Genomic DNA, 49,480 nt, shown 5'->3' on the forward strand with positions numbered 1-49,480 from the left:
ATTTAATCATGAAAGCAACCATTTCACTATTAGCTTTACTTTTGATTTCGTCTGGATATTTTGCAAATGAGGCATTTGCGGAAATTTCTGAAAAGCAAGCATTTCTTTTAGAAGGTTCTGGATTTGCTGTAACTGAGGAAATTATAAAAATATCGGAAATTGATCTTGGTCTATCTTCTCAAAAACAGAGTGGAAGTACGATTAATTTTCTTATACATGATGGTTTTATCACATTAAATGATGAAGAATTTGTAATTTCCAATTTACAAGGAAAATTTTTACGTGAAGGAAAATATATTCGAATAAATGGTCTAGTTGAAAGTTCAACTGGTTTTGATACATCAATTAGCTTTTTTGGAAGACTAGTTGAAGAAAGTAAAGATGCATCAATTTATGGTTTTACTGGAAGAATTACAACATCTGATGAATCATATAAGATTATTTACACAACAAAACTGTCAACTCTTTCTAAAATCACACCAACTTCAACAGACCCTGAAAAATCAAATCTAATTATTCACATTCTTAGAGGTTCATCTGCACAAAAAACTGATAACACTGTTCCTGGATTTGACGCCTCAAGTTATCTTAGATTCTTTTCTATTGATAGACTTACAGTACAGCCAGGTACTACTATTACTTTAGTAAATGATGATGTAGTACAACACAGCATAATTAGTGGAAAAAAAAATTATGGTGATCGATACAATCCATTTACACCTGATGGAAGAATTTCAACTGGATATATTGCACCTGGCGAATCTGTTAATATTACATTTGATGGTATAGGAATTTACAAACTATATGATCCAGACTATAATTATATGAAAATTGAAGTAGCAAGTTTCCCTAACGTGGACAATGTTTCGTTTGGTACATCAAAAAATCAACAAGGCAATTAATTTTCCCACTGCCATCTATAATTCATATATGAATCAAGACTCACTTGGTTGAACACCATTACCGACAAATCAGAAAATTCTTTTTCTTCCAAATCTTTTACCGTGCCTTCAAAATGTGTTTCATTCTCAGTGGTTATTGCCTCAAAAACATGAACCTTCATCTTTTCAGTATCAAAATCATGTTCTCGAAGATAAATGGCTATTTCAGAAGGCATAAAATGCTTATCTGGTTGTTTTGGCCAAGGTCTTGGAACCAAAACAACACTAAAACCATCAATCAATGCCTTTTGCAATTCTAATTTTTTATCTTCAATTGGAGTAGTTACATGCATTGTAATTACTTTTGATTTATCAAGAGGAACCTTTGCTCTTGATGCAGCAACTTGAATTGAACTAATGCCTGGAATAATTTCTATTTCGCCAAAAATTTCTATTAATCTGTCAACTACTTCTGATTCTGAAAAATTTACATCACCTGTAAATGGAATTACTAATGTTCTGTCACCAAGCTCTGGCAGAATCTTTTGATAGGAATCTTCTTGATCATTCATAGTAATTTCATAGATCTCTTTTCCTACAATCAACTCTTCAATAGTTTTTAGAGTGTATTTGTAACCGATAACTACATCACAATTTTGAATAATCTCTTTCACTATTTCTGTCACATATTTTGGAGAACCAGGCCCAACACCTACAGCATAAACCTTCAATTTTATTTTGTAAATTTCTGTCTGTCTTTAATATATTGCACAAAAGGCTTCCAATCCACTTTCATGTATTTTGTAGGCTCTTTTACAGGATATTTCACCCAGTCTTGGGCTATTGAATACTGAAATTTCTCATCTTTTCCATTCTTTTGATATTCTAATTGTAATGAACTTCCCCAATCTTTTTCTGTAAAACTAATACTGGAAATATCATCAAACCCTAACTCAACATTCCTGTCATCTTCGCAATCATTCATCAGATCTTCTTCATTATACCCATCATGACGGATCATTGTATTTTTTGATTTAATAAAATTGATTACTTGTCTTTGAGTAATAGCTTTCCACCAATTCATTTTAGATTCTGTCTTATGAATAAACATCAAATGTTTGTCAGTTAATACCAACATACCTTCTTTCCCACCAATTGAAAAGAATTTCTTGGATTCTCTCCACACTGAAACTATGTGTGCCTGAATCTTTTCTTCAGGTTCCATGTACTTGATTTATTTGACTTTGTTAAAAATCAATACAATTAGCTTTTAAGTAAGAATTTATGGAAAAAAATATTGAATAAAGTCTTCCTAATTTTGACAATTTCATTACTTTTAGTTAGTTTTGGAAACTATACATTTGCGCAAGAAAATGAGATTAACAAAATTAACTTTGTAGATCCTGTAGTAGTTTTAGAGACCAATCTTGGAAACATTACAATAGAATTTTTTTATAATGATGCACCAAAACACGTTGAAAATTTTATTAAATTATCTCAATCTGGATTTTATGATGGAACTCTTTTCCATAGAATTATTCCTGGATTTATGATTCAGGGAGGCGATCCAAACACAATAGAAGGTGATCCTAGTACCTGGGGAACTGGTGGCCCAAAAACAAGTGTGGATGCTGAATTTAACACAATAAAACATAATCGAGGAATTGTTTCAATGGCAAGATCTGCTGATCCAAACAGTGGTGGCTCACAATTCTTTATCGTACATGCTGACTCAAATTTTCTTGATGAACAATATACTGTATTTGGTAGAATTGTAACTGAAGAAAGTTTTGAAACATTAGATAAAATTGCATCAGTGGAAACTACTTCTCAAGACAGACCACAAGATCCTGAACAAGTAAGAATTACTAAAGTTACAATAGTTAATCGTTCAGAAGTCTCAAATATTCTTGAATTACAAGAACCAGAACGTACTGAATCAACCATTACTCCATCTACTGGTAATCAAAAATATGAAAGCACTGAGCATGAAATAGGATTTAGTGTACCTGAAGGATGGTTATTACAAACTCCAAATAAAACAACACCAAATTCTCCTGACGTAGTAGCAGTAGGACCAAAAATTGGAGCCATAAATCCTGTGATTTCATTAACAGTAGAAGAAACCAATCAAAGAACTATGGATGACCTTATTTTCAATAAAACTGAAACAATTAAGCAAGTTGTAGAGGCAGGTAACCTAGACATAATTTCACAAGAAAAAATTTCTGTTAATGGAAATCAAGCCTATGTGATAAATGCAATAGGTACATTCTTTTCAAATAATGAAAGTTTTGATGTAAAATTTAGAGAAATTATGATTTTTGATACGGAAAAAGTTTACACATTTGCATATAGCAATGGAGTTAACGAATTTGATTCACAACTTCCAAGATTTGAAGAAACAATTGATTCATTTGAAATATTATCACAAAATAAAGAAGGTGGTGGCTGTCTAATTGCAACTGCAACATATGGTTCAGAATTAGCTCCTCAAGTTCAACAATTAAGAGAGATTAGAGATAATCTCATCTTATCAACAAAATCAGGTACTGCATTTATGAGCGGATTTAATCAATTCTATTACTCATTTTCACCTATGATTGCAGATTTAGAACGTGAAAACCCTCTTTTCAAGGAAGCAGTAAAGGTTACCCTAACACCACTACTTACATCCCTATCAATTCTTAATTATGTAGATGTAAATTCAGAAGAATCAGTTCTAGGTTATGGAATTAGTCTGATAATCCTTAACATTGGAATGTATTTTGTAGCTCCTACAATAATTATCTATAAAATTAGAAAATAATTTTTTTTACCAAACATCATCTACTTCATCAAGTAGTTTGTATTCTTTCTCGGTTTCACGTTTCATTAATTTTAGTCTCGAAATATCTCTATCAAAAAACAAATCTATTGTCCAATCAAGAAACACACGAGTTTTTTTATCAAATGTTGTGATTTTTGAGAGGTATACATTTCGCCAAATTAGCCAAGCCCAAAATCCTGAAATATTCATTCCTAAAAATGTAGCAATTCCTGATCTTTTTCCAATAATTGCCATTTGTCCTTTTGAATGATAAACAAATTTTTCTTTTTTAGAATTTTTAATTATTGCAATCAAATTTTTAGCTGCAATTTTTGCTTGAGCTTCTGCAATTTGAGCAGTTGGAGGTAATGGTCTTTGTGTTTCAGGATCTAAATGTAATGCACAATCACCAATAGCAAATACTCCTGGAAAATCTGAAACTTCCAAATAATCATTTACAATAACTTTTCCTTTATCAGTTTTGAACATAGATCTCTTAATTGTATTAACTGGTGTAACACCTGCAGTCCAAATCAAAGTCTTTGTTACTATTGAATCAATTTTAGAAGTATCTACTGAATCTTTTGGATGTTCATCTAATGATTTGATAGTGACTTCATTTCCATCAAAACTTGTTACCGCAGTTTTTAATCTGATATCGATTCCTCTTTCTACCATCTTGTCTTTTGCAAAGTCTGCCAATTTCGTATTAAATCCAGGCAAAATCATTCCCAGAGCTTCTAATACAATTACTTTGAGATCTTCTTTGTGAATTGTTGGATAATGTTTTCTTGCATCTAAAAGAAGATCCATTAATTCTCCTGCAGTCTCAATTCCTGCAAATCCTCCACCAACAACAACAAAATTCAAAAAACTTTTTCTTAGTATTGGATTAGTCTCATTTTCTGCCTGTTCAAGCATATCAATTACTCTATTTCTTAACATTACAGCATCATTGAGTGTCTTCATAGTGTAAGCATTTTTTTCAACATCAGCCATCCCAAAAAAATTCGTCTCACTGCCAAGTGCAACCACTAGAAAATCATAATGTATTGAAATACTTCTTTTATCTCCAGTTCCCCATAATGTTACTAATTTTCCATAAGGATCAATATTTTTGACTCTGCCTTCATAGAATTTTGTTTTTTTACAAATAGTTCTGATTGGTAAAACAATATGTCTGGTTTCAATCATTCCAGAAGCAACTTGTGGTAACATTGGTGTAAATAATAGAAAATTATCTTCACTTACCATAACTAGTTCTATTTCTGAATCAGTTCCAAACTCTGATTCTAATTGTCTTGCACATTCCACACCTGCAAATCCTCCCCCTAAAATTACAATTTTTTTCTTATTTCTTGCCAATTGTGCTTTCTTCACAAATTGGGTGAATATATGCTATAAGAACAATTTCCAATACGTCCCTTATTAGGCTCAGGTTCTCATAATATCTGAATGTAAAATATCATAGGCTCTGGATGAATCCCTTTCATTTAGAATGATTGTAATGCTATCCTGACTGAAAAATGCATTAACTAGTTCTACCCCATTTGCATGTAAAACTTCAGCAACATAAGATACTACGTCTGATTGATTTTGGGAATTGGGAATTGAAATTCTAATTTTTGCAAGACCCGTACTAAACATTTCATTATTTTTTGATACATTACTAAAAATCTGTCTAATATCATCCATATCCTCTGTTAGAAATCTAAACGAATCAGATAGTCTGAAAAAATCATAGTTATTCGTTATCTTGGAGAATTTGTCTAAAATTACCATAGGATCTATTTCGTTTGAATCCTTTACTGAAAATTTGATATCCATTATACCATCAGTCAAAGCCAATCTTGCATTTTTCAAAACTGATTCTTCTCTTACTTCGTCTTTAATCTCAAATGAATCAGCATATCTTTTGATTGCAACAACTACAGTATTGAGATTCACAGAATTTCCCAGAATTTTTTCAATCTCTGGTTGGATTTTTACTGCCAGAGCTGTATAGTTAATCAAATCCATCTTCATACAATCATAAATCGAACGATTTCTGGTGATAATTTCTCTTACAATTTCTGGTATGGACATATTTGCAGTCCTCATCAAAATTATTATAATATGTCAGTTATAATAGGATTATGTAAGAAATCAAATTAATATCAATAATCTTTATATAATGTCATATACATTACATAATATAGGTGAATATGACAATGTTCTTTGATAGTGGATTTGATAGAATTTTCAAAAGAATGTCAAGCTCTTTTTTTGATATAGATGACATTTTTGAGGAATTCAAGGGAAATGGTTCTGAATCTGGTCCATATTATTATGGTTATACAATGACCGTTGGTCCTGATGGAAAACCTGTTGTAAAGGAGTATGGAAATGTCAAACCAGGACTTTTACCAACTTCTGATACACGAGAACCAATAGTTGACACAATTGTCGACGAAAAAGAAAAAGTAGTAAAACTCATAGCTGAGATGCCAGGAGTTGAAAAGTCTGATGTCAAAATTGTTGTTGAAAACAAGGCAGTTGATCTTTCAGCACAACACGGTGACAAGAAATATCATGTAAAAGTTCCTGTACAACACAAAGTTGATGAAGACACAGCAAAAGCTTCTTACAAAAACGGGGTTTTGCAAATTACCTTCAAGTTAATTGAAGAGGAAAAACCAAAAGGCAAAACAGTGGAGGTTGAATAAACCCCTCTTTATTTTTGAGGTAATGATATGAGTGAAATAGTTTTAAAAATTGAGGAAAGTCCACAACAACACGTTGGACGAGGAAGAGCTATAGTTGATCCAAAAATTATTGAGGATCAAAAATGGAATACTGGACAAATACTAGAATTAACATATAATAAAAAAACACATGTAAAACTTTGGCCAGGTGCACCTGAAGAATATGGTTCAGGTATTATCAAAATAGACGGAATGACAAGGCAAAACATTGGAGCTGGAATTGGTGATAAAATTTCACTAAAATCAGTAGAAGCTGTAAATGCTGAACAAATTGTTTTGTCTCCAACTGAAAAGATTTCTGCAGAAGGATTGCAAGAATATATGATTTACAACTATCTTAATCATGTATTTACAACAGGAGATTCAGTATCTCTTAACACACAGATGGGCGGAAGAGTTCAGTTTATTGTAACAAGCACAAAACCATCAAAGCCAGTTTTAGTTACAGAAAATACTGTATTCAAACTTGGAGCAATGACCAAAGCTGTTGATTCTTCTGTTCCACGAATTACATACGATGAACTTGGAGGTCTAAAAAATGAAGTTCAAAAAATTCGCGAAATGGTAGAACTGCCAATGAGACATCCAGAACTGTTTGATAAAATAGGCGTGGAAGCACCAAAGGGTGTTCTTTTGTATGGTCCTCCAGGTACCGGTAAAACACTACTGGCAAAGGCAGTAGCTGGAGAAACAAATGCTCACTTTATCTCCTTAAGTGGTCCTGAAATAATGGGTAAGCATTATGGAGAAAGTGAAGAAAGAATCAGAGAAATCTTTACTCAGGCTGAAGAAAATGCTCCTAGCATAATTTTCATCGATGAGATTGATTCTATTGCTCCAAAACGAGACGAAGTTTCTGGTGAGCTAGAGAAAAGAATTGTTTCACAATTACTTACTCTAATGGACGGAATGAAATCTAGAGGTAAAGTTGTAGTTATTGCAGCTACTAACAGACCAGATTCAATCGATCCTGCACTAAGAAGACCAGGCAGATTTGATAGAGAAATTGAAATTGGAATTCCTGATGATGAAGGTAGATTCGATATTCTTTCAATTCATACACGTGGTATGCCAATTGATGAAAAAGTAGATCTGAAACAAATCTCAAAAACTACACATGGATTTGTAGGAGCTGATTTAGAAGTATTATCTAAAGAAGCTGCAATGAGATCTCTTCGTAGAATTCTTCCTGAAATTGATCTTGATGAAGAAAAGATTTCAACAGAAATTCTTCAAAAGATCCAAATCACCAGCGATGACTTTAGAGATGCATTAAAAGAAGTCAGACCAAGTGCACTCAGAGAAGTACAAGTCCAAATTCCTAATGTAAGCTGGGATGATGTTGGTGGTTTAGATGAATTAAAAGAAGAACTCAAAGAGGCAGTTGAATGGCCAATCAAATACAAGGATGCCTATGATTATGTTGATGTGGAAGCACCAAAAGGAATTCTACTTCATGGTCCTCCAGGAACCGGCAAAACATTGATAGCAAAAGCTCTTGCAAAAATGACAGAGTCTAATTTTATTAGCATCAAGGGTCCTGAACTACTTTCAAAATGGGTTGGAGAGTCTGAAAAAGGAGTCAGAGAAATATTCAGAAAGGCACGACAAGCAGCTCCATGTATCATATTCCTAGATGAAGTTGATGCACTTGTTCCAAGAAGAGGAAGTGGTAGCTCTGATTCACATGTTACAGAAAATGTAGTATCTCAGATCCTAACAGAAATTGATGGACTAGAAGAACTACACAACGTGTTGATTATTGGCGCAACAAACCGATTAGACATTGTGGATGAAGCACTTCTCAGACCAGGCAGATTTGATAGAATCATAAAAGTTCCAAATCCTGATGAAAAAGGAAGACAACATATCTTTGAGATTCATACAAAGAAAAAGCCTCTTGCAACTGATGTAAAAATCCCAGAAATTGTGAAATTGACTGATGACTTTAGCGGTGCTGAGATTGAAGCAGTTACAAACAGAGCAGCTATTGCAGCTTTGAAGAGATATGTTGCTGGTAAATCAAAGAATGTCAAGGAGATCAAGATTACTCAACAAGATCTTATTGATGCTGTGGATAAGGTAAAGCCTCGAAAGAAAGAGGCACCAATACCTAATCCATAAAATAGTCTAAATACTAAGAAAATGTGGAAAAATCATGAAACTCTATCTTGACTTTGAACCATGCAAAGAATGCAATACAATGATGACTGAATTGAGCAGTCCTGAGATGTTATTTGCTGATGACAAAACTAGAGCTGATGAATCAGCAAAGTTTCTCAGACATCTAACATACAATCACAATGAAGTTGTTCAAGCAGTTATGGAAGATCTTCCAAAACAAAAAAGAGATCAAGAACCTGATTTCTACAAATAATCCTTTTTCATTCTTAGAAATTAGTAATTATATTCATATACAAAACTGCTCTAATGTTTTTGTGAGATTTTAAAATGAAATCTATCCTGCTTTTTGGTATCATTGCCTTACTTGCATCTGTCAGTTTTTTTCAAATTACATTAGCATTTGAAACAGAACAAGAACCAGAACCACCACAAATACCGGAACCTAGTCCACCTCCAGAACCAATAAGAATACCGGAACCTCCGCCTACACCAGATCCTTTTCCAGGAGAAACTGATTCAGAAAAAGTAAAACGATTAACTGAAGAAAATAACAAATTAAAACAACAAAATACTGATCTACATAATCAAATATCTTCTCTTAAAAATGACAAATTAAGATTACAAGAAGAAATTTCAGAACTTAATGATTCAGTTCAAAAACTCAGAGAAATTACACTAGAGCAAGTTCGAGTAATTATGGATTTAGTAAATCAACTAAAAGAAATAATCTTTGAAAAAATATTTTCTCCTACAATAAAATTGTAGGATTTTTTGGGTTATCTACTCAACAAGCTTTAATGTCTTCCTAATCAATACAGTTCTGTTTCTGATTGTGACATCACTTACTCCAGATTCTACTGAAAATTTCTTTTGACTAATTTTTTCTCCATTCATTATACATGAAATGTATAATGATGCTGCAGCCTGTGCTACGGGATGCTTTCCAGCAGTGATTCCCTCTTTTTCACATCTTCTAAGGATTTCAAACGCATCTCGTTTTGTTTTCTCTTTTAGATTCATGTTGTTTGAAATTTTTGAGATGAATGAGGTGGTATCATATTGGTTAAGATTCATTCCAAGCTTTTTGATTATGGTTCTCAGATCTCGAGAAAGTATTCTTCTTTCTACATTACCAGCATCTGCAATATCGTCTAATGTTCTTGGAATGTTGTTCTCTCTACATGCTGCGTAAAGTGAGGCTGAAATCAATGAGGCCATTGTTCTTCCTCTGGTCAGTTTTGCACCAACCACTTTTCTGTAAATATATGCAGCATTTTCAACTACGTTATCTGATATTGCTAACTTTGTTTTCATTCCGTGAAGTAAAGTGAATGCCTTGCTCAAACTGGCAGTCTTTCTAGATTTACTTCTTTGATCCCAAGTTCGTAGTCTGTTAAACTCGTATTTTGTTTTGCTAGATAATGCTTTTCCAGTAGAATCTTTATTCGTGCCAATAACAGTTGATAATCCTCTATCATTCATTGTTAGTGATGATGCAGGACCTGTTCTTGACATTTTCATAAAGTCTTCCGAGGTGTAACCGTTGTTTTCATATGATGCGTCAGCCATATTTTGCAATAAGATAAGACCGCAACCCCCACAAACAATTTCTCCTCTTTCAGAATCTGTTATTGCAGGGTAGGTTTTGCAAGTATCTAGTTGACACTTTACATCATAATCGTTTGAATAATTTTCTACCACTATTATTTTCTATAAGTGATTATAAAATAAAAATAATATGATTCAGGTAATTTTAGATTCAAAACTATTCTCTACATACTAAAAATTCCTCAAATTTTTGTTAAAACTTGATTCTTAATTCCTATACAACACACATTATAATAAATGTTAAAAATGAAAATAACTTTTTGAAAAATCTATTTTCTGATTGATTCTAAAGAATGGCCACGGTTTTGGATCATTTGAGTTACTGCCTCTATTGTATAATCAATTCCATGTTCTTCTTCAAAATGATTTCTTAATTCTTCGATTAGTCCTACGGTTTTTTCTCCATCTAGGAGAAATTCACATTCAAAACCATAGTCATCACATCTCAATTTTAATGTCATTCAGTCTGGGAAAAATATTGAACCTATAAAAACTATAGACTTATTTTTCTAAATTAAACAATAACAGGAGCAAAATGAACCTAAATTTTCATTCAAATAGCACTAATAATGTCATTTGATTTCTATAATGCATAGATGAAAGGTCTAGAATTTGTTTTTCTTGCAGTGGGATCTGTATTAGGGGCATATCTGAGATTCAAAGTTATTGAATCGCCCTTGCTTTTCAACACGTTACCTGTTAATGTTCTAGTAGTCAATGTATTAGGGGCATTTATTCTGGGAGCATTTATTGTAATGTCTCAACACTGGCATCTTGATGGAAAATATTCTCTTTTTGCTGCTGTAGGATTCTGTGGTTCGCTTACTACAATGTCTGGTCTTGCACTTGAATCCAATACTTTTCTTGAACAAAGCCATTATGGAGCATTTGCAATCAACCTAATTGCTAACGTAGGATTATCTATTGCAGCACTAATTGGAGGAAAGTCATTAATGAGTGCAATTATTAATAATTAATTAGAAATGGTCTATTCATATCAAGTTGTAAAGTTCCAAACAATTTCTTTTGTACAAGGAAACCATTGGTCTCAGTCAGTAGGTGATAAAGGCATTCTTTACAAATCACTTAAGGATCCTTTTGCTAAACTTATTGTTCAATCTGCAAACGGCTCCAAAAAACTATACCATGTACCAAAAGACAGAACCGTTGTTGTTACAAATCATACTATTCATTTTCTAGGCGAATTAGCTTAGATTATTTGAAAAACTGATCAACTTGATCTCTGTACTTTAAGGCAATTTTTCCAAAATCTGTAAAATCATCAGCTGTTGGATATTTCATCTTCATAGCAAATTGATTAACAAATACAGATAATGCACTTCCAATGATTAGATTGTATACTCCATCTGCAATATTATTTGAATAAGGAAATGCAACTTTGATAAATGGCAAATATGTCTCAGTCTGAGAAATCATTAATTTCATATGCTTCTCTACAAATTCTTGAACATCTGCAGGTATTGCCATAACTATCCTTGTATTGACTTCTTATAAACAGAACTTTAATTCTTAGGCATGAATTTATCTAACGATTTGAGTCATGTACTTTTCTTTGCCTTTTCTGCTTCTTGGCAGACATCTTAACTGTCTATTACAACATGGACAAACAATTCCCTCATATTCAACAAAAATCTCACAATAATTGCATCTTTTTTGTCCAGCAGCATATCTGCCTATTTCTGATGGTTTTACTGCCTTGTATTTTTTACATTCGCCTATACAATATGTCATAAAATAAAATAAAATTATCCAAAGATAAAAAGTTTGATTGCACTGCACTCACTTTTTCCAATTTCTTTTAAAAATGAAATTAAATTTATAGAACTGATTATACTTTTCATTATTGATCGAATTAGACAAGAAAGTATTTGGAAACATTACAACCAAAGAAATCATAGGTGCAGATCCGCCTGCAATACCTGAAACCCGAGATAATTTTGAAAAAGAACTCTCAACATTACTTGCAGAATTGGCATCAAAACCAAAAATTAATCTTGAAAAACTTTTAGATGAACAAAAAATTGCTGAAACTCACATCAACAGCAGACCTGGTGCCATGGCCTTGGCTCAAGATAAAATTCAGATGTTTAATGTGTATAATCAAAAATACATTCAATCAATTAAAGAAAAACTCGAATCATAACTTTCTAATCTAGAATTTTTAGTTATTTTTATGGCTAATTTATAAAAAACCTGTTGATTCATAAATACCAAACAACATACAACTCCAGAATCGTTCATGGTAAGCAAAACAAAAGAACTGTGTCCTAGATGTGCTCAGGGAAAGCTTGTTACTGATAATGAGTCAGGAGAAATGTTCTGCTCTAAATGTGGATTTGTAATTACTGAAAAACTACAAGAAGCAGGCCCTGAATGGAGATCCTTTACCCAAGATGAGGGTGGCAACAAAGCAAGAGCTGGGGCACCAACATCATTAACAATGCACGATATGGGTCTTGCAACAATTATCAACCCTGTCAACAAGGATGCATCTGGTAGACCTCTTTCAGCATCTATGAAAAGTACCATTGAGAGGCTACGAACTTGGGATAGTAGAAGCCAAGTACATGAGCCAGTTGATAGAAATTTCAGACAAGCATTCAGTGAATTAAACAGATTAAAAGACAAACTTGCAATTTCTGACTCTGTAATTGAGAAAGCAGCTTACATTTACAGAAAAGCACTAGAAAAAGGACTAGTTAGAGGACGTTCGATCTCAGCATTAATGGCTGCAGCACTATATGCTGCATGTCGTGATACATCAACTCCAAGAAATCTAAAAGATGTAGAGCAAGCAGCTAACATCAAAAGAAAAGATATTGCAAGATGTTACAGATTACTAGTCAAAGAACTAGATTTGAAAATGCCAGTAACTGATTCCATTCAGTGTGTTGCAAGAATTGCAAGCAGGATTGGAATTGCTGAGAAAACAAAAAGATATGCTACCAAAGTATTGAAAATGGCACAAGAAAACGAAGTATCTGCAGGAAAAGATCCAATGGGATTGGCAGCTGCAGCATTATACCTATCTTGTGTGAAAAATGGTGAGGATAAGACTCAGCGTGACATTGCAGAGGCTGCAAATGTTACAGAAGTTACAATTCGAAATAGGTACAAAGGTCTCAAAGAATCACTAGAACTATAATCTATTCTTTTTTAGAATTATCAAATTCTTTTTTTACAAATCCGCCTTCAATCTTATCATCAATATGCAAATCAGATATTTTTTCTGTTTTTTCAATCAAATTTTCTTTGGAATCCTCCAATGATTTTACAAATCCACCCTCAACCGATTCTGGAGGGGGGATCTTCTTTGATTTTCCTAATCCTATTGTTGTAATAACTACTGATGATAAAATAATAAAGAATACAAGTTGTGGATACGCCTCTGCATTTGGTAATCCCATAGTTATAGGATATGTTGCAAGTACAGCAGCAGCTAAACCTCGTGGAATCATTGAGTTTGTTACAGCCCTATCCAAACGTGAAAATCTTTTTGTTAATGTGATCTTTCCAACAAACACTCTTCCAAAGTATACAACAATTGTCATCAAAACTCCGAAAATCAAATACTCGATTTGGCCAAAACTTGCCATCAAGCCTACAAATACAAAGAAAAATGATCTGACTAAAAATGTCAATTGATTATGTGTAGGATCATCTAATTCAATTCTTGGTAATTTGAATCTGAGAATCTTTGCTAGATGACTTTTGTTTCCAATCATCAAACCAAAGACCAATGCAGTTAATGCACCAGATTCTCCAAATGAATTTGCTAAGAAGAATAAAACAAACAAAACACCTAATGTAAGCATATAGCCGTGTTGAGCATTTCCAAGCTTTGTTGAAACATACATCCATGGAATACCTACTCCAAATCCAAGAACTAAACCTACAACAACAGCTCTTCCAATAGTTTCTTGTAATGTTTGAATATCAAAATGACCTGCTAATACAGCCTCAAATAGAATGAATGCAATGATTGTAGCTAAAATATCAGTTAATGCAGATTCAAAACTTAGCATAGATTTAGTCTCTTCTGAAATTTTCACATTTCTGACCAGACCAAAAACTATTGCAGAACTACTGCCACCAACAATTGATCCTAAAAGAATACTTTCTAACCATAACCATCCTAAAGCAAAATGAGCAGCAAGAGTAATCATTACAACTGATAAAATAAAACCAAGTACTGCTAGTGTAACTGAAAAATGAGCAGTTTTTATGACATGTTTGATATCTAGATTTAATCCACCATCAAACATGATTATAATTAATGCAAGTGCCGCAAAATATGGAACAACTTGGATTACTGCCTCAGGCTGAATTAATCCAAGTACTGGTCCAATAACTACACCTAGAATCATTAAAAAAGCAACATCTGGAATGCCAGTTTTTTTGAAAAATGCCTCCCCAGCTACTCCTAAGAAAATAACCACTCCTGCTGCAAGTAAAATTACATGAGCTTCAGCAATGGGTCCATCATGAGCTGATAATGCTCCTATGGAATCTTGTAGTTCTGTAAATTTGTCAAAAATCATAGAAATATCAAAATTGGATAACTGAATATTGTCAATTTGACCTTGAAACAAATTCAAGATTGATAAAAATATGAAATTCATGAATAATCGTAAATATTTCTGGATTGAAGTTAAACTCGGTTAATTCACTATTATAGGCTATTTGCTGATTTTTAAATAACATATTACTGACTAGAACATTATGAGTGCTACAAATCAACTACGTGCAGATCATATCCAAGTTCGTCGTTTAGAAAAATTAGTTGCCAAGTGTGCTGACGAACTATACAAAGGTACTAAAATTCCATTTTCGGATCTAACTAAAATTACTATAATAATTTCAGAATTCGTTGACACGATCCATCATTCACGAGAAGAGGATTCGTATTTTCCTTGTGTGGCAAGCTATGATTCATTGAAAGAAGAAATTCGAAAATTTATGATAGAACACGAATTTGGAAGAAACATTGCGCGACAAATATCAAATCATCTTAAAAGATGGAAAGATGGAGAAGATGCACAAGAACCAGTATCAAGATATTTGAGAACTTATGGCATATTTCTAAATGACCATCTTAACAAGGAAAACAAATTTTTTGATGAAGCTGAAGCAGACGTATTATCTAAAGAAGAAGAAATTGAGATGTATGAACAATACAGATCAGTGTTTGCAATAGTAAAAAAAGTAGATGAAATGATCGCTGAAATTGATTATTTAGAAAACCAACCTTGGGCAAAAAATTAACGTAAGCTCTTTATGGGTTATTCCGATATTTTTATTCATGAAACCTTTCGTTCTTTGGATGACTGGTCTTCCTTGTTCAGGAAAGACTACAATCGTAAAAGATTTGCAGAAAGATATTCCAAATTTGGCAATGCTTGATGGAGATGAACTAAGAGAATGGTTTTCTCCAAAAGACTTTTCAAAAGCTGGACGTGATGAGCATAACAAAAAAGTAGCTCATTTGGCAAAGCTTTTGTTAAAACATGGTGTTCCAAGTGCAGTTTCTCTTGTATCTCCATATCTTGAGAACAGAGAAAATGCCAGAGAGATTATCGATGCAGGTGATCAATTTGCAGAATGTTATGTAAAATGTTCACTTGAAAAATGTGAAGAAAGAGATGTCAAAGGTATGTATGCTAAGGCAAGAAAAGGAGAGATTAAGGGATTTACAGGAATTGACGATCCATATGAGGCTCCAGAAAAAGCTGATTTAGTTATAGATACAGAACATGATTCACTTTCAGATAGTGCAAACAAAGTAAGGGACTTTCTTAAAGGAAGAAACCTACTCTAATTTTTTAAATTCTTCAATTATTTTATTATGAACTAGTCCATTAGTTACTAGAATTCCATTTTGGTGATACACATCTTTGTTGTTATATGTAAGATCATTTCCTGACATGTCAGTCATCTTGCCCCCAGCTTCTAAAATTATACAATATGATGCAGCCGAATCCCACTCTTTCATTTTGTTTGTAGTTGTAATGTATGCTTCTGCTTCACCCGAACTAATCTTTCCAACTTTTAATGAGCTACCAATACTTGTAAAATCTTCAATACCTAATTTTTTAATGAATGCTTTTTCTTTATCTGATAAGTGATGTCTTGATCCAACAGCTTTACATTTTGAAATTTCTGAAACTTTTGTAACTGATATTTTTTTCCACTCTTCATTTGAAAATCTAAATGCACCACTACCTTTTTGTGCCACAAACAATGTTTTTTCCGTAGGCCATCCAATTACACCAAGAATTGGTCTTTTGTTTTTAATCAAGGAAATCATCACTGTAAATTCTCCTGTTTTATCAATGAAATCTGAAGTTCCATCAAGGGGATCTACAATCCAAATTGTTTCTTTTGATAATCTACTTAGATCATCTTTATCTTCTTCAGATAAAATCTGATGCTCTGACTGAGAAAGAATTTTCTTTATGACTTCGTTACTTTTAAGATCAGCATCTGTAATAGGAGAATCATCCTTTTTTGTAGATGTTTCATAATCTCCTTGATATATTTCTAAAATAGCTTTCCCAGCTTCATTTGCTGCCTTGATGGCAATATCTAATTCAGGAATCTTATCAGGAATTGGAATGTCTTTCAATAGAAATTACCTAGGTTGTAAGTTCTGGCTTTAGTGTCCAGGCAACTCCTAAAACAATGAATGGGATTGACATTACTCCTATAATGGCAATTATTGTATTGAATTGTGTAGTCGAGACATCCGGATTGTTGACTACCCATGGTAATGGTAATGTGATAATTATCCAAATAATTCCTAAAAGTACAATCAACTTTGCCTTGGCTTTTTTGTCTTTCATAATTTTTCAATCTCTAGAGTTGTATTAAATTCATGTGAATTCATTTAATTGATTCCCCTCCATCTACGGTGAGAACTGCTCCTGTAGTCCAAGATGCATCATCTGAGACAAAATACAACACTGCTTTTCCTATTTCATCTGGTTGTCCAATTCTTCCAATAGGATGTTCGTTATCCATGAATTCTTTATCTTTCTCAGTTTTCAAAAATGGTTTAGTCATATCCGTATCTACAACTCCAGGACAAATACAATTGACTCGAATTTTGTCTTTAGAATATTCTAATGCCCAGCATTTTGTTAATAATATCAAAGCAGCTTTTGATGCAGAATATGCATCTGCGTTAAATCCTTGATATGCCTTGATTCCTGCATCTGATGAAATGTTGATTATTGAACCAGATGTTTTTTGTAAATGAGGAATTGCCTCCTTTGTATATCTAAATTGTCCTGTGAGATTTACATCTAATACTTTATTCCACTCGTCTTCATCAATTTCATGTAATTTTTTTATCTCTGGAAATATTCCAGCATTGTTTACAAGAATATCTAATTTACCAAATTTTTCAATGATTTTGTTCATAACATCTTTTACATCATTTGTTTTTCTAATGTCAGCTGCAATACTCATTGCATTAGGAATTTCTAAAACTGCTTTTTCTAATCTTTCTTTGTTTTTTGCAGTAATTACTACAGTTGCTCCATGTTCAGACAATATTTTTGCAGTAGCTAATCCTATACCACGACTTCCGCCAGTTACTAGTGCAATCTTGCCTGATAATTTCAATACTGTCCAAACACAAATTCGTAATTTATAGATCCATTAGCCTATGATAGATTTTAAAAATTATATAAAAAATGATGATTTTACATAAATTTTAATATTAAATCTTAAATACTTGAAGTTCTTATAGTTAATAATGTCGAAAGATATAATCGCTATCGACTAAAACTGCGTAGCCCCGCAGAACGAAAAAAGTGATCAACCGTTAACGGCTGACAAAGAGAGGAAATCTCTCAATGTTCTGTAACAAAGGGGTGTACGCCTTTTAATTTTCTAAAATATCTACTGATATTGAACTCATAGTTTCTCCATTTGGATTAATAGAAATCACGATTTCTTGCATTTCAGAAATTGAAAATTCTTTTTCTCCATCATAATTCCAAGTAAAATATTCAGAAATTGTAGTTTTTTGTAACGTGCCTACAAGTTTAAAATCTTCAGAAAAATCAAACGTATCTCCATTTAGTGATATCGACAAAACTTTAGGACTGCTTCCATTTGGAACAAACCTGAAAAAATATTCCCCTTTCTCAAGAATCAATGAATTATTGTACTCTCCATTTTTGTAAAGATTAGGATCTGCAAGTGTTACATGAAAAATAATATTATTTTCTCTATCAGATGAATCTGTTGAAAAACTAGCTATTCCAATTATGATTATCAAAATTAGTGGAATTATCATCAATTTTTTATTCATTATTACATGCATTTCCTTATCTCAAATTAGAAAAATCTATCTCCGAAGCCTATTGTCCCCTATCTTAGTTAGTAATTTTTAATGTCCTGTTAACCATTCTTTACACCGGAAATTAAGTACATACTATTAGATCAAACTCATGCCTAATCTGTCTGATAAATGGTCTAGTCAGCCTAAACCTAGTATTACTGAAAAACTCAATGATACAATCAAGCCTAAAGGTGCGTTAAAACCAAGAGTCCAAGAAGGAATTAAAAAATTACAATTACAAATTAAAAAATTAGATTCTATGTTAACAAATCTACAAGCCCGTGATGCAAAATTATTTCAACGAATTGTAGAAGCAACACAAAAGCATGACACTCAAACTACCAAAGTTCTTGGAAATGAATTAGCAGAAGTAAGAAAAGTTACAAAGATTTTGAGTGGTGCTAGAATAGCCTTAGAGCAAATCGAATTAAGATTAACTACATGTAGTGATCTTGGAGATACTGTAGTAGCAATAATGCCTACAATGGGATTGATGAAAAATCTCAAATCATCCCTTGGAAAAATCATGCCAGGAGCAGAACAAGAAATTGGTCAAATGGCTGAAATGCTTGGAGGCTTTATGACAGATAGTTTCTCTGGAGACGCAGCATTTGGAAATGATGCAACTACTAGCGCTGAATCTGAAAGTATTCTTAAAGAAGCTGCTGCTGTTGCAGAAAGTTCTACGGGACAAATGTTCCCATCAGTTCCTTCTGATACAAATTCATCAGTTGCAACAACCTCAAAGTTTTATTAAACAAAATATTTTGAAAAATTATTTTTATTTGTAAGAATTATCTGATTTTTTAGATCTAACTTTCTAGAGAATCCCTTGATTCTTTAATTTTCTTAACTCTACTACCTTCATCATCAATAACTCTATCAACACTAGATAATTTTTCTCTTAGGTTGTTGATTATTGAGCCTACTTCATCAGCTTCGTTTTCTACTTGTTTTCTTTTATTCGTTAATTCTTCTATTCCTCTATTTTCATCATCAATGTATTCACTGACTTTCTGAAGCTTTTCTTTTAGATTTTTAATATCAACTGATTCCTCTTCAATATCTTTTTCAAGTAGAGTTCTCTTATCTTTGAGATTCTTTATCATTAAACCAACATAATCTATGGCTTCTTCTAATTTTGCCCGCTTTCCCATTAATTCACCAATTCCAATTTGACTAGGTGAATGAGTCATGGAACTAGATTCTTCAGAATCAACCCCCTCATTTCTTTCTTCTACCATTTCTCCACCCTCGTCATTTTTGAATTTATCAAACATTTTATGATTTACTTTTCAAAATGGGAATAAAAAGTTACATTGCATCTCAAAGCTGACCTTGTGAATGATTTTTATTCAATTAAAGAAAAATGGTGATAATTTTACTAATCTGAATTTCTAAATTCTTGGTTAATTCCAATTGATTTTTCTGAATTTATGGCCATTTCTCCTGTATGTAGTATTTTGATATCATGAGTTATCTCAGGATATTTCATTACTGAATTCATTAAAAAAAGTACAAATGCATTTTCTTGATCTATTTGAGCATTTTTTTCAGAAAATATCACTTTGAAACTTAGATCTTCAGAGATATCTCTATCAATTGAATTATTCAATAGACCATCTCCAATTTTAGTTATTTTCCCATCAAAGATAACAATCCCCGAATTATATGCACTATAATTGACATATGCCCATGATGTCTGGCCCTTAGATGACAAATTTTTCTCATAGTCCTCTTTTGATAGTTCATCAGATATCGAATGATGACTGGCTATTAGCTTCCCATCAACCATTTTTTCAGTAATAATTGCTCCATATTCTCTACTTTTCTCACTGTCTATTTCTGCAAATGAGTATGTTACAGATAATGGTGAAACTCCAAGCATCAATAGGATGACAATTGCTTCAATCATCCTAATCCGTGGTTTTACCATGGAGACTCGTTGCATGAATGATAGATTAGGAACGACGAGGAATCATCCTGTTCCTTATATACCAAATTTTATCAAAATTGCTCAAAATATGATAAAATAGAATCATTTTCTCAAAAAAACTCTAAAAAGCAATTTCTCCAAAATTTTTCTATTTTTTTAATTAATTCTTAGGCATGATTTTTCTCCAAAATTTTTCTATTTTTTGAAAATTAACAAAAATACACTATTTTTTTTGATGAAACTGCCGTTCCGCTTTGCGTTCCGCTATGAAGTTTCAAAATGTTCCTCATAAACTACGTTGTTGTATACTAGAGCATGTCAAAACAACAATACAGGTCCGAAATGGGCATAATGGGTGATATCTTAGACGTTACCGCTGATGGCGGTCGTGGTGGAGTCATTGTATCTGCAATCTCTCGCAAAGCCAACCTATCTCACTACGCAGTACTAGACAAATGTGAGAAACTGGTAGAAGCAGGCTTAGTCGAATCCGTCAAAAATGACAGAAATAGAGTCTTTTTGATTACTGAAAAAGGACTCCAGTTCTTCCAGGAGTTCAAGAGATTTCAGGGATTAGTTGAAAGCATGAATCTAAGGTATTGAGCATATGAATCCAGAAATCGTACCAATTCATAGGAAAGAGTATCTTCGAGAAGATGGAATGCTTTTTGTAAGGACTGATGGCATTGTCGATACAATGGTCAAAGTACCTCTCTTGGTAGCTAGCATGATTATCGTAGCAGCCATAATGCCAATTCAGTCCTCATTCAGTTCTCCTAGAACACTAGATCTGATAATATATCCAGACGGTTCAACCCATGTCTCTACAGAGATTGATGTAGATCCGCTTGCAACTGATTATGAGCTGGATCTATTTGGAAGTACTATTGATAATCTAGTAGCTGTAGGTGAAAATAATTTTTTACTTGATGCTAACATACTGGGTGATTCTGCTTTAATTGAAACATTTGGATCCTCTGTTATTTCTGTAGAATATGATATTCATGATTTGGTATCAAAACAAGGTAAAGTTTGGACATTCTCTTTAGATGCCCCTTCTGATTTTACATTACTTTTACCAAAAAATTCTGCCATTGTTGGAATGACTAGTCTTCCTATTAATATGGAAATTATTAATGACAAAAATCAATTAACTCTTTCTGGCGGTAACGTCGAAATCAATTATTTATTTAGCACACCTGTAGTAATTACTGATTCTCCAAATGTAACTGATTCCACATCTCAACCAGATTATCTTATGTATGCAGTAATTGGTGGAGTTGTAACTGCTGTAGTAATTGGAACTGTAGTAATCACCCGTTCAAAACAAAAAATTGTTAAACCAATACAGGAACAAAAATCAACACAACCAATACAGGATCAAAAATTAACACAAACTGAAACAATTGATACAGAATCAATCTTTAAACTAAAACCAGATATTCGTGAAGATGATAAAGAGATAGTGAAGTTTATCTCTAATAATGGAGGAGAGGCACTAGAAAGTGAATTGCGCAAAAAATTCTTACAACCAAGAACTACAATGTGGCGTGCAGTAAAAAGATTGGAACGTAATGGAATTATTGAAATCGAAAAGAAGGATTTACAAAATCTGGTAAAACTACGAAAGAACATGGAGGAAGAAGAATGAAAACATTAGCAATTTTTACAATATTTGTATTGATTTTTGGTACTACATCATTTGTAGGTGATACATATGCACAAAGTGATCCCTATATCTTATTACGAATTGCTGAACAAGCAGACAAACAAATACAAAACCAATTAGACAGATCTTATGGAGATTCAATTCCTACTGAAATAGAAGATCTGTATGAAGAAGGGCACACAGCAGTAGAATCATTGGAAGATAATCTCAAAACAAACGATATGAAACAAGCAAGAGAAGATTTTCTTACAGCGATGAAATTATTCCAACAAATTTCTAGAATAACTTTTGTTCCTACAACTGAGACAAAAATAACTACTGATGAATCTGACAGGGATCTTAAAAGTGAGTTAAATAGATTAAACAAATATTTCCAGAATCTAAAATCAATATCTGAAAAACAAAAAACAGAAATTGAATCAAAAGAATTCCAAAGATTATTCACTTTAGCTAATGATCAGATAAATTCTGATGATTTTACTGGTGCAGCTCAAACGATTGAGGAAATTAAAGTATTAATTGATTCAATCAAACAACACATTCGTGAATCTACATCAAATTCTGCATCAGATAGAATCAAAGAATTTGTTTTAAAACAATTAGAGAGAATTCAAAAAATTCTTGATAAAGCAGATCCTGAATCTCCAGAACTTGATAAAGCCAACTCTTTAGTTACAGAAATTGAAAGTTTGATATCTGAAGGTAACATCTCTGATGCCAAGAAAAAATTTGGAGAATTAAATAGAATCGTAAATATGATAAAAAAATCAATTCAGTAGATAGCATAAGCTTCATATACATTTTCTAAACAATTCGAACATGGCATCTAAAGCAATTACTATTGGTGTAGGAATTCCAATGATCATTGTAGGTGCTTTAATGGCATGGTTGTGGGCTCCACTTGAAGCAGATCTTCGGAATCAGATTGAACTTGTAGGAAGCACAATTGGCATCTTGGGAATAATATTCTTCATCTCTGGATTATTTTATACAAAAGAACCAGTAATGCATTAGAAACTCACTGAATAAATAATGAAAAAATTTACAATTATTACTTGAAAGTAAGATTATTTGAAATATTTACATCAATTGAAGGCGAAGGTATTCTTTATGGGACAAAGACACTTTTTGTTCGATTAGCAGGATGTCCTTTTACTTGTTTTTACTGTGATACCAAAGAATCACTTCCATTGGATTCTGGAAAAGAATATTCTATTGAAGAGGCAACTCAACTAATTGATTCTAACTTGAAAAATCAAACATACAAAGTGAATTTCACAGGTGGTGATCCATTGATTCAACATGAAGCAGTGGGATTGCTTGCAAAACATGTTCAAGACAAAAAAATTCCAACATATCTTGAATCATCATGTTTTGATATTGATAGATTCAATCATGTTTTACCGTTTATTGATATTGTAAAAATTGAATTTAAAACAAAAGATTCTGAATTTGTTGACTCAAAACATTATGAAAAATTAATTGGTCATACACTAAAATGCCTTGAGTCATCTATGAAATCAAAAAAAACAACATACATCAAAGTTGTAGTTAGTTCAAAAACTCAACCAAACGAATTTAAAAAATTAGTAAAGGAAATTTTTGATATCGTATCAAATGACGATATTAGCGGATTCATTATCCAACCAACATATGGTATTTCAGAACCATCTCTGGATCTCTTACTGGAATTATATGATTTGGTATATCCTCATTACATTGATGTTAAAGTAGTACCCCAACTACACAAATTCATTGGAGCCCCATAATCGTGGCACCTGCCTAAAAATCAGATTAGGTTCAAATACTAGAAAAATTCTGTGAGAATATTAAATGGACCAAGAACGTGTAAAAAAACTCGTTAGAGAATTAATCATTGAAGTTGGTGAGGATCCTACACGTGAAGGGTTACGAGAAACTCCTGAAAGAATTGCAAAAATGTATAAAGAAATCTTTGGTGGATATGACTCTGATTCAGAACTATCAGTTCAATTCTCTGAAGATTCTGATGTAGTAATTGCCCGTGATATTCAATTTTATTCCATGTGTGAACACCATATGTTGCCATTTTATGGAAAAATTCACATTGCTTATTCTCCAAATGGTAGAGTCTTTGGAATATCAAAACTCGTCAGACTAGTTGAAAAATATTCAAAAAGACTTCAAATTCAAGAACGCTTGACAAAAAATATTGCAGATGAGCTATTCTCACAGGGAGTAAAGGGAGTTGTTGTTTTAGCTGATGCAGAACATCTTTGTATGAAAATGCGTGGTGTCAAAAATGATGCAACACTTTCCTCATCCGCATTTAGAGGAATTTATGAAAATAAAGAGGAAAAAGCTGGAATTATGTCACTAATTAGACAACGTGCCTCTGATCTGTCCTTATAGACATACTGAAAAATTAAATAATCAATATTTTTGATCACAGATATGGGGGCAAATCCATACATTCACATTCCAAAGGAATCCTGGCCCAACTGGACATGGTATGCAATTGAGTGCATAATTGTAATTGCAATCTCTATGCTGGTATCAAGTAAAATTACTGATTCCATTGAAGGACTATCTCCAGAAGTTCAAAATTATATGTTTATGGGAATTGTTGGTCTGTTCTTTTTAGTTTGGTATATTGGAATAAGAGGATTAATTTTAAAAAAGAAAATTCTGAAAAATAGTTACTAGAGATATTTTGTTTTATCTGTAATACCAGCTTTTACAAATGCAATTTTTCTGTTGTTACAAGATTCACACATTCCACAATGATATTTTTTATTTGAATAACAACTCCAGGTTTTGAATATGGAATCACCCAAAATTTTCATTCCTGATTTTAACAAATCACTCTTTGATAATCCTTGACGGTATGGCGACCAAATCTCAATCTCCTTTCGGAGTTTTGATTTGATTCCGTCAATTTCTCCTTGATTAAATGCGGTTTCTAGTTTTTTTGCAAAATTTGGTCTACAATCAGGATAGTTTTGATCTCCTGTATGTGCACCATATGCTACCATTGAAGCATTAAGAGTAAAAGCCCATGCTGAGGCAATTGATAGAAAAACTGCATTTCTGATTGGAACCACAATAGAGTACTCAAACTTGCTAGGGATTTTTCTTTTAGAACTTGTTAAAACATTGGAATTGCCATACAAATCTTTCATGAAACCTATGTCAATTATTTTATGTTGTTTTAATCCTAGTTTTTTTGCAAAATATTTGGCAGATGTAATTTCACTATTTGCCTTTTGTCCATATGAAAACGTAATTCCATATAGATCATATTTTGATTTCAGATATGAAACTGCACACACAGAGTCAACACCGCCGCTAAAAACAATGACTGCTTTTTTCATAATTTATTCAACTACCTGCTAGTTGCTGCACCTTTACTAGGCTTACAAATTATAGTCTGACATTTTGTATTTGCAGATTCAAATCCTTTTGACATGGCCAAACTGATTTTTTTTAAATCAGCTGAACTTTTTGAAAATGCAATCACTGAAGGTCCTGCTCCACTGATTGTAACACCTAATGCCCCAGCTTTGATAGCATTTTCTTTGACTTTAGCAAACCCTGGAATCATATGCTGTCTAGCAGGTTCAACTATCACGTCTTTTATTGAATTTCCAATCATTTCAGGATCTTTTTTCATAAATCCTGCAACAATTGCTGAGGCATTTGATAAATTCAAAATACTATCTGTTAGTTTGATCTTTTTTGGAATTACTCCTCTTGAAACCTTGGTTTTCTTTTTTGGAACATCAATACTTGGAACTGCAACACACATTCTAAGATTAGTTGGCGGATTGATTCTGATTACATCTAAAGGATTCGTTTTTACAATTACAAAACCACCTAGAACAGAAGCTGCAACATTGTCATAATGAACTGTTCCAGCACTTGCTTTTTCTCCAGATCCTGCAAATTCTACCAAACTATTTCCACTTAATTTCAATCCAAATAATTTATCAAATGCTACTGCAGCTGCTGCAGCTGATGCAGCACTACTCCCCATTCCAAATCCTGCAGGGATTCCTTTTTTGATTTTTATTTCAAGGCCTTCTTTAATTTTGAATTTTTTCTTCATGTTTTTTACCACCAACCCTGCAGTATTTTTTTCAGGATCTGTAGGAATGTTATCATCTGAGATTATTTTGACTCCGTTTTTTGTTCTAGTTAATGTAATTGTGTCATAAAATGCGTCTAATGCTAATCCGAACACATCAAATCCCGGACCTAAATTTGCAGTTGAAGAAGGTGCTTTGACTGTGACTTTGGATGCCATCTAACCTTCTACTTCCTCACCCAAATTAAGAATTCTGCTTAAAGCGCCTTCAAGATTGACAAAGCCATCTCCAGTCACATTTGAAATTGGAATCAACCCCTGTGCAAATCCACCCAGATTCAACCCTCGTAAAATATTTGTAGTTAGAGTATAGGTATCACCATCAGTATCCTTAGCAATGGCATTCTCTAATGTCTTCAAATTTGTTGACCATTGCAAAATTTCTTTTATTTTATCTCCGATAAGATCTGCCTTTGTTAGAACATTAATTGTTGGCAAGTTCAAACGCAATCTTATTGATGTAGCAAGTAACGCAATTGAAACAAAGTTAACTGGGGTATTGATTAGCACACCATCAAAAAGAAATATGCTTGTTTTCTCTTCTGATGTAAGATTCTCTACAATAAAACATCCACTTGAACGGTATGCAAATAATTCAATCTGACCTGGCGTGTCGACAATTAAATAATCTGGATTGACTTTGTTAACATCATTTTGAATCTCATCAATTTTTGATGCAATCAAATCATTTGCCATTACCATGGCACCATTTGGTCCCAGATCATACTGTTGCATGATTGATACGTAATCTACATAGTCTCTTACATCAATATCACAGGTATATACTAAATTCTCTACACCTGGGTCTAAATTCAAAACAGCTGCAAATGCTCCATTTTTTGTATAGTATTCATGAAGCTTTGATGAAAGCAATGATTTTCCTGAACCAGCAGTACCTGAAACAAAAATTGTTTTCAATCCGACTAGTTTTGATTATTTGCTTATATTTCAAACTACTTGATTCTCATTATTTTCTATGAAAATACCAAATCGGTATTAGAAAAGATCAAAAATTTCCATTTTGCCTATTACTGATTAAATTGCATTAGATTTATGACTCAAAGTCCATTACAAAAGGAAGCTTATCTCAAAGATTTGGTGATAAAATTACTTAGAGAAAGAAACTTTTCTGATTTTGATGCACTTGATTCATTGTTTAAAGAGGTAAAGCAGGAACTCCAAAATCAAGACAAAACCTCCAATTCACTATGATTTTCGTGCCTGAATCTAGGCGTCAATATTTCCCGACTGAAAATTTTCTCAACTTTCATATTTGATTCCTCAAAAAAACTATCAGATGAACTGGAGACTAGTAGCTATTCCTGTTACCTTAATTCCAATTTTCCTTATTGCTATTCAATTTGACATTCAAATAGAAGACGTTCTGGCAATTGGATTATTTCCTTTTGTTGGCGCAATTACTGCCATGATGATAAAGCTTGGTCTTCAAGGAGTTAAATTTGCATATATTGCAAGAAAATACCTTGGAAATTTTGACTCTTTTTTTAAACTAGTCGGAGTTAGAGTTGGAAGTGAATTCATTAAATTTACAACTCCTATGTTTGTTGGCGCAGAATTTGTCGTGATATATTATTTGCATAAAAAAGGTGTAAAGCCTGCAAAATCTGCATGGATTGCAATCATGGATATTGTAACTGAGGTGTTTGCAGCAGGTTTGTTGTCTATTATGGCAGGAATTATTGCGTTGCTTAATGGCGCATATGTGGTTGCAGCAGTTATCTTAGCCACTAGTATAATCATTACATCTCTTTGGATGATAATGTTCTTTTTATCCTCAAAACACACATTCCAAGTTCCTAAGGTCTTAGGTCGTCTTGCAAAGAAGTTTGGAAAAGAAAAAGGAGTAAAGGCCATTGATAAAACAAACACATGGATGGAAGAAGTCTGCTCCATGAGTCGAGAAAATCTCAAAACTAGTGAGTCTAAAAAAATCTTTACAGTATCATTTTTGTTTTCACTAGCATCATGGTCATTTTATGGAATTTCATTTATGATCATTGCAATGGGAACAGAATTCACGATTAATACATTTGATTCTATAATGGCAGTAATGGGTGCAAACGCAATTGGGAATTTACCTATAACTATAGGTGGTTCTGGCTTGGCAGAATTTGGAATTGTAGCATATTTGAATAACTTGGATCCATTTGCTTTTGAAATCACTGAAGGAGTTGTGGGATGGGATGCAGTAATTGGATGGAGAATTGCGACATATTATGTTCCAATTGTAATTACATGGTTACTTTTAGTAAAATTGGCTCTGAGCAGGATTTCAAAGCCACAATCCACATAGAAACCACTTTATCTTTTAATGATTTTTCTGATTTGTGGATTTCAAAAACAAAGTTGTTCTAATAACTGGTGCATCATCAGGAATAGGCAGAGAATCTGCAATAGAGTTTGCAAAACTAGGTGCAACTATAGTATTGGTTTCAAGGAGGAAAGGTAAACTTGAACAAGTTGCTGACGAATTAAAAAAATTCAATGTTACTACACTAGTTTGTCAATGTGATGTTTCAAAAAAAGAAGAGGTAAAAAAAATGTCAAAATTAGTACTAGAAAAATTTGGTTCTATTGATATTCTAGTGAACAATGCAGGTTTTGCGATTTATGGTTCTGTAAGTGATCTTAGTATTGATGAAATAGAATCACAAATGGAAACAAATTATTTTGGAATGATTTACTGTATCAAAAATTTTCTTCCATCAATGCTTGATAAAAAATCTGGTCATATCATCAATGTAGCTTCCGTTGCTGCAAGTTTTGGTTTACCTGGAATTGCATCATATTGTGCATCAAAATTTGCAATGTTGGGATTTTCAGAAGGTCTTAAACATGAATTAAAAAATTCTGGAGTTGGAATTACAGTTGTTAGTCCAATCATGGTCAAGACTAATTTCTTTGAGCATCCATCGTTTGAGAACATGCCAACATTCTCTCCAACATCACTTAGTGCTAAAACTGTTGCAAAAGCAATTCTTAAAGCAGCAAATTCTCCCAGACTGGAAATTATAGTTCCATCTGTTGTACGAAGCGCAGTATGGATGAAGAACACATTTCCATACTTTATCAATCCTATCATAGGAAAGTCTTTCAAAAAATAACTGGATTACATAAAAATTTGATTATTCTTCTAAATCTTCATCTGCAGATTCACTAGAACCTACATCTAGTAACTCTAATGATTTCAAATCAAACTGATAAATTGCTTTCATATCAATCTCTTTTTCTTTTTCTAAAAATTCTGATACCTTCTTGCTTAATGGTGCTTTATGTTGATTAAACACAAATTCGTAAACTTCACCTTTTAACAAATCATCAATTTTGATAGTTTTTGGAACATCCATAGTTACTATATGTCGTCCATCTTCTACTGGATCATATAGCTGTACATCTACCTTGTTATCTTCATAATAAAATTCTAAAATGTATCCTTGCTTCTTCAACTCTTCAGGTTTCTTAAATTTAGCATTTTGAATTTCATCAGTAACCCATTCTGGAATTTCTTCTTCTTTCTTTTTTACCATGGTAAACCACTCTAGTTTTCTGCTTTTTCTTTTTTACTTTTTGACCACCATTCAAGATAGTCATCATGTTTGTCATCACGTGTTCTCTCTTTCTGATTTAGCTTGAATCTAATATCTGAAATCTCTTCTCTTGTTGCGTATAATCCACATCGTTTACAAATGAAATGTCTTCTATTTTTCTCATCCATTTTCATAGGAATGTCGATTTCATCAAATAATTTGAATAAAGCATCTCTACTTCTGTCCTCTTCTTCTGGAAAATCTTCCATGTATTTTGCTTCTATCTTCTTTTTCTCTCGTGATGTACATTCTGGACAGTTAGGCACTGATGATTTGGCTTAATTTTTTCCATAAAAGCGTTCCCACATTATTGAATGATCGATATTGTCTGACACACGGATTTTTTCATCATCCCTTTCGGTCCGTTCGCCCATCGAAATCCCGCGTGCCAGACGAACAAAATCATCAAAATAATGTATTATCTCTTTTCTTCTAAGGTTTGAGCAGCAATTTTTGCTGAATTTTCTGCCCCATTAGGAACAAAATTCTTTGAAAATTCTTTCAAACTATCTTGAAATGTTTCATAATTTTCTTTAATTTTTGATATGCCTTTAGTTACTTGATCCGTTTTAATCGCCAATATGCCCAGATTCTTTTCCTCAGCCCATTTGATGTTGTTTGTATGCTCATCATAAATTGGGATCCCGATAATTGGCTTTGATTTTCCACCCATAATCTCTCCCATTACTGTATGAGATCCATTTACAACTGCATATTTGCATAAATCCAAAACTGTATCTTTTTCTTGTTCTGAAAGAAAACCAATATCAATTTGTATCCAATCTATTTTTTTCTCAAAAGCTTCTGTTATAGAATATTTTCCCCCATCCTTTCCTATTACTGAATCTATGTTGGGATCATTTCGTGCATGAGAAATTATTCTTTTCTCATTTTTCATTTCATTCTGATGAAAAACTCCTTCGTATCTTTGACCAGTGCCATCATTAGTTGATTTGTTTCCTGTTCTCATCCAATATCCAAACTCGCCATCTTTAACCAATTTTTCTAAATCAGATTCTTTTTCTTTTTTAATTTTTTTGCTGTTTGTAAAATGTCCAACATAAGTAATCTTTTCTTCTACTTCTTTTATGAAATTCAAATTATATTCACACATCGTATATGGTGGTGGTGAATCCGCAACAAGTATTTTTGATGCTTTTGCAATTTGTTTTGCAACAAAAATTAATGATGGATAGAGATATGCTCTTGAATTATACAGTTTTGGTCTAAATTGATTTGTAACAAACAAACTAGGAATATTTCTATTTCTAGCTAGAATGTTTGAACCCATATCTCCATCATTGATTACCAAATCAAACTTTTCTTTGTTGTATAATTTTCTCTCTTCTCTTAAATAATTTGCAATCTGCCTCACTAGTGGTGGATTTTTTGAAATTGGTAATAATAAATTCATCAATGACATTGAAACACTTGGACCGAATTTACCATCAATTGGTGTTGGCATTAAAATTTCATGAATTTTTTCTTTTTGTTCAGGAAATTTTTTTAATAATTTTTCATAAACATGATCTTTGCTTGAAAAATGAACTTCAAATTCTTCTTTGATATGTTCACCTAAAACCTCATTTAGCCTCATCATTCTTGAGTAATGGCCACTTCCCCAGGGATAGATGAATTCTCCTATTTTGAGCACAATGTGAAACCAAATATGCCGTTTAAATTCTCAATGATTTTCTAATGAATCTAAAATATCATGAACATTATTAGGGCCTATCTTAACCGTGATTGTTTTCTTTGTTTTAAGAGCATTTTCGACTTCCTTTTTTGAAAATAAAGGAATTTCTTCTGTTGTTATAATGATCATTTTTTCTATTTTTCTCATATTTCTTTCCAGACCTATCTCTTTTGCATCATCAAACAAGCTGTTATCAACTCCAGTTAGTGGAATGATAGGAATTTTCTTTTTACTAAACACTTGTTTTAATGAATTATCTATAAACTCTGAAGAAAAAATCAATGGAGATAATGCCAATGATACACGATTATTAGAATAATGCAACAAAATTTCTAGAATTGAATTGACATAGATCAAATAATTCCTAATTCCATTGGGGCTAATTTTTAACTGTAAGAATTCGAGTTCAATCTTATCATATAACATTCTTGGAATTATTTGATTGATTATCTTTGCAAGATTCATCAGTTCTGATTTTTGTCTATAACAAATAATGATCTTTGTATCATATCCCTGTTTGATTGTTTCAAAACAAGATACTGCTGAAATTTCATCATATATAGCACAAATTGTTTTCTCAGATTGAGATTGATATGGGATTCCACCATTACCTGTATCTGAGAAAATACAGATGTATGCATTATTTTTTGTTATGTATGTGTATAGTAATTTATCGAAATTTTCTTCTGTTCCTGGATGAGCTCCCAAATTTCTCTTCTTTTCAATAATATTTGATGTTGTAGCAATTTCTACATCTTTAGTTACAAATCCTTTTGATATTCCTTCTACTTTTACTAGAAATTTTTCTCCTTTTAGCAATAAACTGCCACCAATGTTAGTGATTTCATTTACAATATTTTGAAAATCATTTCTTACTTGTCTTGCAATTGCTATTTTTTCAATTCCAAAAAGTAAATTGATAGTAGATGACGCAAAAACAGGATCATTTGCATCAATGAGAATTATATCGCCGTCACGTTTTACAGATTTGAATTGTTGATTTTCTATTTTCAGGATTTTTTTGATGTTTGAAATTAGATTAGGGATTTTATTTTTTGAAAATATATTTGGAAAAACTATGACATATGATTTTTCATCCATATTTTCTATTTTGAATTATACTAGTTTATAATTTAGAAGAAAACTTTGGGCAATCAATATAAAACAAATAATCTTACATTTGTTGTGACAAAATTCACACAGGAACAAGTAGATGATTTAAACTCTAGAATTAAAACTACTGAAGAAGCGTTACAGTGGGTTTCAGATAATATTCATCCTAATGTTGCTAAAGCATCAAGTTTTGGTGCTGAAGACGCGGTAGTGATGGATATTATGCTAAAAATTAATCCTGAATTTAGATTCTTCACTCTTGATACAGGACGATTACCACAAGAAACCTATGATATTATTGATGTTGTAAGTAAAAAATACAATATTTCTATTGAAGTTCTATTTCCTGACACAAAAGAAGTTGAAGATATGGTTCGAAGTAAAGGAATGAATCTATTTTATGAAAGCATTGAAAATAGGAAATTATGCTGTGATATTCGTAAGGTTCATCCAATGAATAAAATGTTGAGTACATTAGATGGCTGGATTACTGGATTAAGACGTGATCAAACCAAAAATCGTGAAAATGTAAAAATCTTCCAATTAGATCATGGACATGGGGGAATTTTAAAAATTAATCCTATTGTTGATTGGACTTGGGATCAAATTCAAGAATATATTAAAAAAAATAATTTGCCATACAACAGTCTTCTTGACAAAGGCTATCCAAGTATTGGATGTGAGCCATGTACTAGGGCAATAAAACCAGGAGAAAATATTCGAGCAGGTAGATGGTGGTGGGAACAGGAAGGCAACAAAGAGTGTGGCCTTCATATAGACCCTTAGTAGAGGATTAACATGTCTGAAAATACAATCAAACCACACGGTGGGATATTAGTAAATAGAATTACAAAAGCTGATCCTACAGGATTATTCTCAATTACAATTAGTGAAGATGTTGCAAATGATGTTGAAAATATTGCAGATGGAATTTTTAGTCCTTTGGAAGGGTTCTTGGGACAACAAGACTTTGAAAGTGTTATTTCACGTGGAAGATTATCAAATGATTTAGCTTGGACCATTCCGATTGTACTTGATGTTGATAAAGAGATTGCTGAAAAAATGAAAGAAGCAGGAGATGTTCTATTACAAAATCCAGATGGTGTTGGAGTTGCAATATTGCATGTAGATGAAACATTTACTTTTGATAAAGAAAAAGCAGCTCAAGGAGTCTATGGAACCAATGATTCATCACATCCTGGTGTTGCATATACAATGTCTATGAAAGATTATTTGGTTAGCGGAAAAATTGATTATATTCAAAGACCAAATGACACTGAAATTAGAAAAAATAGATTAACACCAATTCAAACAAGAGAATCTTTTGCAAAAGCAGGCTGGAAGACTATTTGTGCATTTCAAACTAGAAATCCACCACATGTAGCACATGAAATGCTACAAAAAACATCAATTACAACCCGTGACGGAGTATTTGTAAATCCTGTAATTGGTCAGAAAAAATCTGGTGATTTTGTAGATGAGGTAATTGTAAAATGCTATGAAACTATGATAAAATTATACTATCCTGAAAATAGATGTCAACTTGGAACATTGCATACACAAATGAAGTATGCCGGTCCAAAAGAGGCAATTCATCATGCAATTATGAGACAAAACTATGGTTGTACTCATATTATTATTGGAAGAGATCATGCAGGTGTTGGAAAATTTTATGATCCAATGGCTGCACAAAAAATATTTGATGATTATCCAGAATTAGAAATTGCTCCTGTATTTTTCCCACCCTTCTTTTACTGTAGAAAATGTCTTACATATACAACTCCAAAAGCATGTCCACATGGAGATGATGTAAAAGAGCAAATTAGTGGAACTGCACTAAGAGAGATGATTCAGAACGGCAAGGCTCCATCTGAATTTATTCTAAGACCGGAAGTTGCACAAGTGATTTTGGATCATCCAAAACCATTTGTTGACTAGATTTTTATTCAATCATATTTGCCTTAATGTATGAAGTATCTCTTTGCAATAATTTTACTTGGAGGAATTTTTATCCCTACTGTATTTGCTCAAGAGACAAACAATCCGTCATTAATTATAAACACACTAGAAATTCCTTCAAATGAATTCAATACTATATTACGTGAAGCACCAATTAGAGTTTTAGATGATGTCCATGCAGTTAGTTGGCAAGTGACAATTGATAACAATCTACTATATGCAAATCCTAATGGCAATGCAGTATTGCGACTATATGATCAAGAGAACCGTGATGAGTTTATTGAAGTAGGTATGGGCCCCAAACCTGACAACAAGTTTTGGGTGGCAGTTCAAACTCCAAAAGAAGGTTACATTGTAGTGCATAGTGATTTAGATAGAGGTTGGTATCCTGAAGCAAAATCTATCATATCTTATACTGATAGAGCAGGACTGACAGTAAATAACGGTGCTAGAATTGTAGTCACTAATTTAGACATAGGAAAATTTGCAATTCATTCTTACTCTGTTCATGGAATGGAAAGTTCAATTGATCCTCCTGCAGTAAATTCTGGAAGTATGATAATTGAATTTTTATCTGGTGATCCTGCAAAGAACGTATTTGCATTGTTTCCATTTTATGTTGCAGCTGGGATGGGAATTATTGTTGGTGTATTATTCCTAACTAAGAAGCGTTCTTAGATTTGTAATATTTACAACTCTTTTTAATTTTACACACATCACACATTGGCGAAATTGGTTTGCAAATGTTCTGACCATACATTACAAAAGTATCATTGATGTCAATCCAATATTTCTTCTCTATTTTTTTCATTAATTCTTGTTCTGTTTCTTCAGGGTTTTTTGTTTTAACTAATCCTAATCGGTTTGAAATTCTATGAACATGAATGTCAACTGGAATTGCTGGTTTTTCAAACGCGTAAACTAGAACACAATTAGCAGTTTTTCTTCCAACACCAGGTAATTGTACCAATGTATCTAGATCTTCTGGAACTTTACCTTTGTATTTTTTATCAATAATTTTAGCAACTTCTATGATTCTTTTAGATTTTATATGAAAGAATCCAATTGATTTTATTATTTTTTCGACATCTTTGACTCTAGCTTTTGATAATTGTTTTGGATTTTTATAAATTGAAAATAATTTTTTAACTGCCTTTGTTGTAGCTTCATCTTTAGTTCTTGCAGATAATATAGTTCCAATTAAAATACTAAATGGACCTGTTTCTGCATCATGAAGATCTCTTAATGCAGTAATTCTTGGAGGTTTTACTGCATTCATTGTTTTTGTCATACCAGAAAGTATTTTTTGCATTTCTAATTGAAAAACTACGTACAAGTATTATAACTGTAATAATAAATGAATCATATTGGAATTAACTAAGGATGAAGAATCTGCATTAAAAGGTGAACAAGGAGAAATTTTACAGACTTCTTATAGAATTCTAGTTGCAACTGGTGAGGCAACTGATGCTGACAAACTAATACCAATAGAATGGGCTCATCTTTCAGGCGTAAATTACAATACTATTGGAGATGCAGGCGAAGAATTTCTATCACACATTAGTAAATATGCTCGAGTCAAAGTAAAAACTACTCTGAATCCTATGGGATTTGATATTGATAATGTAAAAAATTATGGATTAGATGAAAATTTTATCTCTAAGCAGCTATCCATTAAAAAATCATATGAAACAATGGGGGTAATTCCTTCTTTTTCATGTATTCCTTATGAAATATTTGATATTCCACAAGATGGAACTCAAGTTGCATTTGCAGAAAGTAATGCTGCAATCCATGCAAATTCTTTTGATAATTTAAAGACAAACAAGGAAAGTGCATTTAGTGCTCTTGCTAGTGCAATTGTTGGAAAGAGTCCATATTCCTCATTGAGAAAAGAGGATAATCCAAATATTACAATTAGAATGAAGGTGGAAAATCCAAACGAATTGACATATGGGATGCTTGGTTTTTTTGCAGGAAAAATTGGTGATACGTCTGTAAATATTTCAGGACTTGGAGAGATAGATAAACGACAAACAAAAGCAATGTGTGGTGGAATGGGAACTTCTGGAACTTGTGCTAAATTCATCTTTGGAGATGGTGGATCTGATTGCGAAAAAATAGACTTTGATGAAAAAGAGATGCAAAATGTTCATGATGAATTAAACACTGCAGAAAAAGGTGACATTATAACACTTGGTAGTCCACAACTAGGATTAGATGAGATATCTGATCTTACTGCTAAACTAAAGGGTCGTTCTTTTCAGAAAAGATGTATGGTGTTTATGCCTAGAATAGTAAAAGAACAATCAACAAAAATTGGATATACTGCAGAACTTGAACGTGCAGGATGTGAAATTTTATCTGATTGTTGTACATGCTTATCTCCCTTGATAAGTAAAGACACTGTAGATGCAGTTACAACAAATAGTATCAAAGGTGCGTTTTATCTCAAAAACTCTAATGGTGTAGGTGTAAATCTAAAACCGTTATTACAAATAGTTGAAGATGAGACAAGATGAAAGTTCTAGTTTCAGGAAAAGTAGAAGGAATTGTTTTAAAATCTGATGATCCAATTAATTTTTTAGGAACTGTTGACAAAAAAACTGGAATTATTAGTGACAAAAACCATGAATTATATCAAAAATCAATTAAAAATACTGTTCTTGTTTTTCCATCAGGTGTAGGAAGTAGTGTAGGCGCATATACAATTTATTCAATAAAATCTAATGAAGCAGCACCAATTGCCATGATTTGTAAAAAAGCAGATCTTACAGTAGCTACTGGATGTGCATTAGCAAACATTCCAATGATTACTATAAGTGATGAAGAATTTAGATCAATTAAAAATGGAATGCAGATTTCTTTTGATGCTGAATCTAATCAAATTCATTATCAATGATATTTTGATTTTGTGAATCTCCTAAACCCACTGTAATAATTTGACTTTTACCTGGAGGTAATGCTCTGACAAATTCATCAATGTTTATTTTTCTTGTAATATCTTCAAATAATTTAGAAAATTCTATTCGAATTTTTTTGGCACATTCTGCCATTTCTAATCCATGCGGTTCAATTATTGCATAGCAAAGAGAATTTTTTTTGATTGGTTCAGGGGGTCCACATGTTAAGACATAATCATCATCAATTGGTATAATTCCAACAGCTAACCTGAGTGTGTCCGATTTGATAAAATTTCTTTGCCCTTCTATAGTAAATGATCCTTTTGGTAGAAATTCTCCACTAGGTGCTGATTTTTTTACTTGTTCAGGATTAACCCAATAAGCACTTACGCCATACATTCCTTCTCTCCATGCTCTACTAAAACAAACTGTTGCATGAGCAATTTCATTCATACTGGTATCTGGTACATTTCCTGCATCTTTCAAAATAAAAAATGGAGAACCAAAAATATCACCATGAAATATCTTGTCATTTTTGTCTAAATGTTTTCTAATTACTGCAGAGTTTGATGCAGCATCTCTTCCACCTATTGTAAGATACCCATCTGTTGTAAAGAACCATCTGTATCTTTCGTACCAATTTTTTTTTCTAATTTCTGTAACTACAAAAAGATCTTTTTCAGCTTCTGTTTTACTTTGAAATTTTTCCAATTTTTTTTCTGTTTTCTCTTTAATTGCTTGAATTGAAGATATTGCACCTGATTGTTTTTTTGCTTCATTAAATAATACCGAAGCAATTGATTGAAGTGGAGACTGGGTGTTTATTTTTATTTTTTCATCTTGAACTACAATTAATGATATTCCTTTCTCACTAACTAATTTTGCATTATTTTTTGCTAAAATTTCTTGAGCTTTATCATCACCAATTGAGATTATTCCTTTTGATACCATTTCGAAAAGAGAATTTGCCACATTTGTAATGTTTTTTGATCTTTCTTTTACCATCTCAATGGCTTTTTCTTGCTCAGAAATTTGCGTTTGTAATTCTTTGATTTTTTTATCTGAACCACTTGTTTGAACAGATTTTCCTTTTTCAACTATATTTTCAGTAAAAACAGTATCTAATCCTTCAATGAAACTATTTGCTTGTGTTATCTCACCTTCTAGTTTTCCCAATTTCAAAGGAAGAACTTCAATTTTTTCATTTCTAATTATGACTGCATCATGATTTCCTGATACTACATCTGAGACAATTTTTTTTACAGTTTCAAAAATTTTTTTTATCTCTTCTTGAGATAGCAAATTTCCAATTTTTTTCCCGTCAATTTCTGCAATTTCAAATACAGCTTCAACATATTTTTTTGGCAGTCCCAAAGTTCTTCCAAACCATTTTGCTGCAACCAAATCCGTTGTTTTAAGTTCATCAAAATCTGACTCTTTCAAATTAAAAATATCTAGTCCGCTATTTGGTGGTTGAACATATTCCAAACCCACACTTAATTTTCTATGCCTTACATCTATAGAATGCTGTAATGCAAGAATCTTCATTTCATTATTACAGAGTAAAATATTCCCATCCCCAAAAAATTCACCCACCAAAACAAACTCTTTTCCAAATCCCTCAAAAGTAAAATATGCAATTCTTTCTGCGCCGATTTGTTCAATTTTCTTTAATTTTAATCGCAGCAGATCACTTCGTAATCTTTTGAGTAATCTGTTAGGCTCCATCTGATCAATTTTTACCGCAGTTAACCATACACCAGAAGTTGAAATCATCATGAATAGATCGTCTTTTTCTGTATGATGAAGTTTGAAGAGAATACTGTCTTTTGTAATGCCGTAAATATTGCTGATATAGTATCCTTGAACTTGTTCAGAAATTTTATCAACTAAATATCGTAGTTCTATTCCTGCTAATGCCATGAACATCCTAATTTTTGTCTAAAATTATACTCTTGCTTTGATATGCTCATACTTTGACCAAAGATATTAAACATGGTTTGTCTGAGTCACGCTAGAAAATTACTTGGCAAAATTCAAAAAGAAAAAATCTGAACCTACGGTAGATCCAAATGATTCAAAAAAAGAATCAGTTGAAGATATTCCTGCAGATACCCCTGAAATAGAAAAATCAGAACCAGTACCTGATACACCATCAGGAGAACCACCTGTAAGTATTGCTGAGAAAAGTGAAAAAGATAGAAAATTAAATAAATTATTTTGGATGCGTGTTGCTTTGGCTATAATAGCAGGAACTGCAGCTACTTTCATCTTTGAAGACATTGAAGGCGAAGACCGAAGATGGGCATCTATTGGATTTATGATTGTAATATTTTTTGGTACAGTCATTGTTGCAAAAGGAATGAAAATGCAATTACCATCATCTGATAGAAAAAAAATTGTTACACAAGCTATTGGTAGCTATGTTTTCCTGTACTTGTTTTCATGGATTGTAAGTTACACATTAACCCATTTAGAAACAGTAACTAATGGAATCAATATTTAGCGTATATTTTAAAAAATGGTTGTAGCATATGTGGAAATTTAAAACACCTGGCATTCCTGATGAAGAATTTGAAAGAGAAGAGAAAGTTCCAATTACTAAGGAAGAAATAAGAGTTGTTCAAATTAGTAAAGCTAGACTAAAACCAGGACAAATTGTTTATGACATTGGATGTGGTAGTGGTTCTATTTCTGTTGAAGCTGCTTTACAAATTGAATCATCAGGCAAAGTATTAGCAATTGATTATGATGAAAATGCTATAAAATTAACTAGAAAAAATATTCAGAAATTTGACTTGTCAAATATTTCGGTAATTCATGGTAATGCTAAAGAAAAAATTAAAGAACTTGAAGAAGCAGACACTATTTTCATTGGAGGAACAGGTGGAGACACTAAAGAGATAGTGGAGTTATCTGAGAATAAACTCAAATCTGGAGGTAGAATTGTAATTGGCATTATACTAATTGAAACACTTTATTCTGTTTTGAAAACATTGGAAAAATTACAGTTTGAATCTGTTGATATCACTCAAGTCACCATATCAAAGAGTAGAAAAACTAGTACAGGAACAATGATGCTTGCAAGAAATCCTGTAACCATCATATCTGCTACTAAAATCTAATCTAGATTTTTAATTAGGAAGAAAATCATACATTTCATGCCTGGTTTAATTGGAATAGGAGTAGGTCCTGGGGATGTTGATCTGCTAACTGTAAAAGCTGTAAAGGCAATCCAGAATGCCGATATCATAATGTGTCCTGCTTCAAAGGAAGACAGACCTAGTATCGCATTTGGTGTCGTTTCACCAATTATTGACAAATCAAAGAATCAAGAAATTGTAAAACTGATCTTTCCAATGACCAAAGACAAAGATATTCTAGAAACAACATGGAAAAAAAATGCCAAAATAATGGCAGAAACTGTATTGACTGGAAAGAATGTTGTATACCTTACTGTGGGTGATCCTTTCTTGTATAGCACATGGATCTACATGCACAAAGATCTGACAGAAAATTATCCTGATATAAACATCAGTGTCATCCCTGGTATTGTTTCCATGTTTACATTTGCATCTAAAGTTGGAGTAAGTATAGCTGAAGGTGCAGAAAAAGTTGCTATCATTCCATCCTGTTATGATTTATCAAGTGTTAAAGAGATTGCAAAAAATTCGGAATCAATGATATTTCTAAAAGATGGAAGATATTTCGATAAAGTAATTGAAGTTCTAAAAGAATCTGGATTTCCTGATAATTCTATTTTTGCAATTGGGCAAGATTTAGGAACAGAAAATGAAATTATTAGAAAAATGACTTTAGGTGAAGTAAATGACAAGACTTTAACAACAAAATATTTTTCAATCTTGGTGGTAAAACGTGTCTAAAGTATTTTTTGTTGGATGTGGTCCTGGTGATCCTGAACTAATTACAGTTAAAGCTAAAAAATTAATTCAAAAAGCAGACATTGTTGTATATTCAGGATCATTAATTCCTGATCCAATTTTGAAACTATGTAAGAAAGGAAAATTATATGATGCCGCTAAATTAGTTAGAGAAGAAATTTTTGATCTGTTATATAAAAATGCAAAAAAAGACAAGCTGGTTGTCAGGTTACATGATGGAGATCCCTCAATTTATGGTGCAATCAAAGAGCAGATTGATAATCTTGAAAAAAAAGGAATAAAATCTATAGTCGTTCCTGGTGTTACTGCATTTTTAGCCTCAGCAGCTGCCCTTGGAATGCAATTAACACTTCCTGGTGTCACTCAAACAATAATTGTAACAAGAGGGGAATCTAGAACCAAAGTTCCAAAACGCGAAAAAATTTCAGAGCTTGCAAAACATAAAGCAACATTGATTTTTTATCTTAGTGTACAACTCATATCTAAATTAGTTACTGAAGCAATTGCAGGAGGTTATAAAAAATCAACTCCTGTTGCAGTAGTTTACAGAGCAAGCTGGCCTGATCAAAAAATTATCAAAAGTACGTTGGGAGATATTGCTAAAAAAATTAAAGAAGAAAAAATTACTCGTACAGCAATTGTAATTATTAGTGACGTAATAGATCCTGAAACTTATGAATACTCTAAACTATATGACAAAAAATTTAGTCATGGTTATAGAAAAGCTAAGAAGATAAAAAATTAACCTTATTTTTAATTCCGATTTTATTTAATTTAGTTTGAAATATTTCTGTATCACCTGATGCAAAAATTTTTAATGAATTTTTTTTTGATTGTTTGTTTTTTGTTACCAGTAAAATTTTCATTGCTACATTTTCTGATGGATCTATAAAATTTATTTTTGGAAATTGTTTTTTTAGTAATGATTTTAAAAATGGTAAATGTGTACTGGAAAGTGTAATGGTGTCTATATTATTTTGAAATAATATATCACTAAGAGTATTTTTAATAATTTTTTGACAAAATTTCTTATTTGAAATAAATTTTCCAGATTCTACCAATTCAACAAGTTCTGATCCATTAATTTTGAAAATATTGATTTTTCTTGGAAAATTATTTTTTTTAATATACTCTATCAAACCTTTACTATTAATTGCACTCTTTGTTGCAAGAATTCCAATTTGTTTTGTTTTAGATATTCTTGCAGCTTCTTTTAATGGAGGTTTTACATCCATTATTCTATTTGTTGTTATATTCAGCATTAAACTAGGCGTATTTGATGCGACAACTATAATGTCTGGAGAAAATTTTTCTTCTAAAAGTTTGATTGATTTTTGAATAATTTTAGATATTTGAGCCTGAGATTTGTCTCCATAGGGATAATTTTGTTGGTCTGCAAAATAGATGATCTCTGACTTTGATACTTTTTGGATTGCTTTAATTATTGACAATGAGCCCAGACCTGAATCAAAAACTGCTATTTTAGCCATATTTTTTCTTAAAATTTGAGAGTAATGTTTGTTAGCTAAATTTAATCTAAAACTGATCTAAATTTACACCGTTGATTAAGACTAAATTCCTAAACTCTTCATCATGCCAAACTTCGATAAGACTTGGGCTCATCAGGAGACCCAAAGTGTAACTGGCAAACTACGTGATGCAGTAAAGCCTGAAGGTGCATTAAAACCACGAATTCAACAGGCAGTAAACAAACTACAAGTCCAAATCTCAAAAATGGACTCTATGTTAGGTAAACTGCACGAGAGAGATGCGCAACTCTTTCAAAGAGTCGTGACTGCAATGCAGCAACATGATACTAGCACAAGTAGAGTTTTGTCTAACGAATTAGCTGAAATTCGTAAAGTTACAAAGATGCTCGGCAATGCAAGAATGTCATTAGAACAAGTCCAACTAAGACTGACAACTATTCATGATCTTGGTGATGCTATGGTAGCAATTGGACCAGCAATGTCTACAATGAAGGGATTGAAGTCATCGCTAGGAAGATTCATGCCAGAAGCTGATTCAGAATTGAACAGTATGACCCAGACACTTAATGGACTAATGATGGATTCACTTGCAGGAGACTCATTTAGTATGGAGTCTGCCGCTTCAAGTGAAGAAACCGAAAAGATTCTTCAAGAAGCATCTGCAGTAGCTGAGCAACAGATAGGAGACAAATTCCCATCTGTACCATCTTCAACTGGACTTTCGTCTCAAAGCTCTACATCAGCATTTGATTAGAGTAAAAAAGACGAACAGTTCTTCTTTTTGTTTTAATTTTTAAGAAATTGATTACTACGTAATGAATTTTTAATTAATTTATTTATAATTGATATTGATTTTTGATGTTATTATGATAATTAATGTTACTGCAGAAAAAATAACTAATATTGGTAATTCAAATTCTGGAAGTGATTTATCAGGAGATATCAAATTTCCCCAAAGTGATGGACTTGGTATTTCCCATTTCTCTAAATGTATATTTTCAGGCCATGAATAATTCATTCCCTCTTCTGAATCAAATACATTAATAAAAAATCCATAATTATCTGATCTTCCAATTAACTCAATTGGAATTTTAAACTCATAACTTGCATGTGGAACTGTACTGTATCTATCTTCCTTGTCTGATACTGTACCTATCCCAATAAATTCCTCTGACGTAATTTCATCTAAATCTTCAAGAGATGTAGATGATGATTTTGCTTGTAAAATAACACTATTTTGTTGATTCAACAGTATTTCAAAAAAATTTAATTCTTGTAGTTCAACAACAAAACAATAATCATCATCATCTAAAAATTCACTTTTGTTATTCTTTGAGTCAACACAAATAATTGCTTTGTCTCCATTAAAATCTGGTGTTTCATCTGCCACTACATCCACGAGTAAATAAATAAAATCTCCTTGGTGAGCAGATCTTAAATGATATACTGTATTGTCATTTGATTTAATTGGATTCCATGATGTGTTTTTCCATTCTAAATATGATGTCCATTTTCCATCAAATACTACATCTTTCATTACATCTGATCGTGTAATGAGTATGGATTTTTCATCATTTAATTCAGTAATTCCATAAATGTTGATAGGCAATAATATTAGAAAAAAAACAAGTAAAATAGTAGAAAGTCTTTGCATCTCAAGTATTTGATAATATTAAAATAAAAATTATTTGAATTAAATTTAGACAACTTTAATACAATGAAATTACTAAACCAGTTTAATGAAAGTAGGAATCATTATTGGTATTGTTGTTATCATTGTAATTATAGGAGTAGCATCAGCTTACATGTCTAATCTAAATGATACAAGCACTGATGATATTGAATTGCCTGAAACTGATTCAGAGCCTAAAGGAACCAATTATTCTATAGAACTTACTGAAAGTATGGTAATGGAACAAGTTCCATGATCCGAAATGGAACTTGATTTTTAGCATATGTTCCATAATTATTTAATATAGATCTCTATTACACCTAGTAATGAAAACTACAACTTTGATAGCCTTACTTGCTGTTGTTTCAGCAGTATCTGTAGGTGCTATTTCAATGAATACGAGCCCTTCTCTTGCACTAGCAACTGGCGCAATTAGTCCAGAATCTGGAGCAGCAATGATGGGACATGTAGAATATGTAGTAAGAGACAGCACTGGTGCAATCAAAAGCTATCACCAATCTGATAACATGGTTGTAAATAGAGGTGACGACTGTGTTCTTGTGTCAATCTTCAAAACAACAACTGGTTCAACATGCTCTTTTTCCTCTGCTGGATTTACTTACATTGGAATCGGTAATGGCACACTAAATGTTGATGCCGCAGATACTACCCTTGTTGATGGTGGTGGAACTGCAGTAGCAACAGCTGCAGGTGGTATAATGGCTACAAAACAAGATACTACAGTAACAGGTGTTGCATCTTCTAATGGTGGAACAGTAACAATTGCTACTGAAAATCCATTCACATTCGTTGACTCAACTATTACCAATTCGACCACAGTTACATCAGCAGGATTGTTTGATGGACCATGTACTACTGTAGACGCTTCTACAGGCAGATGTACTGCTAATGGAACACCTCCAAACATGTTCTCTGCACAGACCATATCTGTTGAAGTTACAGCTGGCGACAGCTTAGATGTTACCTGGACTATTACTGTAGGAAGCACCAGTTAGTCTCAACTCTTTTTTCTTTTTATTTTAAAAGCTCATCTTATGCCTATCTTCTATAATTCAGACGTTTAAAATTTAATATCTGGTAAAAATCAGGAAAATCAGTTGGAAAGTGAAACTATAGAAGAAAATAATAATTTGATATCAATTATTGTTCCAACATATAATGAATCACAGAATATTCTAAAAATGTTAAAATCCATAAACGAAAATTTACCAAAAAATATGTTTACAGAAACAATAGTAGTAGATGATAACTCTCCAGATGGAACAGGAAAAATGGTGGAGGACTATCTTAATTCATTAAAAAATGCTGCAAATCACACTATAGATATTATTCACAGAAAAACAAAATCAGGATTAAGTTCTGCTATTTTGAATGGAATTCAACATGCAAAAGGTGAAACTATTATTGTCATGGATAGTGATTTTTCGCATCCTCCCAATATCATTCCAAAAATGATTGAAACATTAAAAAAATCTCATTCAGATATTGTTGTAGCTTCACGATATGTTTCAGGTGGTGGAATTAGAGATTGGCCATTAAAAAGAAAATTACTAAGTAAATTAGGTAACAATATTGCAAAAAAGTTCCTTGGAATAAAGATTAATGATCCAATGTCTGGATTTTTTGCTTTTAAACGAAGTATTATTGGTGATTTGAAATTTGATGTATTAGGTTACAAAATGTTAATGGAAATTCTAGTCAAAACAAAAGGGGTTCAAGTCAAAGAAATACCATATATTTTCTCAGATAGAACAGAAGGTTCAAGCAAACTTGATCGTGACACTATAGTGGATTATGTAAAATCAGTATGGAAACTGTATCAGTATGGGAAATTGTCTTCAAAACACGAAAAACGAAAGTCTGTAAATTTTTTGTATAAAGCTGGACGATTTTACACTATAGGTGCAACTGGATTGGCCATCAATTTGCTTGTATCTTATATTTTTTCTAATGGATTTACAGACTCATTGTATCTTTATGCAAATGCTATTGGAATCACTTCTTCTATGACTTCAAACTTTATTTTAAACAAATATTGGACATTTGAAGATAAGGATTTCTCAATTAAAAAAACGCTTAAGCAATTTGGAAAATTTGTATCATTTAGTTCTGTAGGTGCTATAATACAGTTGGGACTAGTTTTTACCTTAGTAGAAGAGAGCATGATGTCTTATCCATTTGCACTAATTACCGCAGTAGGTATTGCATCCTTTGGTAACTTTGTAATAAATAAAAAGTTCACCTTCAAAGAAAATATTTGGTCTTAACTATATTCAGTAGAGAGTTTTCAAAAATTATTCCCAAATCTAACTTATTTTCCAAACAATCATTTCTTTTTTACATCTTATCTATATGATTAAAAATATTATATTAAACAATATTTTGAATTATATTTTGATTATGTGTTTTTAGACAAGTGTTTTATTTTTCATAACATATATGGTATTATTGTTTAGAGATAAAATATAAAAATTAAAGTTATAATTAATCATTTATTTCAATTAGTTTAGACAAATACTATTTTCTTTTACAAATTTCAGAACTATTCTTTTCAAAAAATATAATGTCATAACTAAATTTTTTATACATCGTAAATTATTTTAAACTAATTTACCTTCATTATTTTAATTTCTAATTTTGTGAGTTTTCAAAAATTCTATTTTTTTGATTGATAAATCATCTAAACTTTTTTTGAAAAATCATCTATTTTCTCAAAAAATTGCCAAAAAATGAGATTCCTTTTTGGATGTCTGAATTTACTTCAATTCCATTTTGGAACATAGATCGTTGCTCAAATTCCTTGTATCTTATTGGTTCTAACTACTAATCTTGTTTAATGAAAATGGGTCAATATTTGAGCAATCACTGTAAAGCAGAATTTGAGATTTACCCAAATTTCTCTGGAGTGATGCAATTTGAATAAAACTATATCATTATTCGTTTTCACAATTTTGATCACTTCACTTTTTAGTTTCATACCTTCACATTCTACTACTTTTGCAGACAATGTTGTTTTGGATGATCAAAATAAATTTTTAAATCAAAATGAAAATACTTCATTTCAATTAATTACAAATAATAAAAAAATTAGTTTGAATGAATCTTTGCATATTAATTCAAATGAAAATCAAAATGAAAATACTTCAAATAACTTAATTGAAAAACCAAAAATATCTTCTATCAAAAAAATTGAATTATTTGAAAAAGTTGAAATTAGTTTGAATGAAGTTGTAGAATATACAGGATCATTAAAACAAAATCCAAAAAAAATTGCAATCATGGATAGAATTTTAGAAAAGAAATCATCAAAACAAATATTTGATTTACATAATGAAAATTCTAAATTATCCTTTAATGATTTAGAAGAAAATAAAATACTTGATGATAATGATATATTTACATTATTTAATTTTGATAAATTAAAACTTGTTTGGTCTTTTGATAATGATCAATTTGTAACAAATAATTTTATTTCATCTGAATTAATTCCAAATTCAGAATTTGACAATATTGATGATTTATTATTTTCATTAGACAGTCCTATCATTTTGATTTTCTCTTTACCTATTATTGGATATATTTTTCTAAGAACTGATAACAAAAATCTTAATCATAAAAATATAAAACAAATTACATGTTTCTTTTTTGTAATTTTATTAAGTTCTACAGCTGTTGTAACTCCATTTTCTATCTCTTCATCTTATTGGGGAATTGCATATGCTGAAGAATTTTCTTTTGATGGAATCATTGAAGATTCTAAAAATGATTCTATGATTATTAATTCTACATCCACCGAGCCTATCATTGCATCAAACTCTACTGAGCCTATCATTGCATCAAACTCTACTGAGCCTATCATTGCATCAAACTCTACTGAGCCTATCATTGCATCAAACTCTACTGAGCCTATCATTGCATCAAACTCTACTGAGCCTATCATAGAATCAAACTCTACTGAGCCTATCATTGCATCAAACTCTACTGAGCCTATCATTCCCAAAATTATAGTTCCAGATGCAACTGTTACATTCCAATTTGATGAACCACCTACCGAATCAAACTCTACCGAATTAAAATCACCAACTCTGGAATTAGATGGTCAAGATACTTTTGTTCAAATCCAAAATGTCACAGTCACTGATGATGTTGATGGTTTGACAGTGACTGCTTGGGTAAAACCTGAATTTTCCTCAGGATCTGCAGAATTTACTGTTGTAAGTAAAGATAAATCATTTTCTTTAACAATTAGTAATAATATTCAATCAGAAAATACTGCAAAATTTTCAGTATTTGACGGAATAAAATGGACTAGTGTAGAATCTACTAGTACAATTACAGAAGATTGGTCATTTTTGTCTTCAACTTTTAGTGGTGAACACATTGCAATATTTGTAAATGGTACAAAAGAAACAACAAAAGATGTTGTTGGTATTCCAACTCTTGTAGAAAATGGACAATTAGAAGTAATTCCTGTTGAAAAGATTTCCTCTAAAGAAGATATTGTAATTGGTGCAACAGTTGTTATAAAAGAAGACAAAATAAAATCTAATAATAAATTTTCTGGAAAATTAGATAATATTTCATTATATGATTATGTTTTAGATGATGAACAAATTTTTGCAATGTATGAACAAACAAAAGATATCTATGCTGCTATGGTTGTACCTGAATTAACCCTTGAAGAAATAATTGCCCAAATGGAATTGGAATTATTAACAAATACAAACTCTACAGTCATTCCAACAAACTCTACAGTCATTCCAACAAACTCTACAGTCATTCCAACAAACTCTACAGTCATTCCAACAAACTCTACAGTCATTCCAACAAACTCTACAGTCATTCCAA

63 protein-coding genes are annotated in these 49,480 nt (G+C 32.0%); 37 read left to right on the top strand and 26 right to left on the bottom strand.

Annotated elements, in window-relative coordinates; genetic code table 11:
- The first annotated feature begins 8 nt into the window (after positions 1-8).
- Complete coding sequence (locus ACW9XA_RS03575) at positions 9-902, top strand: cupredoxin domain-containing protein (protein ID WP_457763025.1); 894 nt, start codon at positions 9-11, stop codon at positions 900-902.
- Here the strand turns inward: ACW9XA_RS03575 and cbiE are convergent.
- Positions 899-1,612, bottom strand: coding sequence for a precorrin-6y C5,15-methyltransferase (decarboxylating) subunit CbiE (gene cbiE, locus ACW9XA_RS03580; RefSeq protein WP_457763026.1), 714 nt, complete (start codon positions 1,610-1,612; stop codon positions 899-901). The genes ACW9XA_RS03575 and cbiE overlap by 4 nt on opposite strands.
- A 2-nt stretch (positions 1,613-1,614) precedes the next feature.
- Positions 1,615-2,106, bottom strand: coding sequence for a hypothetical protein (locus ACW9XA_RS03585; protein WP_457763027.1), 492 nt, complete (start codon positions 2,104-2,106; stop codon positions 1,615-1,617).
- 72 nt (positions 2,107-2,178) lie between these two features.
- Here ACW9XA_RS03585 and ACW9XA_RS03590 point away from each other — a divergent pair, with 72 nt between their 5' ends.
- Positions 2,179-3,690: a peptidylprolyl isomerase gene (locus ACW9XA_RS03590; protein ID WP_457763028.1), complete on the top strand. Its 1,512-nt coding sequence runs from the start codon at positions 2,179-2,181 to the stop codon at positions 3,688-3,690.
- Between the two features lie 6 nt (positions 3,691-3,696).
- Here the strand turns inward: ACW9XA_RS03590 and ACW9XA_RS03595 are convergent, their stop codons facing one another.
- Both ACW9XA_RS03595 and ACW9XA_RS03600 read right to left on the bottom strand, forming a co-directional pair.
- A complete protein-coding gene (locus tag ACW9XA_RS03595; RefSeq protein ID WP_457763088.1) occupies positions 3,697-5,055 on the bottom strand; it encodes an NAD(P)/FAD-dependent oxidoreductase in 1,359 nt (452 codons plus the stop codon).
- Positions 5,056-5,124: 69 nt separating this feature from the next.
- Complete coding sequence (locus tag ACW9XA_RS03600; RefSeq protein WP_457763029.1) at positions 5,125-5,775, bottom strand: ACT domain-containing protein; 651 nt, start codon at positions 5,773-5,775, stop codon at positions 5,125-5,127.
- 119 nt (positions 5,776-5,894) lie between these two features.
- Here ACW9XA_RS03600 and hsp20 point away from each other — a divergent pair, with 119 nt between their 5' ends.
- The 4 genes from hsp20 (at position 5,895) to ACW9XA_RS03620 (ending at position 9,323) form a co-directional block, all read left to right on the top strand.
- Positions 5,895-6,395, top strand: a complete 501-nt coding sequence (hsp20, locus tag ACW9XA_RS03605; RefSeq protein ID WP_457763030.1) for an archaeal heat shock protein Hsp20 — start codon at positions 5,895-5,897, stop codon at positions 6,393-6,395.
- A 27-nt stretch (positions 6,396-6,422) separates the two neighbouring features.
- Positions 6,423-8,558 (top strand): CDC48 family AAA ATPase, encoded by a 2,136-nt coding sequence (locus ACW9XA_RS03610; protein WP_457763031.1) that lies wholly within the window; start codon positions 6,423-6,425, stop codon positions 8,556-8,558.
- A gap of 34 nt (positions 8,559-8,592) precedes the next feature.
- The gene (locus tag ACW9XA_RS03615; RefSeq protein ID WP_014966091.1) at positions 8,593-8,811 is read left to right on the top strand and encodes a hypothetical protein; all 219 of its coding nucleotides are present in this window, start codon (positions 8,593-8,595) and stop codon (positions 8,809-8,811) included.
- 74 nt (positions 8,812-8,885) lie between these two features.
- On the top strand, positions 8,886-9,323 hold the full coding sequence (locus tag ACW9XA_RS03620) for a hypothetical protein (RefSeq protein ID WP_457763032.1): 438 nt from the start codon (positions 8,886-8,888) through the stop codon (positions 9,321-9,323).
- 15 nt (positions 9,324-9,338) lie between these two features.
- Here ACW9XA_RS03620 and ACW9XA_RS03625 read toward each other — a convergent pair whose 3' ends face one another.
- Positions 9,339-10,259 (bottom strand): transcription initiation factor IIB, encoded by a 921-nt coding sequence (locus tag ACW9XA_RS03625; protein WP_457763033.1) that lies wholly within the window; start codon positions 10,257-10,259, stop codon positions 9,339-9,341.
- A gap of 176 nt (positions 10,260-10,435) precedes the next feature.
- Entirely contained in the window at positions 10,436-10,627 is a 192-nt protein-coding gene (locus ACW9XA_RS03630; RefSeq protein ID WP_457763034.1) for a DUF1059 domain-containing protein, read from the bottom strand.
- A gap of 135 nt (positions 10,628-10,762) precedes the next feature.
- On the opposite strand from ACW9XA_RS03630, the gene ACW9XA_RS03635 reads away from it, so the two are divergent.
- Entirely contained in the window at positions 10,763-11,143 is a 381-nt protein-coding gene (locus ACW9XA_RS03635; protein WP_457763035.1) for a fluoride efflux transporter FluC, read from the top strand.
- 6 nt (positions 11,144-11,149) lie between these two features.
- Positions 11,150-11,380 carry a hypothetical protein gene (locus tag ACW9XA_RS03640; protein ID WP_014966096.1) on the top strand — a complete coding sequence of 77 codons (231 nt, stop codon included), beginning with the start codon at positions 11,150-11,152 and terminating at the stop codon, positions 11,378-11,380.
- Between the two features lies 1 nt (position 11,381).
- Here the strand turns inward: ACW9XA_RS03640 and ACW9XA_RS03645 are convergent, their stop codons facing one another.
- Positions 11,382-11,654, bottom strand: coding sequence for a hypothetical protein (locus ACW9XA_RS03645; protein WP_457763036.1), 273 nt, complete (start codon positions 11,652-11,654; stop codon positions 11,382-11,384).
- A gap of 54 nt (positions 11,655-11,708) precedes the next feature.
- The gene (locus ACW9XA_RS03650) at positions 11,709-11,918 is read right to left on the bottom strand and encodes a hypothetical protein (RefSeq protein WP_457763037.1); all 210 of its coding nucleotides are present in this window, start codon (positions 11,916-11,918) and stop codon (positions 11,709-11,711) included.
- 112 nt (positions 11,919-12,030) lie between these two features.
- On the opposite strand from ACW9XA_RS03650, the gene ACW9XA_RS03655 reads away from it, so the two are divergent.
- Positions 12,031-12,330: a hypothetical protein gene (locus ACW9XA_RS03655; protein WP_457763038.1), complete on the top strand. Its 300-nt coding sequence runs from the start codon at positions 12,031-12,033 to the stop codon at positions 12,328-12,330.
- Between the two features lie 96 nt (positions 12,331-12,426).
- Complete coding sequence (locus ACW9XA_RS03660; RefSeq protein ID WP_457763039.1) at positions 12,427-13,332, top strand: transcription initiation factor IIB; 906 nt, start codon at positions 12,427-12,429, stop codon at positions 13,330-13,332.
- Position 13,333: 1 nt separating this feature from the next.
- Here the strand turns inward: ACW9XA_RS03660 and ACW9XA_RS03665 are convergent, their stop codons facing one another.
- Positions 13,334-14,809: a cation:proton antiporter gene (locus ACW9XA_RS03665; protein WP_457763040.1), complete on the bottom strand. Its 1,476-nt coding sequence runs from the start codon at positions 14,807-14,809 to the stop codon at positions 13,334-13,336.
- A 100-nt stretch (positions 14,810-14,909) separates the two neighbouring features.
- Here ACW9XA_RS03665 and ACW9XA_RS03670 point away from each other — a divergent pair, with 100 nt between their 5' ends.
- Together ACW9XA_RS03670 and cysC are read left to right on the top strand one after the other, a co-directional pair.
- Positions 14,910-15,452 (top strand): hemerythrin domain-containing protein, encoded by a 543-nt coding sequence (locus ACW9XA_RS03670; protein WP_300323071.1) that lies wholly within the window; start codon positions 14,910-14,912, stop codon positions 15,450-15,452.
- Positions 15,453-15,489: 37 nt separating this feature from the next.
- On the top strand, positions 15,490-16,005 hold the full coding sequence (gene cysC, locus ACW9XA_RS03675; RefSeq protein ID WP_457763041.1) for an adenylyl-sulfate kinase: 516 nt from the start codon (positions 15,490-15,492) through the stop codon (positions 16,003-16,005).
- Here the strand turns inward: cysC and ACW9XA_RS03680 are convergent.
- The 4 genes from ACW9XA_RS03680 to ACW9XA_RS03695 form a co-directional block, all read right to left on the bottom strand.
- Positions 15,997-16,812 (bottom strand): 3'(2'),5'-bisphosphate nucleotidase CysQ family protein, encoded by an 816-nt coding sequence (locus ACW9XA_RS03680; protein WP_457763042.1) that lies wholly within the window; start codon positions 16,810-16,812, stop codon positions 15,997-15,999. The two genes, cysC and ACW9XA_RS03680, sit on opposite strands and share 9 nt — an antisense overlap.
- A gap of 10 nt (positions 16,813-16,822) precedes the next feature.
- Positions 16,823-17,029 (bottom strand): hypothetical protein, encoded by a 207-nt coding sequence (locus tag ACW9XA_RS03685; protein WP_457763043.1) that lies wholly within the window; start codon positions 17,027-17,029, stop codon positions 16,823-16,825.
- A 40-nt stretch (positions 17,030-17,069) separates the two neighbouring features.
- On the bottom strand, positions 17,070-17,813 hold the full coding sequence (locus ACW9XA_RS03690; protein WP_457763044.1) for an SDR family NAD(P)-dependent oxidoreductase: 744 nt from the start codon (positions 17,811-17,813) through the stop codon (positions 17,070-17,072).
- Positions 17,814-18,075: 262 nt separating this feature from the next.
- On the bottom strand, positions 18,076-18,507 hold the full coding sequence (locus ACW9XA_RS03695; protein WP_457763045.1) for a hypothetical protein: 432 nt from the start codon (positions 18,505-18,507) through the stop codon (positions 18,076-18,078).
- 139 nt (positions 18,508-18,646) lie between these two features.
- Between ACW9XA_RS03695 and ACW9XA_RS03700 the strand changes: the two genes are divergently transcribed.
- Positions 18,647-19,294, top strand: a complete 648-nt coding sequence (locus ACW9XA_RS03700; protein ID WP_457763046.1) for a Snf7 family protein — start codon at positions 18,647-18,649, stop codon at positions 19,292-19,294.
- 55 nt (positions 19,295-19,349) lie between these two features.
- On the opposite strand, the gene ACW9XA_RS03705 is transcribed toward ACW9XA_RS03700, so the two are convergent.
- Both ACW9XA_RS03705 and ACW9XA_RS03710 read right to left on the bottom strand, forming a co-directional pair.
- Positions 19,350-19,817: a transcriptional regulator gene (locus ACW9XA_RS03705; protein ID WP_457763047.1), complete on the bottom strand. Its 468-nt coding sequence runs from the start codon at positions 19,815-19,817 to the stop codon at positions 19,350-19,352.
- A 104-nt stretch (positions 19,818-19,921) separates the two neighbouring features.
- Positions 19,922-20,473 carry a hypothetical protein gene (locus tag ACW9XA_RS03710; protein WP_457763048.1) on the bottom strand — a complete coding sequence of 184 codons (552 nt, stop codon included), beginning with the start codon at positions 20,471-20,473 and terminating at the stop codon, positions 19,922-19,924.
- 315 nt (positions 20,474-20,788) lie between these two features.
- Here ACW9XA_RS03710 and ACW9XA_RS03715 point away from each other — a divergent pair, with 315 nt between their 5' ends.
- The 7 genes from ACW9XA_RS03715 to ACW9XA_RS03745 all read left to right on the top strand — a co-directional run bounded on the left by ACW9XA_RS03715 (position 20,789) and on the right by ACW9XA_RS03745 (position 24,827).
- A complete protein-coding gene (locus ACW9XA_RS03715; protein WP_016940139.1) occupies positions 20,789-21,076 on the top strand; it encodes a winged helix-turn-helix domain-containing protein in 288 nt (95 codons plus the stop codon).
- Between the two features lie 4 nt (positions 21,077-21,080).
- Positions 21,081-22,124, top strand: a complete 1,044-nt coding sequence (locus tag ACW9XA_RS03720) for a helix-turn-helix transcriptional regulator (RefSeq protein WP_457763049.1) — start codon at positions 21,081-21,083, stop codon at positions 22,122-22,124.
- Complete coding sequence (locus tag ACW9XA_RS03725; RefSeq protein ID WP_457763050.1) at positions 22,121-22,921, top strand: hypothetical protein; 801 nt, start codon at positions 22,121-22,123, stop codon at positions 22,919-22,921. The genes ACW9XA_RS03720 and ACW9XA_RS03725 overlap by 4 nt, the downstream gene beginning before the upstream one ends.
- Before the next feature lie 40 nt (positions 22,922-22,961).
- Positions 22,962-23,156 carry a hypothetical protein gene (locus tag ACW9XA_RS03730; RefSeq protein WP_457763051.1) on the top strand — a complete coding sequence of 65 codons (195 nt, stop codon included), beginning with the start codon at positions 22,962-22,964 and terminating at the stop codon, positions 23,154-23,156.
- Positions 23,157-23,197: 41 nt separating this feature from the next.
- Positions 23,198-23,911, top strand: a complete 714-nt coding sequence (locus ACW9XA_RS03735) for a 7-carboxy-7-deazaguanine synthase QueE (protein ID WP_457763052.1) — start codon at positions 23,198-23,200, stop codon at positions 23,909-23,911.
- Positions 23,912-23,975: 64 nt separating this feature from the next.
- Complete coding sequence (gene folE, locus ACW9XA_RS03740) at positions 23,976-24,533, top strand: GTP cyclohydrolase I FolE (protein ID WP_457763053.1); 558 nt, start codon at positions 23,976-23,978, stop codon at positions 24,531-24,533.
- Positions 24,534-24,575: 42 nt separating this feature from the next.
- Positions 24,576-24,827 (top strand): hypothetical protein, encoded by a 252-nt coding sequence (locus tag ACW9XA_RS03745; RefSeq protein WP_457763054.1) that lies wholly within the window; start codon positions 24,576-24,578, stop codon positions 24,825-24,827.
- Here the strand turns inward: ACW9XA_RS03745 and ACW9XA_RS03750 are convergent.
- Genes ACW9XA_RS03750 through ACW9XA_RS03760 form a run of 3 tightly spaced genes read right to left on the bottom strand, consistent with a single transcriptional unit; the run spans position 24,824 to position 27,186 of the window.
- The gene (locus ACW9XA_RS03750; protein WP_300325700.1) at positions 24,824-25,495 is read right to left on the bottom strand and encodes a 7-cyano-7-deazaguanine synthase; all 672 of its coding nucleotides are present in this window, start codon (positions 25,493-25,495) and stop codon (positions 24,824-24,826) included. The genes ACW9XA_RS03745 and ACW9XA_RS03750 overlap by 4 nt on opposite strands.
- 11 nt (positions 25,496-25,506) lie before the next feature.
- Positions 25,507-26,427, bottom strand: coding sequence for a homoserine kinase (locus tag ACW9XA_RS03755; RefSeq protein WP_457763055.1), 921 nt, complete (start codon positions 26,425-26,427; stop codon positions 25,507-25,509).
- Positions 26,428-27,186: a PRK13768 family protein gene (locus ACW9XA_RS03760; protein ID WP_457763056.1), complete on the bottom strand. Its 759-nt coding sequence runs from the start codon at positions 27,184-27,186 to the stop codon at positions 26,428-26,430.
- A gap of 135 nt (positions 27,187-27,321) precedes the next feature.
- Here ACW9XA_RS03760 and ACW9XA_RS03765 point away from each other — a divergent pair, with 135 nt between their 5' ends.
- From ACW9XA_RS03765 to ACW9XA_RS03775, 3 genes are all read left to right on the top strand, one after another.
- Complete coding sequence (locus ACW9XA_RS03765; protein ID WP_457763057.1) at positions 27,322-27,480, top strand: hypothetical protein; 159 nt, start codon at positions 27,322-27,324, stop codon at positions 27,478-27,480.
- Positions 27,481-27,565: 85 nt separating this feature from the next.
- A complete protein-coding gene (locus ACW9XA_RS03770) occupies positions 27,566-28,582 on the top strand; it encodes a lysylphosphatidylglycerol synthase transmembrane domain-containing protein (protein WP_457763058.1) in 1,017 nt (338 codons plus the stop codon).
- A 34-nt stretch (positions 28,583-28,616) separates the two neighbouring features.
- The gene (locus ACW9XA_RS03775) at positions 28,617-29,393 is read left to right on the top strand and encodes an SDR family NAD(P)-dependent oxidoreductase (protein WP_457763059.1); all 777 of its coding nucleotides are present in this window, start codon (positions 28,617-28,619) and stop codon (positions 29,391-29,393) included.
- A gap of 21 nt (positions 29,394-29,414) precedes the next feature.
- Here the strand turns inward: ACW9XA_RS03775 and ACW9XA_RS03780 are convergent, their stop codons facing one another.
- The 4 genes from ACW9XA_RS03780 to ACW9XA_RS03795 all read right to left on the bottom strand — a co-directional run bounded on the left by ACW9XA_RS03780 (position 29,415) and on the right by ACW9XA_RS03795 (position 32,673).
- A complete protein-coding gene (locus tag ACW9XA_RS03780) occupies positions 29,415-29,816 on the bottom strand; it encodes a hypothetical protein (protein ID WP_457763060.1) in 402 nt (133 codons plus the stop codon).
- Between the two features lie 11 nt (positions 29,817-29,827).
- Entirely contained in the window at positions 29,828-30,142 is a 315-nt protein-coding gene (locus ACW9XA_RS03785; protein WP_300325677.1) for a hypothetical protein, read from the bottom strand.
- Between the two features lie 152 nt (positions 30,143-30,294).
- Positions 30,295-31,530, bottom strand: a complete 1,236-nt coding sequence (locus ACW9XA_RS03790; protein WP_300325674.1) for a glycosyltransferase — start codon at positions 31,528-31,530, stop codon at positions 30,295-30,297.
- A gap of 30 nt (positions 31,531-31,560) precedes the next feature.
- Positions 31,561-32,673 carry a thiamine biosynthesis protein gene (locus ACW9XA_RS03795; protein WP_457763061.1) on the bottom strand — a complete coding sequence of 371 codons (1,113 nt, stop codon included), beginning with the start codon at positions 32,671-32,673 and terminating at the stop codon, positions 31,561-31,563.
- Positions 32,674-32,757: 84 nt separating this feature from the next.
- Between ACW9XA_RS03795 and ACW9XA_RS03800 the strand changes: the two genes are divergently transcribed.
- From ACW9XA_RS03800 to ACW9XA_RS03810, 3 genes are read left to right on the top strand one after another with little or no spacing between them, the layout of a single operon-like run.
- Positions 32,758-33,471, top strand: coding sequence for a phosphoadenylyl-sulfate reductase (locus ACW9XA_RS03800; protein ID WP_457763062.1), 714 nt, complete (start codon positions 32,758-32,760; stop codon positions 33,469-33,471).
- Between the two features lie 12 nt (positions 33,472-33,483).
- Positions 33,484-34,623: a sulfate adenylyltransferase gene (sat, locus tag ACW9XA_RS03805; RefSeq protein ID WP_457763063.1), complete on the top strand. Its 1,140-nt coding sequence runs from the start codon at positions 33,484-33,486 to the stop codon at positions 34,621-34,623.
- 30 nt (positions 34,624-34,653) lie between these two features.
- Positions 34,654-35,322 (top strand): hypothetical protein, encoded by a 669-nt coding sequence (locus ACW9XA_RS03810; protein ID WP_457763064.1) that lies wholly within the window; start codon positions 34,654-34,656, stop codon positions 35,320-35,322.
- Here ACW9XA_RS03810 and ACW9XA_RS03815 read toward each other — a convergent pair.
- On the bottom strand, positions 35,306-35,956 hold the full coding sequence (locus tag ACW9XA_RS03815) for an endonuclease III domain-containing protein (RefSeq protein WP_457763065.1): 651 nt from the start codon (positions 35,954-35,956) through the stop codon (positions 35,306-35,308). The two genes, ACW9XA_RS03810 and ACW9XA_RS03815, sit on opposite strands and share 17 nt — an antisense overlap.
- Before the next feature lie 55 nt (positions 35,957-36,011).
- Between ACW9XA_RS03815 and ACW9XA_RS03820 the strand changes: the two genes are divergently transcribed.
- On the top strand, positions 36,012-37,166 hold the full coding sequence (locus ACW9XA_RS03820; RefSeq protein WP_457763066.1) for an aconitase X: 1,155 nt from the start codon (positions 36,012-36,014) through the stop codon (positions 37,164-37,166).
- Complete coding sequence (locus tag ACW9XA_RS03825; RefSeq protein WP_457763067.1) at positions 37,163-37,546, top strand: aconitase X swivel domain-containing protein; 384 nt, start codon at positions 37,163-37,165, stop codon at positions 37,544-37,546. Before ACW9XA_RS03820 ends, ACW9XA_RS03825 begins: the two co-directional genes overlap by 4 nt.
- Here ACW9XA_RS03825 and rqcH read toward each other — a convergent pair.
- Positions 37,524-39,470: a ribosome rescue protein RqcH gene (rqcH, locus tag ACW9XA_RS03830; RefSeq protein WP_457763068.1), complete on the bottom strand. Its 1,947-nt coding sequence runs from the start codon at positions 39,468-39,470 to the stop codon at positions 37,524-37,526. The two genes, ACW9XA_RS03825 and rqcH, sit on opposite strands and share 23 nt — an antisense overlap.
- Before the next feature lie 103 nt (positions 39,471-39,573).
- Between rqcH and ACW9XA_RS03835 the strand changes: the two genes are divergently transcribed.
- From ACW9XA_RS03835 to cobM, 4 genes are read left to right on the top strand one after another with little or no spacing between them, the layout of a single operon-like run.
- Positions 39,574-40,053 (top strand): hypothetical protein, encoded by a 480-nt coding sequence (locus tag ACW9XA_RS03835; protein ID WP_457763069.1) that lies wholly within the window; start codon positions 39,574-39,576, stop codon positions 40,051-40,053.
- 28 nt (positions 40,054-40,081) lie between these two features.
- Positions 40,082-40,672, top strand: a complete 591-nt coding sequence (gene cbiT, locus ACW9XA_RS03840; RefSeq protein WP_457763070.1) for a precorrin-6Y C5,15-methyltransferase (decarboxylating) subunit CbiT — start codon at positions 40,082-40,084, stop codon at positions 40,670-40,672.
- 36 nt (positions 40,673-40,708) lie between these two features.
- Entirely contained in the window at positions 40,709-41,431 is a 723-nt protein-coding gene (cobI, locus tag ACW9XA_RS03845; RefSeq protein ID WP_457763071.1) for a precorrin-2 C(20)-methyltransferase, read from the top strand.
- On the top strand, positions 41,424-42,194 hold the full coding sequence (gene cobM / locus ACW9XA_RS03850; protein ID WP_457763072.1) for a precorrin-4 C(11)-methyltransferase: 771 nt from the start codon (positions 41,424-41,426) through the stop codon (positions 42,192-42,194). The genes cobI and cobM overlap by 8 nt, the downstream gene beginning before the upstream one ends.
- On the opposite strand, the gene ACW9XA_RS03855 is transcribed toward cobM, so the two are convergent.
- The gene (locus ACW9XA_RS03855) at positions 42,175-42,939 is read right to left on the bottom strand and encodes a glutamate racemase (protein ID WP_457763073.1); all 765 of its coding nucleotides are present in this window, start codon (positions 42,937-42,939) and stop codon (positions 42,175-42,177) included. The two genes, cobM and ACW9XA_RS03855, sit on opposite strands and share 20 nt — an antisense overlap.
- A gap of 103 nt (positions 42,940-43,042) precedes the next feature.
- On the opposite strand from ACW9XA_RS03855, the gene ACW9XA_RS03860 reads away from it, so the two are divergent.
- Entirely contained in the window at positions 43,043-43,693 is a 651-nt protein-coding gene (locus ACW9XA_RS03860) for a Snf7 family protein (protein ID WP_457763074.1), read from the top strand.
- A 78-nt stretch (positions 43,694-43,771) separates the two neighbouring features.
- Here the strand turns inward: ACW9XA_RS03860 and ACW9XA_RS03865 are convergent, their stop codons facing one another.
- Complete coding sequence (locus ACW9XA_RS03865) at positions 43,772-44,593, bottom strand: hypothetical protein (RefSeq protein WP_457763075.1); 822 nt, start codon at positions 44,591-44,593, stop codon at positions 43,772-43,774.
- 85 nt (positions 44,594-44,678) lie between these two features.
- On the opposite strand from ACW9XA_RS03865, the gene ACW9XA_RS03870 reads away from it, so the two are divergent.
- The 4 genes from ACW9XA_RS03870 to ACW9XA_RS03885 all read left to right on the top strand — a co-directional run.
- Complete coding sequence (locus tag ACW9XA_RS03870) at positions 44,679-44,867, top strand: hypothetical protein (protein WP_457763076.1); 189 nt, start codon at positions 44,679-44,681, stop codon at positions 44,865-44,867.
- Positions 44,868-44,937: 70 nt separating this feature from the next.
- Entirely contained in the window at positions 44,938-45,627 is a 690-nt protein-coding gene (locus ACW9XA_RS03875; protein ID WP_457763077.1) for a hypothetical protein, read from the top strand.
- Between the two features lie 102 nt (positions 45,628-45,729).
- Complete coding sequence (locus ACW9XA_RS03880) at positions 45,730-46,899, top strand: glycosyltransferase (RefSeq protein WP_457763078.1); 1,170 nt, start codon at positions 45,730-45,732, stop codon at positions 46,897-46,899.
- A 648-nt stretch (positions 46,900-47,547) separates the two neighbouring features.
- A partial coding sequence (locus tag ACW9XA_RS03885) for a LamG domain-containing protein (RefSeq protein WP_457763079.1) occupies positions 47,548-49,480 on the top strand: 1,933 nt, incomplete at its 3' end.

Source organism: Candidatus Nitrosopumilus sp. bin_6a (assembly GCF_054095695.1).

Excerpts from the sequence above, each read along its gene's own strand:
- ACW9XA_RS03575 (WP_457763025.1), top strand. The coding sequence starts at position 9 with ATGAAAGCAACCATTTCACTATTAGCTTTACTTTTGATTTCGTCTGGA.
- ACW9XA_RS03585 (WP_457763027.1), bottom strand. The coding sequence starts at position 2,106 with ATGGAACCTGAAGAAAAGATTCAGGCACACATAGTTTCAGTGTGGAGA.
- ACW9XA_RS03600 (WP_457763029.1), bottom strand. The coding sequence starts at position 5,775 with ATGTCCATACCAGAAATTGTAAGAGAAATTATCACCAGAAATCGTTCG.
- hsp20 (WP_457763030.1), top strand. The coding sequence starts at position 5,895 with ATGACAATGTTCTTTGATAGTGGATTTGATAGAATTTTCAAAAGAATG.
- ACW9XA_RS03610 (WP_457763031.1), top strand. The coding sequence starts at position 6,423 with ATGAGTGAAATAGTTTTAAAAATTGAGGAAAGTCCACAACAACACGTT.
- ACW9XA_RS03615 (WP_014966091.1), top strand. The coding sequence starts at position 8,593 with ATGAAACTCTATCTTGACTTTGAACCATGCAAAGAATGCAATACAATG.
- ACW9XA_RS03620 (WP_457763032.1), top strand. The coding sequence starts at position 8,886 with ATGAAATCTATCCTGCTTTTTGGTATCATTGCCTTACTTGCATCTGTC.
- ACW9XA_RS03630 (WP_457763034.1), bottom strand. The coding sequence starts at position 10,627 with ATGACATTAAAATTGAGATGTGATGACTATGGTTTTGAATGTGAATTT.
- ACW9XA_RS03635 (WP_457763035.1), top strand. The coding sequence starts at position 10,763 with ATGAAAGGTCTAGAATTTGTTTTTCTTGCAGTGGGATCTGTATTAGGG.
- ACW9XA_RS03640 (WP_014966096.1), top strand. The coding sequence starts at position 11,150 with ATGGTCTATTCATATCAAGTTGTAAAGTTCCAAACAATTTCTTTTGTA.
- ACW9XA_RS03645 (WP_457763036.1), bottom strand. The coding sequence starts at position 11,654 with ATGGCAATACCTGCAGATGTTCAAGAATTTGTAGAGAAGCATATGAAA.
- ACW9XA_RS03650 (WP_457763037.1), bottom strand. The coding sequence starts at position 11,918 with ATGACATATTGTATAGGCGAATGTAAAAAATACAAGGCAGTAAAACCA.
- ACW9XA_RS03660 (WP_457763039.1), top strand. The coding sequence starts at position 12,427 with ATGGTAAGCAAAACAAAAGAACTGTGTCCTAGATGTGCTCAGGGAAAG.
- ACW9XA_RS03665 (WP_457763040.1), bottom strand. The coding sequence starts at position 14,809 with ATGAATTTCATATTTTTATCAATCTTGAATTTGTTTCAAGGTCAAATT.
- ACW9XA_RS03670 (WP_300323071.1), top strand. The coding sequence starts at position 14,910 with ATGAGTGCTACAAATCAACTACGTGCAGATCATATCCAAGTTCGTCGT.
- cysC (WP_457763041.1), top strand. The coding sequence starts at position 15,490 with ATGAAACCTTTCGTTCTTTGGATGACTGGTCTTCCTTGTTCAGGAAAG.
- ACW9XA_RS03685 (WP_457763043.1), bottom strand. The coding sequence starts at position 17,029 with ATGAAAGACAAAAAAGCCAAGGCAAAGTTGATTGTACTTTTAGGAATT.
- ACW9XA_RS03695 (WP_457763045.1), bottom strand. The coding sequence starts at position 18,507 with ATGAATAAAAAATTGATGATAATTCCACTAATTTTGATAATCATAATT.
- ACW9XA_RS03700 (WP_457763046.1), top strand. The coding sequence starts at position 18,647 with ATGCCTAATCTGTCTGATAAATGGTCTAGTCAGCCTAAACCTAGTATT.
- ACW9XA_RS03705 (WP_457763047.1), bottom strand. The coding sequence starts at position 19,817 with ATGTTTGATAAATTCAAAAATGACGAGGGTGGAGAAATGGTAGAAGAA.
- ACW9XA_RS03710 (WP_457763048.1), bottom strand. The coding sequence starts at position 20,473 with ATGGTAAAACCACGGATTAGGATGATTGAAGCAATTGTCATCCTATTG.
- ACW9XA_RS03715 (WP_016940139.1), top strand. The coding sequence starts at position 20,789 with ATGTCAAAACAACAATACAGGTCCGAAATGGGCATAATGGGTGATATC.
- ACW9XA_RS03720 (WP_457763049.1), top strand. The coding sequence starts at position 21,081 with ATGAATCCAGAAATCGTACCAATTCATAGGAAAGAGTATCTTCGAGAA.
- ACW9XA_RS03725 (WP_457763050.1), top strand. The coding sequence starts at position 22,121 with ATGAAAACATTAGCAATTTTTACAATATTTGTATTGATTTTTGGTACT.
- ACW9XA_RS03730 (WP_457763051.1), top strand. The coding sequence starts at position 22,962 with ATGGCATCTAAAGCAATTACTATTGGTGTAGGAATTCCAATGATCATT.
- folE (WP_457763053.1), top strand. The coding sequence starts at position 23,976 with ATGGACCAAGAACGTGTAAAAAAACTCGTTAGAGAATTAATCATTGAA.
- ACW9XA_RS03745 (WP_457763054.1), top strand. The coding sequence starts at position 24,576 with ATGGGGGCAAATCCATACATTCACATTCCAAAGGAATCCTGGCCCAAC.
- ACW9XA_RS03750 (WP_300325700.1), bottom strand. The coding sequence starts at position 25,495 with ATGAAAAAAGCAGTCATTGTTTTTAGCGGCGGTGTTGACTCTGTGTGT.
- ACW9XA_RS03755 (WP_457763055.1), bottom strand. The coding sequence starts at position 26,427 with ATGGCATCCAAAGTCACAGTCAAAGCACCTTCTTCAACTGCAAATTTA.
- ACW9XA_RS03765 (WP_457763057.1), top strand. The coding sequence starts at position 27,322 with ATGACTCAAAGTCCATTACAAAAGGAAGCTTATCTCAAAGATTTGGTG.
- ACW9XA_RS03770 (WP_457763058.1), top strand. The coding sequence starts at position 27,566 with ATGAACTGGAGACTAGTAGCTATTCCTGTTACCTTAATTCCAATTTTC.
- ACW9XA_RS03780 (WP_457763060.1), bottom strand. The coding sequence starts at position 29,816 with ATGGTAAAAAAGAAAGAAGAAGAAATTCCAGAATGGGTTACTGATGAA.
- ACW9XA_RS03795 (WP_457763061.1), bottom strand. The coding sequence starts at position 32,673 with ATGGATGAAAAATCATATGTCATAGTTTTTCCAAATATATTTTCAAAA.
- sat (WP_457763063.1), top strand. The coding sequence starts at position 33,484 with ATGTCTGAAAATACAATCAAACCACACGGTGGGATATTAGTAAATAGA.
- ACW9XA_RS03810 (WP_457763064.1), top strand. The coding sequence starts at position 34,654 with ATGAAGTATCTCTTTGCAATAATTTTACTTGGAGGAATTTTTATCCCT.
- ACW9XA_RS03815 (WP_457763065.1), bottom strand. The coding sequence starts at position 35,956 with ATGCAAAAAATACTTTCTGGTATGACAAAAACAATGAATGCAGTAAAA.
- ACW9XA_RS03825 (WP_457763067.1), top strand. The coding sequence starts at position 37,163 with ATGAAAGTTCTAGTTTCAGGAAAAGTAGAAGGAATTGTTTTAAAATCT.
- rqcH (WP_457763068.1), bottom strand. The coding sequence starts at position 39,470 with ATGGCATTAGCAGGAATAGAACTACGATATTTAGTTGATAAAATTTCT.
- cbiT (WP_457763070.1), top strand. The coding sequence starts at position 40,082 with ATGTGGAAATTTAAAACACCTGGCATTCCTGATGAAGAATTTGAAAGA.
- cobI (WP_457763071.1), top strand. The coding sequence starts at position 40,709 with ATGCCTGGTTTAATTGGAATAGGAGTAGGTCCTGGGGATGTTGATCTG.
- ACW9XA_RS03855 (WP_457763073.1), bottom strand. The coding sequence starts at position 42,939 with ATGGCTAAAATAGCAGTTTTTGATTCAGGTCTGGGCTCATTGTCAATA.
- ACW9XA_RS03860 (WP_457763074.1), top strand. The coding sequence starts at position 43,043 with ATGCCAAACTTCGATAAGACTTGGGCTCATCAGGAGACCCAAAGTGTA.
- ACW9XA_RS03865 (WP_457763075.1), bottom strand. The coding sequence starts at position 44,593 with ATGCAAAGACTTTCTACTATTTTACTTGTTTTTTTTCTAATATTATTG.
- ACW9XA_RS03870 (WP_457763076.1), top strand. The coding sequence starts at position 44,679 with ATGAAAGTAGGAATCATTATTGGTATTGTTGTTATCATTGTAATTATA.
- ACW9XA_RS03875 (WP_457763077.1), top strand. The coding sequence starts at position 44,938 with ATGAAAACTACAACTTTGATAGCCTTACTTGCTGTTGTTTCAGCAGTA.